General features: G+C 47.4%; 55 protein-coding genes and 1 tRNA gene (2 of these 56 cut by a window edge). 26 read left to right on the forward strand and 30 right to left on the reverse strand.

Annotated features, from left to right (window positions below; genetic code table 11):
• The 8 genes from WC659_00275 to WC659_00310 all read left to right on the forward strand — a co-directional run.
• Nucleotides 1-291, forward strand: partial view of an EamA family transporter gene (locus WC659_00275; GenBank protein ID MFA4872357.1) — the 3' portion only. It extends 639 nt beyond the left edge of the window; 291 of the gene's 930 nt are visible here — the last part of the coding sequence; its start codon lies off the left edge, out of view; it ends in the stop codon at nt 289-291.
• A 106-nt stretch (nt 292-397) separates the two neighbouring features.
• A complete protein-coding gene (locus WC659_00280; GenBank protein ID MFA4872358.1) occupies nt 398-1690 on the forward strand; it encodes a glycoside hydrolase family 1 protein in 1293 nt (430 codons plus the stop codon).
• A gap of 142 nt (nt 1691-1832) precedes the next feature.
• Nucleotides 1833-2978 (forward strand): beta-galactosidase, encoded by a 1146-nt coding sequence (locus tag WC659_00285; protein ID MFA4872359.1) that lies wholly within the window; start codon nt 1833-1835, stop codon nt 2976-2978.
• A 221-nt stretch (nt 2979-3199) separates the two neighbouring features.
• The gene (locus WC659_00290; GenBank protein ID MFA4872360.1) at nt 3200-4159 is read left to right on the forward strand and encodes a zinc ABC transporter substrate-binding protein; all 960 of its coding nucleotides are present in this window, start codon (nt 3200-3202) and stop codon (nt 4157-4159) included.
• Nucleotides 4160-4305: 146 nt separating this feature from the next.
• Nucleotides 4306-4377 (forward strand) — tRNA-Pro (locus tag WC659_00295).
• 35 nt (nt 4378-4412) lie between these two features.
• Nucleotides 4413-4808, forward strand: coding sequence for a cupin domain-containing protein (locus tag WC659_00300; protein MFA4872361.1), 396 nt, complete (start codon nt 4413-4415; stop codon nt 4806-4808).
• 261 nt (nt 4809-5069) lie between these two features.
• Complete coding sequence (locus WC659_00305) at nt 5070-6833, forward strand: ABC transporter ATP-binding protein (protein ID MFA4872362.1); 1764 nt, start codon at nt 5070-5072, stop codon at nt 6831-6833.
• A gap of 133 nt (nt 6834-6966) precedes the next feature.
• Nucleotides 6967-7407, forward strand: a complete 441-nt coding sequence (locus WC659_00310) for a YbhB/YbcL family Raf kinase inhibitor-like protein (GenBank protein ID MFA4872363.1) — start codon at nt 6967-6969, stop codon at nt 7405-7407.
• 140 nt (nt 7408-7547) lie between these two features.
• On the opposite strand, the gene WC659_00315 is transcribed toward WC659_00310, so the two are convergent.
• Nucleotides 7548-8513 (reverse strand): tRNA-dihydrouridine synthase, encoded by a 966-nt coding sequence (locus WC659_00315; protein MFA4872364.1) that lies wholly within the window; start codon nt 8511-8513, stop codon nt 7548-7550.
• A gap of 425 nt (nt 8514-8938) precedes the next feature.
• Here WC659_00315 and WC659_00320 point away from each other — a divergent pair, with 425 nt between their 5' ends.
• The 4 genes from WC659_00320 (at nt 8939) to WC659_00335 (ending at nt 12180) form a co-directional block, all read left to right on the forward strand.
• Entirely contained in the window at nt 8939-9655 is a 717-nt protein-coding gene (locus WC659_00320; protein MFA4872365.1) for a hypothetical protein, read from the forward strand.
• Between the two features lie 48 nt (nt 9656-9703).
• The gene (locus tag WC659_00325; protein MFA4872366.1) at nt 9704-10489 is read left to right on the forward strand and encodes a hypothetical protein; all 786 of its coding nucleotides are present in this window, start codon (nt 9704-9706) and stop codon (nt 10487-10489) included.
• Nucleotides 10490-10599: 110 nt separating this feature from the next.
• Complete coding sequence (locus WC659_00330) at nt 10600-11790, forward strand: replication-associated recombination protein A (protein ID MFA4872367.1); 1191 nt, start codon at nt 10600-10602, stop codon at nt 11788-11790.
• Nucleotides 11791-11820: 30 nt separating this feature from the next.
• Nucleotides 11821-12180 carry a VanZ family protein gene (locus WC659_00335; GenBank protein ID MFA4872368.1) on the forward strand — a complete coding sequence of 120 codons (360 nt, stop codon included), beginning with the start codon at nt 11821-11823 and terminating at the stop codon, nt 12178-12180.
• A 63-nt stretch (nt 12181-12243) separates the two neighbouring features.
• Here WC659_00335 and WC659_00340 read toward each other — a convergent pair whose 3' ends face one another.
• Genes WC659_00340 through WC659_00350 form a run of 3 tightly spaced genes read right to left on the reverse strand, consistent with a single transcriptional unit; the run spans nt 12244 to nt 13708 of the window.
• Nucleotides 12244-12576 (reverse strand): hypothetical protein, encoded by a 333-nt coding sequence (locus tag WC659_00340; GenBank protein MFA4872369.1) that lies wholly within the window; start codon nt 12574-12576, stop codon nt 12244-12246.
• Between the two features lie 53 nt (nt 12577-12629).
• A complete protein-coding gene (locus WC659_00345; protein ID MFA4872370.1) occupies nt 12630-13064 on the reverse strand; it encodes a GNAT family N-acetyltransferase in 435 nt (144 codons plus the stop codon).
• A gap of 29 nt (nt 13065-13093) precedes the next feature.
• Nucleotides 13094-13708: an HAD family phosphatase gene (locus WC659_00350; protein MFA4872371.1), complete on the reverse strand. Its 615-nt coding sequence runs from the start codon at nt 13706-13708 to the stop codon at nt 13094-13096.
• A 230-nt stretch (nt 13709-13938) separates the two neighbouring features.
• Between WC659_00350 and WC659_00355 the strand changes: the two genes are divergently transcribed.
• The 8 genes from WC659_00355 to WC659_00390 all read left to right on the forward strand — a co-directional run bounded on the left by WC659_00355 (nt 13939) and on the right by WC659_00390 (nt 21087).
• Nucleotides 13939-14271: a hypothetical protein gene (locus tag WC659_00355; GenBank protein MFA4872372.1), complete on the forward strand. Its 333-nt coding sequence runs from the start codon at nt 13939-13941 to the stop codon at nt 14269-14271.
• A 148-nt stretch (nt 14272-14419) separates the two neighbouring features.
• Nucleotides 14420-15034, forward strand: a complete 615-nt coding sequence (locus WC659_00360) for a hypothetical protein (protein ID MFA4872373.1) — start codon at nt 14420-14422, stop codon at nt 15032-15034.
• Nucleotides 15035-15356: 322 nt separating this feature from the next.
• Nucleotides 15357-16178, forward strand: coding sequence for a hypothetical protein (locus tag WC659_00365; protein MFA4872374.1), 822 nt, complete (start codon nt 15357-15359; stop codon nt 16176-16178).
• 63 nt (nt 16179-16241) lie between these two features.
• Complete coding sequence (locus WC659_00370; GenBank protein MFA4872375.1) at nt 16242-17531, forward strand: S1C family serine protease; 1290 nt, start codon at nt 16242-16244, stop codon at nt 17529-17531.
• A 24-nt stretch (nt 17532-17555) separates the two neighbouring features.
• The gene (locus WC659_00375) at nt 17556-18425 is read left to right on the forward strand and encodes a hypothetical protein (protein ID MFA4872376.1); all 870 of its coding nucleotides are present in this window, start codon (nt 17556-17558) and stop codon (nt 18423-18425) included.
• Between the two features lie 175 nt (nt 18426-18600).
• The gene (locus WC659_00380) at nt 18601-19146 is read left to right on the forward strand and encodes a hypothetical protein (protein ID MFA4872377.1); all 546 of its coding nucleotides are present in this window, start codon (nt 18601-18603) and stop codon (nt 19144-19146) included.
• Nucleotides 19147-19838: 692 nt separating this feature from the next.
• On the forward strand, nt 19839-20042 hold the full coding sequence (locus tag WC659_00385; protein MFA4872378.1) for a hypothetical protein: 204 nt from the start codon (nt 19839-19841) through the stop codon (nt 20040-20042).
• 127 nt (nt 20043-20169) lie between these two features.
• Nucleotides 20170-21087, forward strand: a complete 918-nt coding sequence (locus WC659_00390; protein MFA4872379.1) for a hypothetical protein — start codon at nt 20170-20172, stop codon at nt 21085-21087.
• Nucleotides 21088-21184: 97 nt separating this feature from the next.
• On the opposite strand, the gene WC659_00395 is transcribed toward WC659_00390, so the two are convergent.
• From WC659_00395 to WC659_00475, 17 genes are all read right to left on the reverse strand, one after another.
• Nucleotides 21185-22024, reverse strand: a complete 840-nt coding sequence (locus WC659_00395) for a class I SAM-dependent methyltransferase (protein MFA4872380.1) — start codon at nt 22022-22024, stop codon at nt 21185-21187.
• A gap of 92 nt (nt 22025-22116) precedes the next feature.
• Nucleotides 22117-23442 (reverse strand): glycosyltransferase, encoded by a 1326-nt coding sequence (locus tag WC659_00400; GenBank protein MFA4872381.1) that lies wholly within the window; start codon nt 23440-23442, stop codon nt 22117-22119.
• Complete coding sequence (locus tag WC659_00405; GenBank protein MFA4872382.1) at nt 23426-24319, reverse strand: hypothetical protein; 894 nt, start codon at nt 24317-24319, stop codon at nt 23426-23428. The genes WC659_00400 and WC659_00405 overlap by 17 nt, the downstream gene beginning before the upstream one ends.
• A 9-nt stretch (nt 24320-24328) precedes the next feature.
• A complete protein-coding gene (locus tag WC659_00410; GenBank protein ID MFA4872383.1) occupies nt 24329-25279 on the reverse strand; it encodes a Gfo/Idh/MocA family oxidoreductase in 951 nt (316 codons plus the stop codon).
• A gap of 8 nt (nt 25280-25287) precedes the next feature.
• Nucleotides 25288-26241: a Gfo/Idh/MocA family oxidoreductase gene (locus tag WC659_00415; GenBank protein MFA4872384.1), complete on the reverse strand. Its 954-nt coding sequence runs from the start codon at nt 26239-26241 to the stop codon at nt 25288-25290.
• A complete protein-coding gene (gene neuC / locus WC659_00420; protein MFA4872385.1) occupies nt 26238-28145 on the reverse strand; it encodes a UDP-N-acetylglucosamine 2-epimerase in 1908 nt (635 codons plus the stop codon). The genes WC659_00415 and neuC overlap by 4 nt, the downstream gene beginning before the upstream one ends.
• Entirely contained in the window at nt 28142-29182 is a 1041-nt protein-coding gene (locus WC659_00425; GenBank protein ID MFA4872386.1) for an N-acetylneuraminate synthase family protein, read from the reverse strand. The genes neuC and WC659_00425 overlap by 4 nt, the downstream gene beginning before the upstream one ends.
• 128 nt (nt 29183-29310) lie before the next feature.
• Entirely contained in the window at nt 29311-30300 is a 990-nt protein-coding gene (locus WC659_00430) for a class I SAM-dependent methyltransferase (protein MFA4872387.1), read from the reverse strand.
• A 117-nt stretch (nt 30301-30417) separates the two neighbouring features.
• Complete coding sequence (locus WC659_00435; GenBank protein MFA4872388.1) at nt 30418-31644, reverse strand: N-acetyl sugar amidotransferase; 1227 nt, start codon at nt 31642-31644, stop codon at nt 30418-30420.
• A complete protein-coding gene (hisH, locus tag WC659_00440; protein MFA4872389.1) occupies nt 31641-32276 on the reverse strand; it encodes an imidazole glycerol phosphate synthase subunit HisH in 636 nt (211 codons plus the stop codon). The genes WC659_00435 and hisH overlap by 4 nt, the downstream gene beginning before the upstream one ends.
• Nucleotides 32273-33046: an imidazole glycerol phosphate synthase cyclase subunit gene (locus WC659_00445; protein MFA4872390.1), complete on the reverse strand. Its 774-nt coding sequence runs from the start codon at nt 33044-33046 to the stop codon at nt 32273-32275. The genes hisH and WC659_00445 overlap by 4 nt, the downstream gene beginning before the upstream one ends.
• Before the next feature lie 3 nt (nt 33047-33049).
• Entirely contained in the window at nt 33050-34105 is a 1056-nt protein-coding gene (locus WC659_00450) for a TIGR00180 family glycosyltransferase (protein ID MFA4872391.1), read from the reverse strand.
• Between the two features lie 21 nt (nt 34106-34126).
• Nucleotides 34127-34699, reverse strand: coding sequence for an HAD family hydrolase (locus WC659_00455; GenBank protein ID MFA4872392.1), 573 nt, complete (start codon nt 34697-34699; stop codon nt 34127-34129).
• The gene (locus WC659_00460; protein ID MFA4872393.1) at nt 34683-35246 is read right to left on the reverse strand and encodes a D-sedoheptulose 7-phosphate isomerase; all 564 of its coding nucleotides are present in this window, start codon (nt 35244-35246) and stop codon (nt 34683-34685) included. The genes WC659_00455 and WC659_00460 overlap by 17 nt, the downstream gene beginning before the upstream one ends.
• A gap of 45 nt (nt 35247-35291) precedes the next feature.
• Nucleotides 35292-36338 carry a transketolase C-terminal domain-containing protein gene (locus WC659_00465; GenBank protein MFA4872394.1) on the reverse strand — a complete coding sequence of 349 codons (1047 nt, stop codon included), beginning with the start codon at nt 36336-36338 and terminating at the stop codon, nt 35292-35294.
• 1 nt (nt 36339) lies between these two features.
• Nucleotides 36340-37296: a thiamine pyrophosphate-dependent dehydrogenase E1 component subunit alpha gene (locus WC659_00470; GenBank protein MFA4872395.1), complete on the reverse strand. Its 957-nt coding sequence runs from the start codon at nt 37294-37296 to the stop codon at nt 36340-36342.
• A gap of 58 nt (nt 37297-37354) precedes the next feature.
• A complete protein-coding gene (locus WC659_00475) occupies nt 37355-38290 on the reverse strand; it encodes an NAD(P)-dependent oxidoreductase (GenBank protein ID MFA4872396.1) in 936 nt (311 codons plus the stop codon).
• A 184-nt stretch (nt 38291-38474) separates the two neighbouring features.
• Here WC659_00475 and WC659_00480 point away from each other — a divergent pair, with 184 nt between their 5' ends.
• Nucleotides 38475-39113 (forward strand): NUDIX domain-containing protein, encoded by a 639-nt coding sequence (locus WC659_00480; GenBank protein MFA4872397.1) that lies wholly within the window; start codon nt 38475-38477, stop codon nt 39111-39113.
• Between the two features lie 252 nt (nt 39114-39365).
• Complete coding sequence (locus WC659_00485; GenBank protein MFA4872398.1) at nt 39366-40154, forward strand: inositol monophosphatase family protein; 789 nt, start codon at nt 39366-39368, stop codon at nt 40152-40154.
• 208 nt (nt 40155-40362) lie between these two features.
• Here the strand turns inward: WC659_00485 and WC659_00490 are convergent, their stop codons facing one another.
• From WC659_00490 to WC659_00525, 8 genes are all read right to left on the reverse strand, one after another.
• Nucleotides 40363-41520: an aminotransferase class I/II-fold pyridoxal phosphate-dependent enzyme gene (locus tag WC659_00490; GenBank protein MFA4872399.1), complete on the reverse strand. Its 1158-nt coding sequence runs from the start codon at nt 41518-41520 to the stop codon at nt 40363-40365.
• Nucleotides 41517-42236: a nucleotidyltransferase family protein gene (locus WC659_00495; GenBank protein ID MFA4872400.1), complete on the reverse strand. Its 720-nt coding sequence runs from the start codon at nt 42234-42236 to the stop codon at nt 41517-41519. The genes WC659_00490 and WC659_00495 overlap by 4 nt, the downstream gene beginning before the upstream one ends.
• Nucleotides 42233-43234, reverse strand: coding sequence for a kinase (locus WC659_00500; GenBank protein ID MFA4872401.1), 1002 nt, complete (start codon nt 43232-43234; stop codon nt 42233-42235). Before WC659_00500 ends, WC659_00495 begins: the two co-directional genes overlap by 4 nt.
• A 4-nt stretch (nt 43235-43238) precedes the next feature.
• Nucleotides 43239-45203 carry a hypothetical protein gene (locus tag WC659_00505; protein MFA4872402.1) on the reverse strand — a complete coding sequence of 655 codons (1965 nt, stop codon included), beginning with the start codon at nt 45201-45203 and terminating at the stop codon, nt 43239-43241.
• Nucleotides 45204-45230: 27 nt separating this feature from the next.
• The gene (locus tag WC659_00510) at nt 45231-47024 is read right to left on the reverse strand and encodes an ABC transporter ATP-binding protein (GenBank protein MFA4872403.1); all 1794 of its coding nucleotides are present in this window, start codon (nt 47022-47024) and stop codon (nt 45231-45233) included.
• Nucleotides 47025-47978: a GDP-L-fucose synthase gene (locus tag WC659_00515; protein MFA4872404.1), complete on the reverse strand. Its 954-nt coding sequence runs from the start codon at nt 47976-47978 to the stop codon at nt 47025-47027.
• A gap of 4 nt (nt 47979-47982) precedes the next feature.
• Nucleotides 47983-49044 carry a GDP-mannose 4,6-dehydratase gene (gene gmd, locus WC659_00520; protein MFA4872405.1) on the reverse strand — a complete coding sequence of 354 codons (1062 nt, stop codon included), beginning with the start codon at nt 49042-49044 and terminating at the stop codon, nt 47983-47985.
• Between the two features lie 174 nt (nt 49045-49218).
• Nucleotides 49219-49485 carry a helix-turn-helix domain-containing protein gene (locus WC659_00525; protein ID MFA4872406.1) on the reverse strand — a complete coding sequence of 89 codons (267 nt, stop codon included), beginning with the start codon at nt 49483-49485 and terminating at the stop codon, nt 49219-49221.
• A 204-nt stretch (nt 49486-49689) separates the two neighbouring features.
• Between WC659_00525 and WC659_00530 the strand changes: the two genes are divergently transcribed.
• The 4 genes from WC659_00530 to WC659_00545 all read left to right on the forward strand — a co-directional run bounded on the left by WC659_00530 (nt 49690) and on the right by WC659_00545 (nt 56355).
• Nucleotides 49690-50262, forward strand: coding sequence for an RNA polymerase sigma factor (locus tag WC659_00530; GenBank protein MFA4872407.1), 573 nt, complete (start codon nt 49690-49692; stop codon nt 50260-50262).
• Between the two features lies 1 nt (nt 50263).
• Nucleotides 50264-51448, forward strand: coding sequence for a hypothetical protein (locus tag WC659_00535; protein MFA4872408.1), 1185 nt, complete (start codon nt 50264-50266; stop codon nt 51446-51448).
• Nucleotides 51449-51785: 337 nt separating this feature from the next.
• Nucleotides 51786-55475, forward strand: a complete 3690-nt coding sequence (locus WC659_00540; GenBank protein ID MFA4872409.1) for a hypothetical protein — start codon at nt 51786-51788, stop codon at nt 55473-55475.
• A gap of 148 nt (nt 55476-55623) precedes the next feature.
• Nucleotides 55624-56355 carry a hypothetical protein gene (locus WC659_00545; protein ID MFA4872410.1) on the forward strand — a complete coding sequence of 244 codons (732 nt, stop codon included), beginning with the start codon at nt 55624-55626 and terminating at the stop codon, nt 56353-56355.
• 240 nt (nt 56356-56595) lie between these two features.
• Here the strand turns inward: WC659_00545 and WC659_00550 are convergent, their stop codons facing one another.
• Nucleotides 56596-57671, reverse strand: the 3' portion of a protein-coding gene (locus WC659_00550) for a glycosyltransferase family 4 protein (protein ID MFA4872411.1). The gene runs 61 nt beyond the window's last position; only the last 1076 of its 1137 coding nucleotides appear in the window; the start codon falls outside the window, past its right edge — the gene reads right to left on this strand; it ends in the stop codon at nt 56596-56598.

The following is a 57671-nucleotide window of genomic DNA, read 5'->3' on the forward strand; positions in this document are numbered from 1 at the left end:
AAAGAAACATTCACCCATTTTATCTCTCCGAAAGGCGCCATGTTTTTCGGGAACCAAGGGTTAGGAGCGCTCGCAGTGGTGCTCCATAGCTATGCGGTGTCGCTGGGAAGCGTTGCATTGGTGCAAGCGCTGCAGGGCGTGCAATATGCCACGGTGTTTACGATTGCGATACTCGCCTCCATCTTCAGGCCGAAATTATTGAAAGAATATCTCACCCCGCGGGTGCTCATGGAAAAATCATTTGCGATTCTTTTAGTCATCCTAGGGGTGGCGATGATAGCACTGCTGTGAGATGTATTTCGTATCACGTATTATGTATTATGGGCACGTTCACCGATGCCTAATACGTAATACCTACTGCCTAATACGAAAGGCATGAGAGGGTAGAATTCCATATATGGATCAGATAAATGAAGAAATAATCAGTTTCCCTCATGGTTTCCTCTGGGGCACGGCGACTGCTGCCCATCAGGTGGAGGGGGATAACGTTCATAGCGATTGGTGGAGTTGGGAAAGAAGCGCGCAAAAGCTGGAGGCATTAAGGCAAGAAGGTAAGAACGCGGATGATTATATTTCAGGGCATGCGTGCGATCATTATCACAGGTTCGAGGAAGATATTAATTTAATAAAACTTGGAGGGCAAAACGCGCACCGGCTGTCGCTTGAGTGGTCACGCGTGGAGCCGGAGGAAGGAGTGTGGGATGAAAAAGAAATTGAACACTATCGGGAGGTTCTAGAAATGCTGAAGCAGAGGGGTATCAAAACATTTGTTACTTTGTGGCACTTTACGAACCCGCAGTGGTTTGCGGAAAAGGGAGGATGGCTGAAGAGGAGGAACGTGAAATATTTCGTGCGGTATTGCGAGAGGGTAGCGCGGATTTTAGGCGATTTGGTCGACGTATGGACGACCATCAATGAGCCGAATGTATATGCGCAGGTTGCGTATAATTGGGGCGTTTGGCCGCCGCAGCATCGCTCATATCTGGAGTCATTGAAGGTTTTTTGGCATTTGGCACGCGCGCACCGCCGTTCCTATGCGATATTGCATCGCCTCACGCCGCACGTGCCGGCGGGCGCCGCGATTAACGTGGTTTCGTATGTCGCGCATACGCCGCACCGGTTCTCCTCCCACGTTTCGGTGTGGCTTATGCATATGGCGACAGGTCACCTGTTTTATACACTCACCGGCAGGAACACGCACGATTATATTGGCATGAATTATTATTTTCGCACGCGCCTTAAAAATTTATCCTGGAGCCTGAACCCTTCTTTCGTGGATGTGCGCTCACATGGCAGAGAAACTTCGTCGTTGGGATGGGAAATTTATCCCCAAGGATTGTTTGAGTCGCTTGTTGATCTCTCACGCTACCACAAGCCAATTTATATCCTAGAGAACGGCATTGCGACAGATGACGACGGCCAGCGTGCCCGCTTTATCCTTTCACACCTGCGCGAAGTGTATCACGCGATTCGGGAGGAAGTGGATGTGCGGGGCTATTTCCACTGGTCGCTTCTCGACAATTTCGAGTGGCATGAAGGCTGGAGGCCGAAATTCGGGCTGGTCGCGGTGGACCGGGAGACATTCAAGCGCACTCCCAAAGAATCGTTTTATCTGTATAAAAGAATTGCAGAAGACAATGCGATAAACCCTAAACTCTCTCGCTACGCGAGATCTGGCGTAGCCAGATAAATCCTAAATACTAAACAAACTCAAAATTTCCCGCTTCAGCGGGATCCCGCTTACCTTAAAAAGAAAGAATTCAAGGTGCGGGACAAAATTCAAATATTTTAGTTTAGTATTTCGTGCTTAGGATTTGGAATTTCTCATATTTATGGATTTTTTAGAGACCTTTATTCCATTCATAAGAAAGAAACGCGAACATGAGCGGCGCAAGAGGCGCATTTTGCACGTGGCGATGATTGCGGCGATTGTCATTGTTTTGTTATGCAGTGCGGCGGTGATTGCGTACCGCATGCGCAATCGCATTCCCGACGGCATTGCACAGGAGTGGGGCGTGACGTTTTCAAAAAAATATGCAGAAGAATTGGGCATCCCTTGGCAGGACGTTTTTGTTGGCCTCCTTGATAACCTTCGCGTGCGCTTGATCCGCATTCCTGCGTATTGGGATGAAATTGAGCCAGTGCCCGGCCAATATCATTTTGCCGACCTTGATTGGATGCTTATGGAAGCTGACCGCCGAGGAGCGAAAGTTCTCATTGCCGTAGGCCGCAGGCTGCCGAGATGGCCTGAGTGTCACGATCCTCTTTGGCTCAAAGACGCGGACCAGCGCAGAACGTCATCCCGCTTAGCGGGACCTCAATCGCGGAATAACGCGGAAAGTGAAGATGAGGCAAAAGAGGCGTTGCTGATGTATATTCGTACGGTGGTGGAGCGGTATCGCAAACATCCGGCGGTGGCGGCGTGGCAGGTGGAAAATGAGCCTCTTTTAAGCGTATTTGGCATCTGCCCTCCTCCTGACAAGGCTCTTTTGGATGAAGAAATCAAGCTGGTGAAATCTCTTGATGAGAAGCCGGTTATCCTCACTGATTCAGGGGAGCTCTCGGACTGGATCGAGCTCTCGTCGCGCGCGGACATTCTCGGCGTGAGTTTATACCGTCTGGTGTGGAACCAGTATTTTGGGTATTTCCATTGGCCGCTCCCTGCATCATATTACCGGAAAAAAGCAGAGCTCTCTTTGAGTCGCGTCAAGGACGTGGTCATCACCGAGGTGCAGCTTGAGCCGTGGACTGGCGAGCCGATCATCGGAGTGCCAATAAGCGAGCAGCGTCGCACCTTTGACCAAGAACGATTTCATGATACTATTGAGTACGCGCGCGAGACAGGGTTGAGGCAGATTTATCTCTGGGGGGCTGAGTGGTGGTATTGGATGAAGGTGCAGGGGTATCCTGAATATTGGGAAGGAGCGAGGGAAGTGTTTCATAAAAAATCTCAAATCCCAATTTCCAATGACCAATAAAATTCAAATTTCTAAATCCCAAATGTTGGATATTGAGGTTTGAAGTATTGATTGGGCATTGAGGATTGGGCATTATTGGTGTAGTTTATTTCATCGTATCGGAATTTCAATTTCCGCGTTATTCCGCGTAAAGGGCAAGCCTGCCACGTACCGTGCCACAGGCTCTGGTGCGGGGCGTGACGTTCCGCGTGAGTCCGCGATTAATGCCGAAGGCTTAATTTATGATTCATACATCAAAAAGAATAAAAATCATAGCTTTTGCTTTCGCCTTGCTTATTGTCGCGAGTGGCGGGTTATTGCTTTTGCGCCGGAAGGAAACAGCGTCAGTGCCACAGCCCCCAGTGGTGAAACGCTTAAAAGTGGTTACTACCATTCTGCCGCTGTATCTGACTGCACGCGAAGTAGGAGGGCCGCTCGTGGATGTGGTGAATCTGATTCCCTTAACGGCGCAGCCGCACGGTTACCTTTTAACCGAGGAAGATATCCGCAACCTTGAGGACGCCGATATTGTCATCACCTCAGGCACTACAATTGATGCATGGGCTGATGAGGCGCTCAAGATTCTTGATCCTTCCCAGGTAAGCATCCTTCCGGTGGGCAAACGGTTGGAGCTCAAGCCGCAATTGCCGCTTCTTGCGGGCGGGAAGGCTTCTGGAGAGTTAGATGAACACTTCTGGCTCGATCCGGGAAGGATGATACTAGCGGTGTCTTCCATCAGGGATGCCATTTCTGAAAAAAACCCCCCACATAAGGATCAATATTGGGTTCAAACATCGTTTTTTCTGGAAACGCTCGGCATGATAGACCGTGATTTTAGGGAACGATTCAAAGGGGCGGCAAGCACGCGCATCGTGAGCAGCCATTTGTCCATGGCGCATTTTATTTCATCCTTTGATCTTGTGTGGGTGGGAGCGATTGCCGCAGAACCTGACGAGGCGCCCATTCCCGCCCACGCGGACGCGTTAGTGCGCCGTATGCGTGCGGACAAGGTGCGTGCAATATTCAGTGACAGCCTTACGGATGAGTACGCGTTAAAAGCGGCTAAAGAATCAGGAGCGAATCTTTTCTTGTTTGATAATTTAGAGGTAGCAAGCACAACGCCTGAATCCTATGAGACCATTATGCGGAGAAATATGATGACGATGTCGCGAGCGTTAGGCTATCAGCCGGTGATGGAGTAATGATGATTACATGGTTACACTGTTGTATGGTTAAAATAGAGGTGAGCAACGAAAATCTGGAATTTGATATTAGGATTTGCCCAGTCATCCGACTGGGCACCCCGTCGAATGACGGGATGGATTTCGGATTTAGTATTTTTTAATAGCGGGGTGTAGCGAAGTGGTATCGCGCACGGTTCGGGACCGTGAGATCGGGAGTTCAATCCTCCCCACCCCGATTTGATAATTTTATTTATTATTAATTAATACGACTATGAAAGGCTATATTGCGAACATCGAAAAAATCACGCTGGAGAATGAAAATTTTCGCAAGGTGCTCTATACCGCAAAGCACAGCCAGCTGGTGGCGATGAGCCTGAAACCAAAAGAAGAAATCGGCGAGGAAGTGCACACGCTCGACCAGTTCATCAGGATTGAAGAAGGGGAGGGGTTAGCGGTTCTTGATGGCGTCGAGTATGCCATACATGATGATTATGCCGTGGTAGTACCGGCGGGAGCCAAGCACAATATTATCAATACTTCCTCGGAAAAACCGATGAAGCTCTATACGCTTTATTCGCCTCCTGAACATCAGGATGGGGTGGTGCGCGAGACCCGCGAGGAGGCGATGGCGAAAGAAGAGCATTTTGACGGCAAGACGACGGAGTAGGAGGGAATTGTTAAATTGTTAAATGGCTAATGGTCATATTACTATAGTGAGTTGCTCACCTTATTCCGATTTGTCATTCCTGATTTATTCAGGAATCCAGTAACAAAAATATAAAATCGATCGTTATGGTAGTTCTGGTTTTCTGGATCCCGCATCTTGAGTGCGGGATGACGGTGAGGAATCGGAATTTGAATAGCAATTGAGTATGTCTGCATAAATCAGCGTGATAACCTTTTATCGAACTGTTCCTGTAATCTATTTATGAAACTAGTAACGAAACAAACTTTTTCACTTCTCTGGCGTCATGCGAGGCCGTACAAGAAGCTCCTTTCATTCATGATCGCGACGCTGGCGATGGGCATGATACTCGAAACGGTGGTCCCGCTTTTCTATAAGCGGTTTTTTGATTTGTTAAGCGACGGTTCAGTCCCGCGCGCTGCACAGACCGGCGCGCTTATCCGCACCGTTATCATAATCCTGATGCTGTACCTCGTGGAGTGGATCCTCTGGCGTGTTACCACCTTTGCGAACAATTACTTCCAGCCGCGCGTCATGTCTGACATCCTTAATTCTTCGTTTGAATATCTCCATGCCCATGCCTACGGCTTTTTCGTAAACCGCTTCGTGGGAGCGCTGGTGCGTAAGGTAAACCGCCTTGTGGATGCGTTTGAAAGCATCGCCGATAGGATATGCTGGGATTTGCTGCCCATGGCCATACGCATCGTGACCATCCTCATCGTGCTGTGGTTTCGCAGTACCACCGTTGCGCTTGTCATGATGGTATGGATTGTCTTTTATCTTGCCGTGAACTACGCGTTTACGATGTTCAAGCTCAAATACGACGAGCAGAGCGCGACGGTTGATTCGCGGGTCACCGCGCATTTGGGCGACACGATTACGAACAACGTCAACATTAAGCTCTTTACTTCCTTAGCGAGTGAATTGCGCTCGTTCAAGCGTATCACGACTGATCAATTTAAAATCAGGAAGTTCGTGTGGGATTTAAGCGCAATCCTTGAGGCGATCCAGGCGCTGTTTATGATTTTTCTTGAGTATGCGATTTTCAGGATTTCTATACACTATTGGGCAATGGGGGTTTTCAGCATCGGCGATTTCGTGCTTATCCAAGCCTACCTTCTGCAGATATTCAACCGCCTCTGGGATTTCGGCCGCATCATCCGCGATATTTATAAGCGTTTGGCGGATGCCGAGGAAATGGTGGAGATACTCCATACGCCGCACGGAGTGCAGGATGCCTCGAATGCAAAAAAATTAGTGGTGAAGAATGGTGAAGTTGATTTTCGGAAAATACATTTTACCTATACGGGAGTGCAGGACGTGCTCCATGATTTTTCACTGCTGATACGCCCCGGGGAAAAAGTTGGCTTGGTGGGGCCGTCGGGAGCAGGCAAGTCCACCATTACCGCGCTTCTTTTCCGTTTTTATGATGTCACGAAGGGGGGTATTTATATTGACGGCATTAATGTTAAACAGGTGACGCAACGGTCGCTGCGCGAGAGTATCAGTCTGGTCCCGCAAGATCCCATCCTTTTCCACCGCACTCTGATGGACAATATCCGCTATGGCAGGCTTGATGCCATGGATGCGGAAGTGTTCCGGGCGGCAAAGCTTGCGCATTGCGATGAATTTATCCAGCGGATGCCGGACAGCTATGAAACTTTTGTGGGAGAGCGGGGAATAAAGCTTTCTGGGGGTGAGCGCCAAAGAGTGGCGATCGCGAGGGCGATCCTGAAAAATGCGCCGATCCTCGTGCTTGATGAGGCGACCTCGAGCCTTGATTCGCATTCCGAAGCGATGATCCAGGACGCCTTGGAAAAACTGATGATTGATAAGACCGTCATCGTTATTGCGCACCGGCTTTCCACGATCATGAAGATGGACCGGATCGTGGTGGTCAAGGAAGGCCGCATCACGGAGCAGGGGACTCATGATGCGCTCCTGACGATGCCGCGCGGCACCTACCGCATGCTTTGGCGTTTGCAGGCAGGCGGATTTATTAAATAATATAGATGCAGATCAACGCGGATTGTTACGCTAATGTACGCGGATATTTTCAATGGCTACGAATTCGTAGTCATTAGCCTGCCTGCGCAGGCAGGTATCATTCGTATGAATAAGTATATTGGTATCATATTTTATGAAACTCTCATGCCCCGCATTTCAACATGAAGGAATGGTTCCTCCGCAGTACACTTGTGACGGAATGGACGTAAACCCTCCATTTACCATAGAAGGGGTACCAGAGCAAGCCCGGAGCCTTGCGCTCGTGGTAGACGATCCTGATGCGCCTGGAGGCGATTGGGTGCATTGGACCATGTGGAATATTGACCCCTCGACATCAAGAATCGAGGGAAACACAGTACCCGTAGGTGCCGTCGAAGGCATGACAGATTTCGGCAGGTCCGGTTGGGGAGGCCCGTGTCCACCGTCAGGCACGCACCGCTACCAGTTCAAGCTCTACGCTCTTGATGCCATGCTCTCGCTTGGCAACACCGCAAAGAAGCGCGATCTGGAGGAAGCTATGAAGGGTCATGTGCTCGCACAGGCAGTGCTCGCAGGGAAATATTCAAGAAGATAACTCGAAAGTACTCACTCAGGGTTATCACATCGCTCGGAATGCACAATTTTTCTGCGGACGCGACCAAACAGCCTGAACGCCTAAATCCTCGAAAAATTGGTATTCCTTCGCGTCGCGTTGAAGCCAGTGAGTACTTACGATTATTCCTGTTCAGGCATAGTCATAATAATCCGTTGCACTTCCTCGAGGGTTTTTACTTTTACAAGTTCCTCGCGGATTTTTTTTGCGCGCGGCAAGCCCTTCACATACCATGCCAGATGTTTGCGCATTTCAATAATGCCGTATGGGCCTTTGGCCTCAAGCGCAAGTTTTACGTGCTCCATGATATATTGTTTTTTTTCGTCCCAGGTCGGTTCGTGATAAGTACCTGATGCGAGATATTCTCTGATCTGCCGGAAAATCCAAGGCCGCCCCAGCGCCCCGCGCGCAATGCCTAATCCGTCCGCATGCGTGGCCTCCACCATTTCCTTTGCCAATACAGGGCTGTAAATGCCGCCATTCGCGATCACGATGCCAGTAAAAAGTTTTTTCACCTCTGAGATCATCTCGAGATCAGGTTCACCGTCAAATGGCTTTTCGTACGATCGTCCGTGGACCATAATTGCCGAGATGGGGAGGGATTTTATTTTTTTTACAAGATCAAGCGCTGTTATTTTTTTTTGATTCAGATTAATACTTGCGCGGACCTTGATGGACACGGGAAGCGTGGTAGCACTGCATACCGCAGCGACGAGTTCAGCGCAAAGTTCGGGATTTCGCATCAAATTTACGCCACCACCATGGCGAGTCACCTTGTACGCGGGACAGCCGAAGTTGATATCAATGCCCGAGAATCCCAAGCGTTCCACCTGCCTTGCTGCTAAGCGTAATACAGACGGGTCATTGCCGAATATTTGGCATACGACTGGCTTCTCACCCGGCGAGAAGGAAAGCATGTCGTGCGTTTTTTGGCTGTTCCGCGCAAGGGCATTTGCGGAAGCGAATTCAGTATAAATAACATCAGCGCCGAACCGTTTGCACATGGTGCGGAATGCCAGATCAGTGACTCCTGCCATGGGTGCAAGGGCGAGGAAGGGTTTTGGCAATTTTGTCCAGAAATTATTCATATGCGACTTGAGCTGCAGTGATTATATATTAATAATGCGATTATAGCTGAAAATGCGCCTTATTCAAAGCTTTTTATTATGCACTTTGACAAGGGGGGAAAGAACGTGTATAAAATAGTAAACTGAATAAAGGAGCATATAGCAACGTATACATTATAAACGCGTAAAGTAACCTCATTTCACTCATCAGTGCACGACATACGCTCAAAATGGAAAGCGGATGTGAAGCATCCCAAGCCCCGCCTTAAGCGGCGGGGTAACTGAAGGGGAAGAAGAGCGTAGCGCATAGGTTCAAACGTTCGTTGGCAGGTATGCCTGCGGACGCTTGGATCGATTGCTTCTTCGGAGAAGAATGTCGTTCGCTAGGGTTTCACATGAAAAGGGGTCTTTGCGGATTCCTTTTTTATTGTACCTCAATATTTATTATGTCCGGAGAAAAAGATTCATTTGAAATTATTGAGGCGCTTAAACATGCGATTTGGACGCGCAGGCCGATGTTGGGGGAAATTATTCGCACGCATGGAGATAAGATTCTCTATGATTATACCGTAGATTTTCTTGATGTGAATAAAAGTAAATTGTTAGACGATAGAAAGGGAGAGTTATTGGACGTGGTTAAGAAATTGTTGTCAGAAAGGTTAGGGGACAGAGTCGCTAGTGAGGTGGTAACGCAGATGGCGGCACTTCCGCTCGTTTCTACCGCGGATCACCATGGACCGATAGATCATCCATTTTGGGTCAATTCAAATATTATTAGCGGCATACCTCTATTTGAAAAAAAATTTAATAGTGCCAAATATCTTGTGGTGTTTTCATTTGCCAGCGTGTCTGTGAACAATCTTTCCGCTTACCCGCGCGGCATCGAATTTCATGGAGGAGTAAACGGATCCAGTAATATAATTAAATTACCTATTTTGCCAGATAAATTGAAAATGAGCGTGGTGTATGGCACTCGCGCATTTACAAGAGATGACTTAGAAAAGACGCACCATGAATTACTAATGAGAGAGCGTCATGGCGATATTATCTATGGACGCGCGGAAGAGGTGTGGAGGATAATTGAGAACAATTTTGGGAGTAGTGATGTCTTAAATGCTCTTGATTTTCCAAGCCAAGTCACAAAAATAAATTTTACCCTTTGACAGATTTTTTTTCACCATACATTCTCCGATCATTCTCGTGACGTGAGAGTGCCGGAACTCATTTATATTGAGATAGAAACAATTGTAAAAGAACTGCTTATTCATTATCATCTCTCTCGTCCAAAATCGTTATTGTATCGTATATTATTCAATCAAAGGAAGCAACAATTAGTCCATTATTATTTTAATAATATCGCAGGCGCTTTTTCTAGCCAGCAAAAATGGGGCACTTACCTTTTTTGGGCGTTAGACAACAAGATGCATCGTGTTCGCCTCTCGTTAAAAGAGAATATTTTAATTTCAGAAGATAATAAAATTTCAATACCATTTACTCCCGAGGCAGTTGCACGTGCATTACAGGATAAAGCCATTTTTCCTAGTATGGCCATGTGTTATGTAACGGTAGCGCTCTATTATGGCATGAAATGCTTAGGTGGATTTTGCCAGGTACACGATCTGACTATGTTAAAAGAAGCCTGGATGAAAATCTTGTTTGAGGCGGATGAACGCGAGGAGGCGCTGGCTGTTGAACCGGTACAAACAAAAGAGTTGGGTGGGGATGGTATGGTGCTTGCTTATCTGAATACCCGGAAGGGTGAACTTGTACCCGCCACAGGCATTGATTTGGCGCTAAACAAGCAAGATACCAGTTTTGAGAAATTCGTCGCGATTTCGCGGCGTGTGACACTTTCAGATATGATGAATTCTATGCTTCCTGAAATGTATACAGTCCTGTATCCTTCTTTTCAACGAGATGGAAGATTAGCCTCGCTTACCCCAGAACAAATTTCAAAAGTTATTGGTTTGCATGGAAAAATTGATATTGAAGAGTAATCATTTTTCGCTTGTTTGAAAAGCTACAGCATATAAAGCCGCATTGATTCTTGGATATAAATAGAGTATGTTTAAAACGCTTATTTGCGTTTTGTTATTTTTATAGAGATATGAATACTAGTCCATTAGCCGACCGGATGCGGCCGGAGCGGCTGGAAGATTTTGTCGGACAGGAAGAGCTCCTAGGGAAGGGGACTTTTTTGCGCCGCGCCATTGAGGAAGACCGCGTGCCTTCCATGATTCTCTGGGGCCCGCCGGGGTGCGGAAAAACCACGCTTGCGCATGTGATTGCGCGGATCACGAAGGCGGAATTTGTCTCATTGCCCGCGACATCGAGCGGTGTTGAGGAATTGCGCAAGATGATCGAGCGCGCGGAAAGCGGTGTGCGGCTTGGGGTAAAAACAGTCCTGTTTATTGACGAGATCCACCGCTGGAACAAAGCGCAGCAGGACCGGCTGCTGCCTTATGTAGAGAAGGGCGTGATAACGCTCATCGGCGCGACAACCGAGAATCCCTCGTTTGAGGTGAATTCGGCGCTGCTTTCCCGCGCGCGCGTGTTTGTATTGAAACTGCTTGATGAAGCAGCGTTAAAGAAAATTTTGTTGCGGGCGGCTAAAGAAGCGGGAAGAACGTTTCCCGGCGAACTATTGGACTTCATCGCCGCGCAGGCGCACGGCGATGCCCGTTTTGCGTTAAATACGCTTGAGGCGTGTTTTGATGAAGGGGAAGTTATTACCATAGAAAGGATTAAGCAGATTTTGCAGAAATCCCACCTGTTGTATGACAAGAAAGGAGAAGAACACTATAATATCGTTTCCGCTCTGCATAAATCCATGCGCGGGGGAGACGCAGATGCCGCCGTGTATTGGCTCGCGCGGATGCTCGAAGGCGGCGAAGATCCGCTCTATGTGGCGCGCAGAATTGTAAGGTTTGCTTCGGAAGACATCGGACTTGCGAATAACACGGCACTCCTTGTCGCAAATGCTGCGTTTGACGCATGCCACAAATTAGGCATGCCTGAGTGCGCGGTGCACCTTGCCCAGGCGGTAATGTACATGGCGCTGTCGAAAAAAAGCATTGTCGCGTATGAAGCGTATGGAAAGGCGAAACAGGACGTGGAGAAGTACGGCGCCCTGCCCGTACCGCTCCATATCCGCAATGCGCCCACGCAGCTGATGAAAGATTTGAATTACGGGAAGGGATATAAATACACGCCGCATTTCGAAGGCGACGCGGGTAAACAGGATTATCTGCCGGAGGAGTTGAAGGGAAGATATTATATTGAAAATCCAAAATTTTGATTTTTGCATTTTGATTTTTGCATTATCGTCATGTTCCCTTGGCTCTTTCCCCTCTTTTGGGTTCTTCTCATCTTCCTCGGCTCCTCCATCCCCGGCGGATCAATTCCCGCGCCGGTGTCAGTGGCGAGCCAAGTGCTCCATGCGTGCGAATATGCGGTATTGGCATACCTTATCGCGCGTGCGTTTTCGCAAACAAAAAAAGAACCTAAGCACTCTTTCTCTGCAATTATTATCCTTGCATTCAGTATTAGCGTGCTTTATGGGGCTACTGATGAGCTGCATCAGTTATACGTCCCCGGGCGCCATCCAGATTCTATGGATGTGTTCGTAGATGCCCTCGGGAGTGGCATAGGGGTGTTTGTGTGGTATAGGTTGAAACGAGGGATTTGACGGCATGTGTACGCGAATGAGATATTTTTTTATCTAAAAACTGAGATAATAGAAAAGCAATTATTATAACAAAATATCATCATCGGAGAATCCAGCATTGCGCATTATAATATAAACATTATATAAATCTTGATAATACGGCTGAAAAGCTTCATTATCAGGTAGACGTTTCCCATCGCGATAAAAAATACTTGCATCCTTCAATGCAGTAAACAGTTTTTGAACTAGTTCAGAGTTTACTTCTAAAAGTTTTTTATATTGGGGAGTTTTTCGATACTCGTCGCCTAATTCACCTGAAGTGAAGAAGAGATACGTATTATTGCTAAATCTACTACAGAATTCATCAAAGCTTAAGTATTCAATTTCCTCCCCGGATTCCTGTGAGGTTTCTGACATATTAATGATACAGATTAATAAGCGGAATGAGTTGAGAAATAAGTTTAACGATATTATCTTTTTATCGGCTGGGTTATCGTTTTGCCAAAGATATAGCAGTCTTCACCGTACCATTGTTTTTTAAACAAGAATCGTTCCTTGAAACCCATAGCCTTATAAAACCCTACTGCGTGGTACCGTAAAAGGCTCCAGCACCACAATTTTGGGATTTTCTCTTTTTTGCATTTCTGGATGGCAAATTGTATGAGACTCCTGCCTGCGCCTTTCTGTTGAGATGCGATAGAATAGATTTGATAGGAGCCTTCGGTAGGCTCGAGGCACATAGCCCCGACCGGTCGGTTTTTTTCGAGTGCGAGATAGTACCAGCCTTTAGAAACGTGAGCGGTAATGTGGTGAATATCAGAAAAGTGGTAATGTTCATTATCAAGCACGGAAATAATCTTCGCAATCGAGGGAATGTGTTTTTTTGATGCTTTGAGTATTTTCATGAGTCGCGTTTGTAAATAAGAATATTTTTTTATCGTGTGGTACGGCGAGGTACACTAACTATGCCATAGGCGGCGAGCTCTTTTTTAAATTGGTTGAAATTTCGGTAGTGGATGCCATGTATGCCAAGTTTTTTAGCGGCGATGACGTTTTCTTTCTGGTCGTCAATGAAAATGCACTCTTCAGGCTTTTTGCGCATTTTACGGAGGAGCGCGCGATAGATGGCTTTGGACGGTTTTGCCGCTCTCGTACCATAGGAAGTGACAATCGCATCAAAATATTTTTCAAGATGATGATTGGCAATTGTTTCCTCCAGCCAGTCCTCAATATGGTTCGATAAAAGACCAGTGGTGTAATGACGTTTTAATGCGGTAATCAGCTGCAGCATGTGCGGACGCATTTTGTGATGTGTGGTGATTTCTTGGCGCAGTAGATGTGTCTCCCTGCTTAAATAATCAGATATTGTTGTCCAGAATAATTTTGATGATATTTTGTTTACTCTCGCTTTGCGCCATGTGGTACGTAACAGTTGAATGGTTTTAGGTTTGTTCACATGGTATTTTTTTGAAAGTATACTGCCGAGCTCTTCCCATGTTTTTATATCAGTGAGCACTCCTCCCGCGTCAAAAATAATTGTGGTAATCATAAATGTAAAGATTTCCTACTGATGATAACTTATGCGTTTATCCTTATTAAGCACCTTCAGTATAACCTTATAAAGATAGGAAGCAAAGGCGAATATCTCCTCATTTGGTTATACATCAGAAATTTGGTATAGTATATCTTAGGATTTATCTGGTTACGCCGGATAAGAGCTCGTCGTAGCTACGCTAGATCCCGCGTAGCGGGACGTAGCGAGAGAATTTAGAGTTTTATATGAATGATGAACAATGGGAAGTGACCCTAGACCGGATTGAGCAGAAGTTCCGTATTGAGGAACGGAAGCGGGAGGAGCGCGGGGAAGGGGAGGGGGTGGTGGAATGGGTGGTCTTTATGACACCCCAAGGAAAGGTGAGGCTTGAGCGCACGACGAAGCCGCGCGTGGTGGGAGAGCATTCGGAGCGTTCGAAGCGCATCGGGAGCACGGCCGTGATCAAAAAAATTTACGATCCTGACGACCTTGTCAGTTACATGCGCGCGTACCTTTGGGATGAGGGCACTTCAAGCTGGGGGGAAATAAAAGGCGAGGGCTTTTCTGCAAATTTTTAATTGTTTTACAAACAATAATCGCTAAAAATAACAATGGTAGCGTGGCAGCTCTTGTCCCGTCGAATGACTGGGATGTCTGCCACCCACGTGGTCGGAGACGAGCTCCGACGCTACAGAGAGAAATACTATTTTATTCTAAGCTCACCGTATGAAAAAACAAACGCAACCGTCAACCAAATCACCTTCCTTTCCCTATCGCTCCTTCCATCTTTCGCGGCAAGTGAAGATTGCTTTTCCCCCCATGCGCGAGCTTGTGGAATTGCTGCATAAACCGTGGGGAATTTTTTTCCTCACATTCGTGCTTATCATTAATTATGCCTACGTCTCGATGCTTGCGACCATTCCGGTGCTCGCCAATATGCCTACAGATAATATGATCTTGATACGAAGCGATGCCGGCCAGTCATTAAGTGTGAAATATAAAGATGAAGTGCCGATGATTTTATCGAACTATTTGGCAAATCGGGGGCAATTTGCGGCAAAACTTTCTAATGAATCGTATATAAAAGCAGATGTGGATGCGTGGCTTGCAGAGATTAAGAATGAAAAAGGTTTATTGCTTAGCTTTAGCGTCCCTCAAAACCTTAAGGAAGTGCATTTGGGGCTCGTAATCGCAATGGGGACTGACGAGCAGGCGGCAGCACGGTATCTCACCGCATTGGAAGGCGACACCACGGCCGGGAAGGAAGCCGAAAGCGAATTTAGAAATGCAGAGGAGCGCCTTACGATGGTTTTCCAGCTCGCGCCTTGGTTGAGTAAGTAAAGTGGAATACCAAGCAATACCACATCCAAGAGGGGGATGGTTTTGGTAGCGATGAGGAAGAATAGTCATTGATAAAATTCTAAACTCTCGCTACGTCCCGCTACGCGGGATCTAGCGTAGCTACGACGAGCTCTTATCTGGCGTAGCCAGATAAATTCGAAACCCTAAACAAGCACCAAATCTCCCGCCTCATCGGGATCCCGCCTACCTTAGTAATTCTCATTCAAGGAGCGGGACAAAATTCAAAACGTGTTTCGGTGATTTTGTCATTTGGATTTGTTTAGGATTTAGAGTTTCGGATTTAGGATTTTTCAATGTTGGTATGGATCTACCTTCAGTCGTGCAAGGGGTTCATCAGGAATACAAGAGCGACGATTCGGTAGGCAGGATTGTCGTGCGCCACTATGGCCCGTTTGCGCTTATCGCGGTGGTGTTTAGCGCAATGCTCGGAATATGGCGCTGGGTGGATTCATGGTGGTTGTTTCTGCTCATTGAACTGTTTGTGATCCTCGCGATCTATCGCATTTCGTACAAAAAAGGAGAGGGAAACTCATTTCGATGGCATGCGGCAACTCCTCTCATTTTTGTCATCGCGGGAAGCGGGTTGCTTATCATGGTGACGGGGGGCGTGTTTCGCAGCGTGATTGCAGTCTTAGTAGCATTCAGTATCGGTGCGCATCTGCGAGGATACGTGAAGTATCAGGAAGCGCCAAACGCAATGAGGGCGCTCTATTGCGAGAATGTGGGATGGTTTATGGCATCCTTCGGCGTATTCGCATTATGCGTAACCCTGAGCGGTGGTTTGACATTTGTCCGTTTCCCTCTGATAGGCGTATTGGGTTTGGTGTTTTTAGGTACTTTCCTTTTCACCCGCCACGCGTTGGAGTATTCAGCCATATCATCCCGGAATCGCAGTCACGGCAGATGGGCGCTTAGTCTTTGTATTACAGAAAGCATGGGAGTGTTTCTCTTACTGCCCTCCACGCCCTTGGTGCTCGCAGGACTTGTCCTCCCTCTCTACGCGGTATTGCTTGAGCTCGTGCGGAAGCCCGCGTCCTTCATGAAACGCAGTTCACAGGTTTTAGGGGCATCCGTGGTGGCAGGCGTATGGATATTATTATTATCGACGGCACGCTGGCCGTAAAATCGAAATATTATTAAGTAAAGAAATGTTACTATTAATTATTATTCATGAGAATCTAAACCTATGACCGCCAAACCTAAACCACCGACTGCGACCCAAGAGGTATCGAATGATCCGCGCGTCAATGTGCGCGATGATGCGCTTGCGGCGGTGTACGCGAAACCACATCATTTTGAACTTCCTCACGAGCATCACGGTTTGAGACTCATCGCCAATGCGATAGTCGCTGTAGTGTTCGGCATGATTGCGGGGGTCGTGGGCCTCCTGTTGTTTATCTCGGGAGCGTTTTCCCGTGTGCCGTATTTGGGGTCGATTGATGTGGCGGCGTTAGTGCCGAGCGCGCCGGTGACCATTGAACGCACGGAGAAGGTGTCGGTTACTGCAGATGAGCGCGCAAGCGCGGTTTTGAAACGGATCCAGCCGAGCGTCGTAGGTCTCTATGCGACAAAAAATTTAAGCAAGGACCTCGCAGGTCTTATCAATTCAGCGGGTGCGCCTCTTGCGACTGGTATCGCGCTCACGAGCGACGGATGGGTGCTCGCTGCGGGAGATTTGAGCGATGAATCAGCAGGGCCTTTAACTATTATTACCATCGACGGAAAAATTTATGAGGTAGAGCGCCGCATGCAGGATAAGGCGACCGGATTGTGGTTTGTGAAGGTAAGCACCTCGCTGTTTGTGGCTGTACCGTTTACGCGCAGCGAGTCGTCGCTCGAGGCAGGATCATCTGTGCTTCTCCCTTCATTTCAAATCGGGACGCAGGGGGCAGCCTTTGCGGGTACGGTCGCGGGATTGAGCGTGCTCACGGTGCGTGACAGCGATCGGTTGGAATCCCGCCTCACGCTTGCGGTATCACTAAAAGGAAACGCGCTTGGTGTGCCGTTGGTTTCTTTAGCCGGAGAAGTCGGAGGACTTGTGAGTGCGCAAGAGGAGGGTATTGTACACGCAGTGCCCGTCGCATCCCTTCAGCCGATTATTGACCGGATATTGAAGGAAGGCGATGCGCGTCGTCCGCAGGTTGGCATGCATTATATAGAGCTTTCAAGCGTTGCGGATGTGGCATTTCCACTTACCCACGGGAGGAGATTCGGCGCGCTTTTAGTGAAGAATGGCGATGTGCCGGCAATAACACTGAAATCAAATGCAGAAACCGCGGGGTTGAAAGAAGGCGATATCGTGATAAAAGTTGACGGGGACGAGGTGACTGATGAGACGGATCTTGCCACCCTTATCCAAGCCTATCCCAACGATAAAGCCCTTAAGCTCTCCATCCTGCGGGCGGGAGAAGAGAAATTGGTTGACCTTTCCCTTGCGCCACCTCCTACACCAACACAAGCGGAAAAGAAACGTTAAGAGAAGCCGAGAACGCCTTTTTGTATGTCGTGGAAAGGGATCGTTATAATATTAATGATCGTGCAGGTGTTGGTGGAGGTGCTTTTTAAACGCGCTACGGACCGCCTGCCGCAACAGAAATCGCTGGGAGTTGCCTACCAGTTCTTTTTTTGTTCTCTGTGGGCTCTCGCTTTGAGCGCCATCATAGGAGAGGGTATCGGCAATGCGCGCAATATTTCGGCGGCGGCGGGAGTCGGGGTCTTGAATGCGTACGGCAATTACAGCAATTGGCGCGCGTATGCGTATAGCCTCAGCAAGACTGCGCTATTTTTCCCTTTGAGCAGTCTCATTGCGATTGTCCTTGCCGTGGTGATTTTGGGAGAACGCGTGCTCGTGGAGCCGACGGTGTTTTTCGGCGTTCTTTTGAGCTTTTTTGCCATGTGGTTGTTCCAGGTACCGCAGAAGGAAGGACAGTTTCCCCATCGGCGCGCGTGGCTTTTTGCCACTGTTGCGACGGTGGTTATTTTCGGCGTAACCAATTATCTCCTGAAGCCCCTTGCGCTGGGGGGCGTTTCCCTCCATGAATTTGTGGTGGGATGGTATGGGGGTTCGTTCATAGGATCCCTGACCATTTTGCCTTTTGAGCGCGTGCGAACCTTGCGGCTGTCGCGTCGGTCGCTCGTCGCGATTATCATCCTTTCTTTGGGATTCGTGGCCGCCCTCAGTCTCCTCTATGTCACCTATCAATACGGCGGCACGTTAACGCAAATTATACCTCTCAAAGGGATTGCGCTCACGATTTTGCCCGCGATAATCGGCTGGTTGTATTTCGGGGAGAAACAGGGGATGGGGAAAAGAGAGTGGTGGGCATTTAGCCTGGGCATTGCCGGCGCGGCGCTCATTCTTTTAAGATAAAAAGTCTATTTGTCACACTGGAATTTGTAGAAATAAAAAACTAGAAGGTAATATAGCTCTGAATTATGGTAAGATTTCACCCCATTATTTTACGATCGTATAATAGTGGGGTATAATATTCATACATAGTGAAGGGGCGGCAGAAGGGTTAATAGAGAATTTAAAATTAACATTCATGTTTTTGCACACAAAAACGCCATTCACTGAGAAATTATTAACAAAATTAGTTGATTTAGAGCCAATGTTTACCATGAGTCCCTCGGCTGCCGCAGAACTCTTTGGCTTTAATCCACAGCGGGCGGCATGGCGAGCGGCACGTTTTCGACGCGAGAGTGAGCAGCGTGAGCGTAAACGCATAGCGAAAGCGTTTGAAAATTTATGTCAGGCAGATTACCTCACAGCGGTTAAGGGGAAGAAAGGTACGTACCGGATTACTCCCAAAGGATGGTTGAAATTTGCCATATCATATGCGCGGCACTTTAAGGCGTCTGCCACATCGGGGAAACAGGGAGGATTTCTCATTGTATTCGATATTCCCGAACGGCATCGTCAATTTCGCGATGTCTTTAGACGTGTGCTCTATTCGCTTGGTTTTTCTCAATTTCAACGAAGTGTTTTTTACACATCTGATCGAAAGGTATTCGAGTTTGCCGCGCGCATCATTGTGAATTGTGAATTGGAAGATTGTGCGAAATTGGTGTTTGCGGATAAAATCGTGTAATATAGAAAGAGCACAGAGCGAATTGGTTGTTAAAGTTTCATTAGGTTGTTACCCCATTATTTCACGATCGTGCAATACTGGGGTGAAGAGTTGAGGGGAAGGGGGAGGAAAGGAAGGGAAAGGAGAAAAGAAGTGCAAAGGGTTGAGGTGGAGTGAAATTGGGAATTTGGGAGAAGAGAGCAAATTAGGAGTTTTCTCGTTGGTTTGATGGGAGAACTTTTTGTTTTTAAAAGCGAAACATATTGAGAGTGCAGCACAATGATATAAAAAAATTTGCGCGCAGATCATCAGCCACAATCAGAACCTCAATCTGTAGCGTCGGAGCTTGTCTCCGACCAATCAGCTGCGATCCGTTGGTGGCAGACAGGCTGCCACGCTACAGTGTATCACTATGTGGACGAACGCGGATTAACGCGGATATTATCATAGGGTCCACTGTCATTCCTAAGCGTTTGTTTAGGAATCAGGTGAAGCGCGCAACCGATAACGTGCGGCCTTCGGCCCAGTCCTTCAGGATTAAGTCTTCAGGATGACCCCGAGTGGGCAGTTACACCCCGCGTCTATTGACAGAGAGAGAGAGTTCGTGGTAAGAAAGTGGTGACAAAAACTTTTTTTCTTTGTCAAAATTAAATAAGTCCCACGTATTTTTTATCGTGGGGATTTTTGGTTCATTTAAAATTTGGAGATAAATTATGAATTCCCCAGACACCGGAACCAACGTGGAAATCACCTATCTACTCAAGTGCCCTAAGGGGCATGAAGGGAAGAAGGTGATCTATCCCCGCAACATCCTGAGCGACACGATCGCCCTGATCGCTGCTAGCCAGGTTCATTTGGCTCAGGGGCAGGTATGCAGCGTATGCGGGAAAATAATGTTGGTGACGGGGTGGAAGTAGCTCTCACCCGAAAGACTGAAAGGCGAGATTTATCTATTCGCCGAGTAAGTCTTTTTTTGTTTGTTTTGCGTTCTTTCAGCCTTTTGTGATATTATGTAAATGAGAATTATATTTTTACTTTTATTTTATGAGTGAACTAAAATCTGAAATTACACCAGTTGACTCAAGATCTGCTACACCTGATTACGAAGGAGATTATCAGAAGATAAATAACGGTGAGGCGTCAGTGGAGAATTTTGATATTAGCCATCTATTTGAAATGGCCAATCAGCCATTTGCCACCAAAGATGGCTATGCGATAAAAAATAGGATTTTTTTTGAACTTATCCGTAATCACCCGCAGGTCTCCCCCGAAGATCTTCTTATTGTTGATTGCCGCGATGGGGATTTACAAAGGCGAAACGCAAAAGATAAGACAGATATTGGAAAGGCCATTAATTTTTTGAAAGGAGTGAATGGCAGAATCTCGAAAGATACACCGATTGATACCGTTGCGGCTATAAAACAAGCATTTACTCAAGCATATTACCACAATAAACAAATAAAAGAAGCGGCGGATCTGCAGCAGGAATTTTGCAATGACCCGCGGTTTAAGGAGCTGCCCCCTTTCAGGCGGGCGATGATGCTGGAATCCCTCGCATCGTTTTATTTGGATTTAGATGACACGGATGGGGCGGCTTTAACAGTTCATGATATGCATGGCTGTTTAGTGGATAAAAATTTAAAGGAGAGCGAAGTGCCGCGGGTTGTAGGGGGATTTAATCATATTTCTGGTGATCTTGAATATAAACGCGGGCGATATAGTTTAGCAGCAGAGTCGTATTATGCGGTGCACGCTACTTTTAGTCCAGATTCACGGAACCAAATCGTCGGCGCGATGAAATTCATGCACTGTAAATGGCTGGAGAACAGAATCGATGATCCAAGGTTTGAGTCCGTGAGAAAGTTTTTCTTGGATAATTATTCCAAGCTTGAGGAAACAGATAAGATAGGGCACGCGGCATCGTGGGAATTTGTTTCGCAAAAGTTTGACATCAAAGGCTGACCAAGCGGGTGGCGCGGTGCAACAAGGGTGAAAATGTTGTGTTGCGTCACCCTTGTTGTTTTTTTGTGAGTGAAGGAACACACCCCTGAAACCCCTCTCAAGAGGGGATTTTTTGAGCGATGAGGACAAGGTGGGGAGAGAAGAGGGGATTGGGATGGTTGGGGCCGATGAGTTTGTTAATGATGCGGCCAAAGGTTTGAATTTTCCAGTTAATCGCGCGTTCCCACCAATTGAGAGGCAGTGGTTGGTTGTCATAACTCCCCCCACCCCTCTTATCATAAGAGGGGGGTCTTGGTGGGCGTTCGGTCCAGAAACCGAAGGTGCGGTAGTAGTTGAGATATTGGATATCCAATTTTGATCGTGTGCCTGCATTCGCAGGAGATGCTTCGTTAAGCTCAGCATGACGAATCGCATTTTTGATTCTTTTAAGATTCATAATTTTCGTATTGTGTTTTTTTAAATTTTCTTTGTCGATGAGCCAGTGGAAGAGGTATTGCAGGTGCGCGAAGTGCGGCATGCTCATTATCAATGTGCCGCCTGGCGCGACAAGGTCGGCGTGTTTTTGAATAACTTCGTTAAGATTTAAAAAATGTTCGACAAACCCAAAAGAGCAGACGATATCAAACTGTCTTTTGGGATTCCACGAAAACAAGTCTTCTTTATAGAGAGCAGGCTCGGGAAGATTATTAAACGCGAATAGCGCGCGGGTGGTTTCAATTTCATCGGAATAATCAATACCGTAAGCTTGGTAGTGGTATTTTTTTGCCAGGAAACACAAAAAGTCGCCGCCGGCACATCCTATTTCAAGGACTGATTTTTGGGGATCAGGGGCAAGATATTTTTCAAAAAGATCGGCAAAATAGACCTTCTCTACGGTGTGTGGTTTGAATTTGCCGTAATAAGAATCCCAGAATTGCTTTGTCGTATATTCTTGCATATTTATCATGGTGTCTCCTCTTAAGATAAGAGGAGCGTTAGAGGAGTTATGACGTGCGGAATCGTAACTCCCCCCTGTGTCCCCCTCTTACCCTAAGAGGGGGAACTGAGTATTTGATAGTATAGTGTAATATAATTATTAACCATTTGATCGAGAGAGAACTTTTCTACTGCACGCTTGCGGCAGGCGGCGGCAATGGCAGCGTATTGGTCGCGTGGAAGATTGATGAGCCATTCAAAGCCATTGGTTAAATCCGAAAGGTCCTTATAAGCCGCGATGTAGCCATGTTCTTTATGCACGACGAGTTCGGGGATTCCTCCGGTATGGAACGCAAGCGCTGGCAGGCCCGAAGATAACGCTTCAAGCACCGTAAGAGGGCAATTGTCAGCAAGTGAAGGATAAAGGAGCAAGTCACTTAATGCATAATAATCGGCGATCGTGTGCGAATCAGATGAAAAGGGGACATAGGTTATATTTAAATTCTGGGGCACCGTTCGATCGTACCCTCCCATGCAGACGAAAAGTATGTCATTCCTTTGGGCATACGCGTGAATAAGCTGCTCTGCATACTCCCATCCTTTCCATACGTTTTTAGCGCCCCCCTTGCTTGAGAAAAGGATAATCTTTTTGTCTTGCGGAAGGTTGTATTTTTTTCTAAGTTCGCCCTTATTCCCCGGTTTATACAGGCGAGTGTCAACGCCGTTATAAATGACATGGAGCGGTTTATCTTTTAACATGCTTTTTTCTACTTGTGATTTTAACCATAGAGAAGGTACGACCACATTGAAGTGCGCGTGGTCGTAGATTTGTTTTTTGAGCTTCCACAAATGCCGGCTGTTGTTACGTCGAAGAGGGGGCAGAGAATCGGAATGGGCGCAATCGCACCCCCCAGAGATCCAATGTGTGCATTCAAATGCATGCGCTCCTTGGCCTAAAATGGGCCACATATCGTGGAGGGTCCAGACCAATGGTTTGTTTGAACGGCTACATTGTTGAATGGCTACACTGTTAGGTTGATTGTATGGTGCAATGAGGGGAAGAGTTTTTAAATTAAACCAGAGAGAATGTAGGTTGTGTGCGTGGACAATGTCTGCGTGCGTATATTCTGGATACGTGAGGATGCGTTTCCCGGGAAGAAAAGCGATGTCGTTGGAGAGCCAAAAGCTAAGATGGTGATGGAAGCGGGCTCGGAAATTGCGTTTGATAATTTTTGAAATACGATTATTGAAGGGCGTATCCCAAATTTCACGCACCGAGGGGGCGTGCGAGCGCTTGTATCCCACGATCATGTTGACCGCGTGCCCTCGGGCTTCCAAGCTTTGTTTTAATTCCCAAGAAACAGCAGCGGCACCGCCTTTCGTGTCGGTAGTGCCGAGCTCGAGGATGCGCAGTTTTTTTTCGTTAAAATTCGATGTCATCGAAATCAATGCACGGAAATATGTCTAGAAACGTATTTGGCGTGGTATTATAAATTTTTACGCGCGGATGAGTCTGTTCCACTTTTGTAGAAAAGTGGCGGTAATTCTTAAAAAGTTGAAGTACGCTCACCATATATTTTTCATACGACATCTCGACATCGCGTTGCAGCCCCCGTTCTTGGATCGTTTTTATGTCTTTCGTGGGATCTATCTTCTTTTCGTCTTCGGTAGAATAGAAATGCGAGACTGTCTTGATTTTTCCTAATCCAGTGGGATTGGAGAGATAACTATGCTCGCACCCCAAGAGGTAAAGCTCCTCGAATCCCATATAGACAGCAGCGATCATGCAGGCGAGCACCACATTTTTTGGATAGGGTACGGTTTTATCGAGACCAATATTGAAGGGAATTTTATCGCTAAAAATGCCATGATAGGAGATATATGTGATAGGATGATGGGAGAAAATATTTTTTTGTTCGATGAGAGGTCTTGCCTTTATGTTCAGCAGTAATCGGGTTGAGGGGCTGATGTTTTCTGTTTTATGCTTGAGATTTAAGCCCCAAAAGTCATCGTCTGATTTAGAAATGAAGTAAGTTGTGTCAGCAATGGCGTAAAATTTCGCATTAAGGTCACGGTAGCGCGGATGCTTGTCCATGTCGTTGACGGCAAAAGTATATTCGTCCTTGAGTTCTACAAGATCAAAATCTTTGATGGATGGGCCGGTGCCGAGGATAAAACAGCGTTTCCCTTTATGCGTATCCCGCAGCGCTCTATTCTTGCGTATAATTCCGCGATAACGATAGTTGAGCGCATGCGGGTAGAGCACGTTTGTATATGCGTAGTGGAAAGGATATTTGAGTGCGTGAATGATATGCATAAAGGATGATTAGAGCGGATGTCCGCCGTTTATTTTTTCGTAGACGCTAAGAGCTTCGACTTGGTCATGGACAGTAGGGAGATCATACTGGTCATTGAGGAACGATTCCACCTGCCGGTAAATGCCTGGTTTGAAACGAGTGTCATAATCGTCGTCAAGCGGCACTTCCTCCTCTATCACCGTTCCTTTCATTTGCGTTTTAAGGGTTTCTAAGGGACGGAGAACTATTTTTCGTTTGGTAGTTAGCGCTTCTACCCACCAGCGTCCGGCAGAATCCCATGTGGCGTGATAAGAAAAGAGCGCTCCTTGTTCGCTTATGCCAGCGCCGGTGAAGCGCGCAGGACCATCGAGCCAGTCAAATCCTCCCGCGACAAAACTTTCCATTGTGTGCGGATGTCCGCAGAGAAAAAAGGCAAGGTCAATAAGGTGCGTGGAATTGGCGAGAAACCAGTGGTGGCCGGTGGGGGATAATTTCAATTGATCCGAGATTTTATGCACCCATTCGGTGAATTCAAAATGGAACGCGGTTATACCGCCATCTTCTTTAATAAGTTCGCGCGCTTTGCGCGTTGACGCATAGAAGCGGCGATTGTAGGCGATATAGGTTTTTGATCCTGTTGCCTTTGTTTTCTCTGCGACTGCTTCAATGTCGCTGCGGATAAGCCCACCTGGTTTTTCAATGAGCAGAGAACGTGTTCCATAATCCATAAGCGCAATCGCAGAGGGTGAGAGCTGATCTTCGTTTGTGCATATAATAGCTGTTTTAGGGGCGTTTTGATTGGTTTTAAGCCAAGTTTCCAATCCTCCGCTTACTGTGGGGACCTGGTGCATTGTTTCAAATTCTTTAGCGTGCTGCTCTCCGCGGCCCACGGCGATAAAAGGCAGGTGCATAGCCTGAAGCACTTTTGCGTACTCATTTCCCATATAACCAGTACCGACGAGGAGGATAGGATCTTGCATAAGGCGCATTAGGTAAAAGGATAATGATCCAGATTTAATAATTTTCGGATCGGTTCATAGAGTTGGAGATGGAGACGCATGGACTCGGCGTACGGCGTGAGCTGACAATCGCCGTTATGCAAAATATCTTCAATGACCGGTGCGGTAAGCTGGCTTTGGTAGGGAATGACTGCTTCGTGTTCTATCCATTTCCAGTCTTGTTGAGGCGTTGCCATCCACATTTTTCGCTCATTTTCGCGTATAATAACGCGCGCCTGTGGATTGCTTATCGTAATCATAATCGGCGCGCTGTCCTCTAAGAAATGAGAGAATACGCCTAGACTGCCATCTTGAAATGTTACCGTCAGCGTTCCATTGAGCTCGAAAAACCCCAGACGTTTACTGGGGATGAGCTTATTGTCCAGCAGATCGGTAGAAACGGTAAATTCGCGGCAGTCATTGAGATATGACAAATGATCGACGAAATGAATGGCGTTGCACGCGAGGCCCCAGTTTGCCCCGCTTACATGATAATAGAGCCTGTCGCCTCGTAGTAATTTTTTACAATCGCGATACGCGGGCATGACGCGCATGGGGCAGTTTACCCACGCTTTGATATTGAGCGCATTTAATTTTTTTTGCGCCGCGTCGTAATCGTCCGGCCGATTAAAGAGGATTTTCTCGAGAAGCAAATAACGCACATGGGCGCGGGCAAGCAGCTCTTCAAGCGCCTGTTTTCTCACCGCGGAGGATGTGGCAATGATCGCGACGTCAATATCGGGAAGAGATGCCGGCAGCGTGTTCACGAAATTTATTTCATGCGGTGCGGCGCCATCCACGCTGTCACATCGTTCTTTCGCCGTTTTTAACGATTCGGAGGACGGATCAACCACAATGATCTGCAGCGGCAGCGATACCGTTTTAAGGGATTGAAGATGCCGGCTGCCTATATTCCCGGCACCAATAAGTATAATATTTTTCATAGGGCATTGGCATTGACAGCCTTTTTGTTTTGCTCCGCCAGGATTTGCAGAAACGAATGTTCCGCTTTTTCCCAATCTTCCGGCGTGTCAATGTCGAGAGAGTATTTTCCATCCATCACGTATGCCCGCACCTGTTTGCCGTAGAGTGAGGGTTCAGAATTAAGCAAGAGCTCGGTCTTTAAGGCATAGATCGCCCCGTTGCGATAATATGTTTTTGGCAATTCCTGGCGTCGTGGCACAATGCCAGATACCGGCTGGTCCGTATAAAGTTTAAGCATATTCGTGTCCTGCATGACAAACTGCCAATGGGGGTTAAAATGTCCCGGCACTTCGGTGACGCTCACCACTGAGTCGGCCCCGGATGTGAGCAAGAGTTCTATTGCTTCGCGGATATGATAATGCATCCTGCCGGGTGAAGTTGGTTCCAGCAGGACGACATAGGCAGGCAAATAGCCCTGATTTTCTTTTAGCCACTGAATTGCGTGTTGGAGCACGGCAAGGGACGGGGTATGATCTTGTGCCAGCGCAGTTGGGCGCAGGAAGGGCACGTCCGCGCCCGCGTGCCGGCCAATATCGGCAATTTCCGCGTCATCGGTGGAGAGGATTAGACGGTCGAGTTTCCCCGATCGCACGCAGGCGTCGATTGTCCAGGCAAGGAGCGGTTTGTCGCAGAATAGTTTGATATTTTTTCGGGGGATTGATTTAGATCCGCCGCGCGCCGGCACGATTCCTAAAATTTCCGATTTTGGCTGGGAATGCGTCGAGATATTAAAATCTCTGAATTGTTTTTGGATCCCTGTTTGCCAGATGCGATCCGAGCGCAATTCGGTCAAAAATCGTTCCGTACTTTTGCCGTCACCGAAATGGTTATTAGGCGGGAATCTGGTGAGCTGGGAAAATTTCCGAATATGATCAAGAATCGTTTCATGGTGGTAATCGCAATGGAATATACTCGCGTGCGTGTCAGGAGGGATTCGGTTTGCCTGGCGTGAACCTATGTTGATAGTAGGTACGCCGAAAAACGGAGCCTCCCGTATGCCAGCGCTGGAATTGCCAATTATAAAAAGCGCGTTTTGCAGAAACGTAAGGTAATGCTCAAACCGCATGGAAGGGAAGATGCGGAAGCGGGGATGGGCCATGATTTTTTCCCGATAGACGCTTAAGATCAGATCATTTCCGTGATCATTATTAGGATAGATTACAATGTAATGCAAGCCAGAAGCGATGAGAGCATCAACCAGTTTTTCTGTTTGCTCAGGAATGCGATGGAGTTCAGTGGTAACGGGATGATGCCCCAGAATGGCATATTCGGAAAAAGGTATTTCGTATCGCTGTTTCGCCTCTGTGAGCGTAGGGAGATCGGGCGAGCTCATGATGTCAAGATCAGGAGAACCAATGATGTAAATATGGCGTTCGTCTTCGCCTAGCTGTTGCAAGCGGCGTTTTGCTTCGGTATTGGAGACAAAATGGATATGGGCGAGTTTACTTATGGCATGGCGGATAATTTCATCCACTGTGCCGGAAATCTCGCCGCCTTCGATGTGGGCGACGAGGATATTATTGAGCGCGCCGACAATCGCGCCGGCAAGCGCTTCCACGCGATCGCCGTGGATGACGATCATGTCCGGCTTGAAAAGCTTCACGTAGTTACCAATTCCTTCAATAGTATGCGCGAGAATCGTGTCCATGGTGCCATGTTCGGCATCGTTAATGTATTGATAGACATGCGGAAAGCCGAGTTTCAAGATTTCTTCGCCGGTGTATCCGTATTTTTCGCTCATGTGCATTCCCGTGACAAAGACGGATACGTCGAATAAATCCAGTTTGATAATTTCCTGAATCAGCGGCTTGATTTTTCCGAATTCTGCTCGCGTGCCGGTGAGATAGACGATTTTACGTTTCATACAAAATACTCCCACTTTAACTGCATATCTTCCTCTAGATTAACGATTGCATTTTTACCTATTATACGGAAGAAGTCAACTGCTTTAATCTCTCCTGTGCCGGGACGTTTGACCCAGATGTTTCCGTAGTTCAGTTGCTCTCCTTGTTTAATTGGTTTAATGGTCACGACGCTCGCGTATGCAAAATCGATCGTCGGTTGCTCATCGGGAAGAATTGTCTTCTCTCCTCCGCGCGCTTCAAAGATTGCACGGCTGCCATGAATAAGCTCTTTAAGCTCTTTTAAGTCCATAGATAGAGGGATGTCAGGCCCTGGCCATGTTTTATCAGAGGTAAAATGCCTTTCTAAAATAGACGCGCCAAGCGCGGTCGCGCCGTAGCATGCATAATTGCCGATAGAATGGTCGCTTAATCCAAGCACCGCATCAGGGAACGCTTCGCAAAGCTGCGCCAGCGCGCCAAGGCGTATTTGAGGGTAGGGAGTGGGGTAGAGGGAAGTGCAGTGCATGAGCGCATAAGGTACGCTCCGTGCGCGGAAAATGTCAACTGCGCGCACTATGGATGAAATATCATTCATCCCGGTGCTCAAGATGATGGGTTTTCCAAATGAAGCAATATGGTCTATGAGAGGGTAATTATTGCATTCTCCAGAGCCTATTTTATAGGCAACCACCCCCATCCGTTCCAGGCGGTCGGCAGCCGCGCGGGAAAATGGTGTGGAGAGATAGATCATTCCGAGCGATTCAGTGAGGCGCTTCAATTCCCCGTCTTGTTCTGCAGTGAGCGCACAGCGGGCCATAATATCCCAGATGGATTCTTTTGCATTGCCGGGTATGGTTTGTTTGGCTGCCGGCACCATTTCGTCTTCAATGACGTGGCATTGAAATTTTACAATTTCAGCGTCGGCGAGGCGCGCGTCTAACACCATGCGTTTCGCTTTTGTGAAGTCGCCTTCATGGTTGATGCCAATCTCCGGGATAACGAGGGGAGGGCAATCAAGTCCTATATTCCTACTGCCGATTTGTATAAATGGATTCATAACTTCACATCAGTAATTTTCAATTTTCAAGCATCAATGTTCAAATAATTTTTAATGACCCAATGTTCAATGTTTGAAAATTGTTTCATTGGAGCATTAAATGAAAATTGGAAATTGATTATTGAAAATTAACCAATCTTTTTAAACATTACTCTCATATGATTGCTCAATCCTTGTTTATCGATAATCGCCTGCATGACCGGGATGAAGTCCCGTAATCGTTCATGGTAGTCAAATCCATCCTCGTATTGTTTCTTGTACAGGTAGTCCATCACATCGAGGCCATAATAGTCAAGGGAATGAATTATAAAGCCGGTCTTGTGTGCGAGAAACTCAAGCGACATGCGGTCAAAAAAACACAAATGTTGGAAAGGAAGAAGAGTATTTTGTTCGCCCTGCATAAGATAGTAAGCGAGGGAATGCACATGGGGAGTGTAGGCGAGCACGTAGCCTCCGGGCATAAGCTTTTCATTGAGCGCAGTAAACGTGGCGGCGGGATCAGTCAAATGCTCTAGCACATCGAACATGGTGATGATATTGTAGCCCTTGATAGGCTCATTTTCCAGCTGGACCTCTTCCACATGAAGCCCGCGTTTCTTGCAGATTTCAACGAGAAAACGAGCGAGTTCTATTCCCTTATAGGCGATGCCTTGATCCTTGAGGTAATCGATAAAATAACCAGGGCCGCAGCCAAGGTCGAGTATTTTCATCGCTCTGCGGGGAATATCGGAAATTTTTTCTTCAATATATTTCATGCGTTCCGGCGCATAGGTTTGTTTCCGGTACTCGTAGGTATCAATAATTTCTCTCGTGGTATCTTTTACATAGGCGTCATCATCATAGATTTCAATTTTTTTCAGCGCTTCCCATTTTATAAGAGGAGATACCAAGTGGCATTGGGCGCACTCAAACAGTTGGTATTCTCGATAGGACAGGTACGCAAACCCTTCCTTGCCCGCGCAGAGCGGGCAGGAAAACTGGTCAGGAGACAGGCAGGCATCTTTGCATTGATCCATTATTTTATGCCTATATTCGAGCATGTTCTTGAAGAAGTCCTTGCTCCTTAATTTTTTTGGATCGATGTCGAAGATTTTATAGTCTTTCAGGATATCGCGCATACCAATTGATAATTTTCAATTTTCAAATACCAATTTTCAAATAATTTCCAATGACCTAATTTCCAAACGTTTGAAAATTGAGAATTGATGCATTGATTGAAAATTGAGCATTGAAAATTACTGAATCTGATGTTTAAGTATCCACTCACCGCCTTTTTGTTCCCATAGGTGCGGCGTGCGGAAATAGTTGACGCGTTCCCAAAATCGCTCTTCCGCAATGCCTGTGTATTCCAGAAATTCCTTGAAATATTGATGAGGGAATTCTTGGTCAAACCGATGGACTAAAGCCACGCCTTCCTCGCGCGTAATTTTTCCATTCCTGATTTCCTGCGCGGCGTCATATGTCGCGCGCCCGATGCCGAACTTGATGAGCGTGGTGTAGTAATGGAAGGGATCGATCTTGTCGTCAATGCTTGAATATTTGGAATAACTTCCTTCAGTGCGTTCTTTATTCGCCACGAATCCGGTGTGTTCTGCGGAATAATAAAAATTTTCCTGCGGATCCCATTTTAAATAGTAGCCGAGATAGTGGACCTGTATGCCCGCTTCCTTAATTTTATTTTTTGCCTCTGGGAGATATGGATTGAGATCATTTATGGACACCGCGTGTTCTTTTATCAGGTCGCTTGCACGGACGCCGCCTAAAAAGAGATTATCGAAATTAATATCCAGGGCAAAAAAATCTTCTTTCATTACGGGGACGTCATTTTCTTTGATATTATTGCCGTATTCAGCCTGGTTTTCCCCGTAAAATACGAGGGGTATATGATACATCGCCGCGAATTTCGGTCCGATGTGGCGCTGTCCGATGATGAAAGGCTGGAAAGGATGGAGTAGGTTTTCAAATGCAAATTTAGTCAAGAGACGGTGTACGTGGCCGTTGGGGGTAAAGAGGATATTGTCAAATCCTCCCACATGGCTCCAGTTCGTGAAATTTTGCCAACCGGTTTCGGTATAAAGATGGGGAGCCCAGGTTACCGTGAGCGGGTTCATGCCATACTTATATTTCAGCACATGGGCAGTGAAGCCGCTGTCTTTGCCGCCCGAACCGGGCACGATGCAATCATAGCGGCCATCCTTGCTGCGATATTTGTCGCAAAGCGCGATAAGCTCTTTTTCACGCGCAATCCAATCTATCGTATTGTCTTTCATCCACGCATACTGGCACGCGCTGCAGACTCCTTGCTGATTGAATTCAATAGTGGCCTTGCGCTCTTCTTTATTGGATTTGAATTCCACCGTGGAGCTGGGGCGCTGATTGGAGATTACGCATCGGGTGCAAAACTTGACGGTCAACGGGAGGCCATAACGGCCATATCCCGAATCTGAAATGGTATTTGTCATAGCGACGGTATAAGTCGGATAAAATTCTCGATAATGCGCAATCCCGCGTTGCCGCTCTTCTCGGGGTGGAATTGGCATCCGTATACGTTATCCATCCTGACTGCTGAACAGAATTTCATGCCGCCATATTCGGTCACGGCGAGGATATGATCAGGATTTTCAGGATTCAGAATATATGAATGCACAAAATATACGTGCGTTCTTTGAGGTATGCCATCAAGAATTGTATTTTTCCACGAACCATCACCGGGCGCAATGGGACTCCAATTGATATGGGGCACTTTAGCGCCTGGCGCAAGGGGAGGGAATTTTTCAACGTTCCCGGGAATAATCCCAAGTCCATCCCAGGCGCCGAATTCAAATCCTTTTGAGAGGAGAATTTGCGCGCCCAGGCAGATGCCGAGCACGGGTATGCCCTGGCGGATGCGGGATAAAAGCGGCTCCCTCAGCCCGCGCACCCGCAGGCCTTCCATGCCCGCGTGAAATGCGCCATCACCCGGAAGCACGAGCGCGTCTGCATTCAAAAGCTCATCTGCTTCTTCGGTGAGTGAAGCGTTTGCATATTTTTTCAGCGCCTTATGGAGGCTGTAAAGATTGCCTACGCCGTAATCTACGATAGAAACATTTTTCATAAGTCCAATATATCGTTCCGCGTAGGGATATGGCACAAACCCAGATATTGTTTTACTTCTTGTATCGCGGCATCGCCGTAATGGAGCATTGAAGCAAATGCAAGCGCGTCTGGGTTTGCGGCTTTAATGGCATCGGCCATCGAAGCGAGCGAGCCCGCGCCGCCGTGGGCAATGATGGGAATGGGCGCAAAGGCGGTGACCGCGCGGATTAGCTCAAGGTCAAATCCTTTCTTGGTCCCTTCCTTATCAATTGAGGTAAGGACAATTTCACCCGCACCCATTGCGATTGCCTTTTTTGCCCACGCTACCGCATCGATGCCGGTCCTTTCTCTCCCGCCGTCAGTGTAGGCTTCCCAATGGTCTTCATTCATTTTTTTTGCTTCAATTGAAATGACTACGCATTGCGCGCCAAAAGTATTCACCGCATCTGAGATAAATTCTGGGTTGTGAATCGCGAAGGTATTGATTGCCACCTTGTCAGCGCCTGCGCGCAGCGCTTGGCGCATATCATTAATCGATCGGATGCCACCTCCCACGGTGATGGGAATAAAGATATCATCGGCGACAGATTTCAGCAGTTCAAAATCGATATTGCGTTGGTAGAGGCTCGCCACTATATCCATGTACATCAGCTCATCCGCCCCTTGTGCGCAGTAGCGTAAGGCTAGCTCCCGCGGTTTCCCGACGACACGCAACCCTTCCATATGGATGCCCTTCACTACGTTGGGACCTTTTATATCAAGACGAGGGATGATGCGGATATTAGGCATAGATCATTCGCGTTCTATACTACGTCGTATGTCATTGAAATCTTGATAATAAGGAGTGGAAGGATCAGTGACTGCAGCGTGGAGAGGAAGTGCACGCCCCAACAATTTTTTAAACGTACGATTGAGTATTTTCAAAAATGGGAATTTCTTGACAAGTGCAACTTTCCAATGTCCGCGCGAGGGGATGGAGGGTGAGATATGGAATTCTGCATATTCCCGATTGAGTTGCCGTGCAAGGAAATTCCAGAAACTTTTGCGTACGATCCTCATTGCTTCGTCAGCGGGCAGGTGGTCTTTTTCCGCGAGTGCAGTCGTCGTGAGCGTTTCGAAGAGCGCGTATGCAGGGGGGAATGTTTCTTGTACGACCCAATCAAAATAATTTGGTACTGGTTTATTGCGGTCGTGAATATGGCGTATGAATTGGAGGCAATCGATGAGCTTTGATTTTCCTTCTATAATAGAAAGCGCGCAAGGGATAATCTCACATCCCATGCTCACATCTTTGATTTTTTCACGGTGCGCCCAGTGGGCGTGCATCGCAGTGGTGCGGTGGACTGAAAAGAGCGTCACATAATAACGGGAAAAATAATACATAAGGCGTACCGCCGAGCTTTCTTGTTCATACTGCGGTTGGGGATAATCTTTTATTTTGGTGATGCGTCCAGCTACCTTGTTTCCTTCTATTCTCAGGGCCACCGCATGACCGTGCGCCGAAGCATAGTCGCGGTGCGATTCCAGGAATTCAGCGCAGCGGGTGAGTGAGGAAGGGATTTGGAAATCATCATCGCCGATCATGCACATGTACTCCTCAGTAACGTTTTCTAACAGGTGATAAGTTGCTACATCGATGGTTTCGTTAGGGAAAGAGAAGTAATGAACCGTGAGGGAGGGGAGTGACGCGATCGCTTCACGCTGCGCTAAGTCGTGCGCCGCATTGCTCGAGTCGCCGATATAGATGGGATGCGGGCATCCCACCTGCACATAATACTTCAGCTGCCGAATGACAAATTCGGAGCGGTTCATCGTGGGAATGAGTATGGCAACGAATGGAGAAGACATAGGTACTCTCTTCTAATACAATTATACATGATCGTGTATGGGTGGGGTTATTTTTAACTTATCCACATTTGTGAGTATGGTATATACCTCTAATATATTTTTCACTTCATAGTGGGGTGCTACTGTCGAAGGATATAGGTCATTGGCGATGCGAAATGTAATTCCGCAGCAATTACGACCAAACTCGACATCACTGTCTTTATCCCCTACAAAAAAACTTTTTTGAAGCGAAATATTGTATTCTTGCGCGGCTTGCAGAGCAAGTCCAGGTTTTGGTTTCCTGCACTCACACGCTCCCGTGAAATCAGGATGATGGGGACAGAAGTACGTTTTGAGGATATGTACACCCTTCTCGGCGAGCTCCCGTTCCACTGCGTTGGTAAATTCAATAGCCTCTTTTTCCGAATAGATGCCGCGCGCGATGCCTGCCTGATTCGTTACCATAATGAACCGGTAGCCTTGACCCTGTAATAATAAAAGCCCTTCGACGGCATCAGGAAGGAATTCAATATGCTCTGGTTTATGGGGGTAACCTATATCGCGGATGATCGTGCCATCGCGGTCAAGAAAGATAAAGTTAGGCGAAGTAGTCATCGATCATTTCACAGAGGAGGTGAATAATAAGAATATGGCATTCTTGAATACGCGGTGTGCTAGAGGAGGGGACAGTTAATATTTCGTCGCACCATTCATTCATTTTTCCGCCATCGTTGCCGGTTAAGCCCACCGTTTTCATATTCATTTCCCGCGCTTTTTGCAACCCTTTCACAATATTGGGAGAATTTCCGCTGGCGGAAATGGCAATGTAAATATCGCCTTCCCTGGCTAACGATTCCAGCTGCCGTGAGAACACATACTCAAATCCAAAATCATTCGCAATCGCGGTAAGGTTTGAAGTATTAGTGGTAAGCGCGATTGCAGGAAGGGGTTTGCGTTTTTCTTTCTCAAATTTCCCTGCAAGCTCTGCGGCGAAGTGTTGCGCGTCAGCAGCTGATCCTCCGTTGCCGGCGATAAATAGTTTATTGCCTTGCTTCAATGCGTCAATAATTTTCTGGCCGATTGATTGAATTTGCGTGAGACATGAAGCCTGCAGCAATTTCTGCTTCAGTTCAATTGATTCTTTAATAGAGCGTTCAATCATAGTGGCGTTTAGTGGCGTAATAAAAGCGTCATCTGGCTTCTATTGTCAAAACGGCCCTTTAAATTTATTCTCATAGCTATAGAATTCTTCTCCACTTAGGTCAGTTTCAGAGAGCCCTAATTTCTGTTCAATGGCCTTGATAATCTGTATTGCATTTGGGTAAAATTTATTCTCGAGCGGCCGGGTCGTAGGGCACGGTGTCTCAGCAAACCCTATTCGCGTAATAGGAGATTTTAATTCATTGAAACAATGTTCTTGCACGCGCGCTGCGACTTCGGCGCTGAAACCGCAGTTAAGCCAGTCATAATCCACGACGATGCAGTGCCCCGTTTTTTTTATTGAATCATATATCAGGGTGTAATCAAGGGGAGAAATAGTTCGAGGATCGATGACCTCGACGCGCACTCCTCGGCGGGCAAGGATCTCCGCTGCTTTCACTGCCTCTATGACCATCCATGAAACGCCAATCACCGTGACATCGGTTCCTTCACGGATACAGCGGGGAACGCCAAGCGGTTCAAGGTAATTCGGGTCTTCTGGCACTTCGCCAGGCGTGTCATAAAGCCATCGCTGCTCGATAATGAGAACCGGATTATCATCACGGATGGCAGATTTGAGCAAACCTTTCATGTCTGCGGCAGTGGAAGGAAGCGCCACTTTGAGTCCGGGGAGGTGGGCAAAGAGAGCGTGGAGAGTTTTGCTATGCTGCATGCCTTGTCCCCATCCGCGGCCAATGACCGTGCGGATGGTGAGCGGTACCTTAAGTTTGCCTGCGGAGGTATAGCGCATGCTGGTAACCATGTTAGCCAGTTGGTTTAGCGTAAGAAGGAGGAAATCTACTCGAATGTGCACATTGACCGGCCGCAGCCCCATTACCGCCGCACCCAGCCCTATGCCCATAAGCGCATCTTCAGAAAGCGGTGTGCTGAAATATCGTTTCGCGCCAAATTGTTCCAACAATCCTTTGCCGCTACCGAAGGTACGCTTGAAGTCTGCCACATCCAAGCCGTAGACAAACACACGCTCATCGCGCTCCATTTCCTCACGGAGTGCTTCAGTGATAGCTTCGCGGTACGTTATTATGCGAGACATATTATAATGCGTAAATATCGCTGTAGAGTTCCTGCGGATCGGGAAACGAGGCTATTTTTGCTTTCCGAACGCTTTCAGTCAATTGTTGTTGCACTGATTCCTCATACCTCTTCAGGTCGTCGTTCATCCCTTGGGAGAACAATTTCGTACGTTGCAGTTCGAGGGGATCCCGCGCTTTCCATTGTTTGTATATTTCTTCTGAGCGGTATCCCGCATGGAAGTCGGTATACATTCCGACGTGTTCATAGTAACGGTAGTACTTAAAGTGGAGAAAAGCTGGCCGTTGATCGGAGCGGAGCTGGGCAATTGCTTGAGTAGTGGTTTGATAGATTTGTTGTACGTCTGTCGTTTCATTTGCATATGCATTGCAGTCAAATTGTCGCACAATATCAGTAATTGAACGATAGCCATGCCGTTCTTCCGTCGAGGTATGGATTGCAAGATCATTGTCTTCGCAGATAAAGAGAATAGGGAGTTTTTTTAAACACGCAAAATTAATGCTTTCCCAGAAAACACCTTCATCAGTCGCCCCATCACCAAAGAATACCGCCGTTATTCTTCCCGTCGCAAGATATTGTTGAGCAAGAGCGCTTCCTACCGCCATAGGGATGGTGGTGCCCACTACTGCGGAGGTTGCGACCAGTCCGTGTTCAGGCGAGGCGATATGCATTGATCCTGCCTTTCCTTTCTGCGTACCTGTCGCTTTGCCGTAGAGTTCACAGAAGAATGCGTCAGTTTCCATGGTCCTCGCGAGGTAGATGCCATGGCTGCGGTAGGTGCCGAAGAGGTAATCATCCTTTGCAAGCGCTTGTAGCACGCCTGCCGCAATGTGTTCACCTCCGACATACAAGTGGCAGGGAGTCTTCATTTCATCCTCTTCATAGTGCGCTCTGATTTTCTCTTCCGTGGCGCGGATGAGGTACATCTTTTTGTAGAGTTCGAAATTGAGGTTATCCATATCGAGACTTCCCCATCCCCTCCTTAGTAAGGAGGGGACAAGTGATGTTGTCCTTTATTTATACAAGATTCGAAAAATGATTATTCCTAATGATTTGGAATCCTTTTATTAATTCCCTAATACCGTCGGAAAGATGGTAGCGGGGCACAAAACCTGTCTTTTCAATTTTTTCATTGCTTACGATGTAGTTTCGCTTATCCCTATCCTCGCCAATTTTTGCATCGGTAAAATAAAAATCAGGCACCTGCTTCTTGATCTCCTCGCATAATTCCCATTTGCTCAAGTTTGCATCGCTCAATCCGACATTATACACGTTGTTTTTCATTTGATTCAGATTATTCAACGCGTGCAAGAAAGCGCGTGCCACGTCGCGCACATGGATGTAATTCCTTTTAAAATGCGATTCGAATAGGATAAGGAAGCGGTCGTTCACCGCGCGATGGACGAAATCGTTGACAAGGAGATCGAGGCGCATGCGCGGGCTTATGCCGAACGCGGTAGCCAGGCGCAGGGTAATGGCATTGCCTGCTTCAAGGATTTCTTTCTCTGCCTGCACTTTCAGCCTGCCATAGAGCGAGACGGGGCGAAGCGGCGTTTCTTCAGTGCAATATATCCCTTCTTCGCCAACGCCGTAGCCGCTGTTGGTCGTGGGATAGATAATGAGCTGATCCGGCCGTCTCGTTTTTAGCATATGGCGCACCGCGTCCACAATGACCGCCTGCGCTTCGTGCGGGTTGCGGTCGCACAAAGGCGCGCCCGTGAGGCATGCAAGCGGGAAAATCGCGTCAGCATCACTAATGAGTTTTTCCATGAGCCCTTCATTCCTGACATCGCCGTGGATGATGGCAAGATCGGGGTCATGCACGACATCAAGGAGCGGCGTCTGGCCGTAGCGAAAATTATCCACGACCGTAACCTTGTGCCCTTCTTGGAGAAGGGCAGGGACGAGGATGGAGCCGATATATCCGGCGCCGCCGGTAACGAGGATATGCATATTTATTCTCATTTATACCTCCATAACAATATCATATCTTGTGGGTTTGTTCAATTTGACAATATAAGAGAATTCGTGGTAGAAAGAGGTGGTAAAAAATAACTCACGCGGCTGTTTGAAAAAGAAAAAATGAATTTTTCAGACGGGCGATTTCTTTTCACAATTCAAATCATGAGGTGAAGTTATGCAACAATCAAATTTATTCCCGCCGAAAATTTTGCCTCCCCTCACAATTCTCGGTACCGATAGTGGCAGACGGCGCGCCCTACTTGAGGCCGATTTTCAAATCGGACCAGATCCCATCAAAGATGTTGTTAAAAAGTTTGGAGGATGGGGTCGCAATATCCCTAACATAGCCGAACAGTTTCCCGCCATTCACGTTATGGCGATCACGAAGGATCGGCAGGTGATCGCGCTTTATCATCAACGAGTGTGGCGCGGAATTCGGCTCGAGTTCTCAGGTGGTAACGTCGCTCTTGGACAGGATCCGGAGCAGGTCATCCGGGAACGATTGCTGAAAGAAACCGGCTACGTCGCCGGTCCTGTAAAAATTCTCGTCTTTGATCATGAGTACAAGGAGGGTGATTTCGACCCGGCAAGCTGTCCGATTGGATATCTCATGGTTCTTGCAACGAACTGCGAGCTCGACGAGAACTATGAGGGCACGATGGGCGAACGATCGGAAGTGATCCTCACACCGTTGGAAGATTGGGTACCGTTATTGCTGAATCATCGTTACATTGATGGCAAAACGGCAACCATCACCCTCGCCGTGCTGGACGAGATAGGGGTGAAGTTTGATTTTTCGAGCGTTCAAATTTGAGCGTTTTCTCGTTCAAACGGTAAAAGGTCAATGTATCCATATATTTTGGTGCGTTGGCCTTTTCAATTTTGGCGAGTGTGAGATAATAAGCAAAGCGTGCACGTCTCACGTCATCCCGCAGGCAAGATGCGGGAACCAGAAATAAAAATAAACAAAAAACCGATCGATTTTCTGTTTATGTTTTGTCTGGATTCCTGCCTGCGCAGGAATGACAACAGCGTGAACGCTAGGGATAAATGTGTAATTTCAGGTATGCTTAATGAGACTCAAGAATATTTAAATTTCGCTGCGGAATTTGCCAAAAAGGCAGGCGAAATTGTGATGGAATTTCGCGGTAGAGTGAAAAATGTGGAATGGACCGCCCGGACGCATTTCCGGACGGAGATTGATACGAAGGTGGGGGAGTTGGTGCGCCGCGAGATTGGACAGAGATTTCCGGAGCACAATATTCACTCGGAAGAATTTGAAGATAAGGACGCAAAAAGTCCTTATACTTGGGTCATTGACGAACTGGACGGCACTATCCCATATTTTCGCGGCACGACTGATCATTTTTCTGTATGCATCAGTCTTTGTGAAAACGGCGTGCCGATTATCGGCGTAGTGAATGCGTGCGGGCGCGGCGAAATGTACACAGCGGAGAAAGGAAAAGGAGCATTTTGTAATAGCGAAGCAATTCACGTCGGTGATACCACAGAAGTCAACCATGTAATTATGGGAATTGATCCAGGTAAATTCGACCGTCAGGCATACGTGCCTTTCATTAATCGTGCTATGGCGCTGGACGGTATTTCATGTTTTCTTCAGTCCGGCTGCGCCAGTGTGCCGCTCTGTCTGGTCGCGAGCGGGAAGTACGATGCGTACCTTGCAACCTCGCTCAACCCAGAAGACATGGCTGCTGCGGTGTGTATTATTCGTGAAGCCGGTGGGAAGGTTACGAATCTTAAGGGTGAAGAATGGAAACTCGGCGATGCTTCGATTCTCGCGGCTAATCCCGCGCTTCACGAGAAACTCTCGGATTTTTTTAAGATAGGCATATAATTTTGAGGATGCAGACTTTGTCCGCCATTTCGCGCAAAATGGCGGACAAATAGTTTAACCGTTCATTTCGAGCCAAATGATCAGTTGCAATTAGGATTGAAGAGTTAAGAATTTTATCCCACTATTTTACGATCGTATAATAGTGGGGTTGAGTTAAAGGTGACGTGAAAGATACTAAACGAAATAAGATAAAAAAGCGATGGGGGAATTAAACACTATTAACCACATTGCAAATGTAGTGCACGTCTTCTGGGGTGATGGACTCGTTATTGGGCAGGAAGAATCCGCAGGAATGGATTTTATCGGATACCTCGTCATGGAACTCGCCGTAGCGTTCGCTCCAGAAGGGGTGAAGGCCGAGGTTGCCGGCGGAGAAAAGCCGCGTTTCAATGTGATGCGCATCGAGCGCTGCCACGATTTGTTTCCGGTGAGCGCGGTCGCGCGCAAGCGCGCCGAATGAAATGCTGCACGGCGCTGCTTTTTCGCTCCAGCGCTGCCATTCCAAAGAGGGGAGGAGTTTCGCATAGAGGAGGTGGTTTTCCGTGCGGCGTTTCGTCACGGCGTTTGCCTTATCAATCATGCGCAATCCTAAAAACGCTTGTGCATCAGTGGTGCGAAGATTAAATCCGGGTACAATAAAGGTGAAAGGCTCGTGCCAGTCGTCAAGATGATATTTTTGCATGAACGCGGACCTTTTCTCTTTGGGAAGGTCTTTGAGCCATCCATGGCTGCGCAGCATTAAAAGCAGATGATAAAGATCTTCATCATCCGTGTTTACCATGCCTCCTTCAATGGTGGACAGTTGATGGCCGAAAAAGAAAGAAAACGACGACATGGCGCTGAAGGCACCCACTTTTTTGCCGCCGTATTCGGCCCCCAGCGCGGCGCACGCGTCTTCCATGAAAAAAAATCCGTAGCGGCGCTGCAGTGCGGCGAGTGAATCCATATCCATGGGCACTCCCAGCACTTGGACCGCAATGACGGCGGCAGGATCATGCTGCTGCAGCAGGCGTTCCAATTGCGACAGGTCGAGGCCGAAGTTATCCTTGTCCGCTCCGCACATGAGAGGCTCAAAGCCGAATTGCATAAATGGCGCAATGGTGGTGACCCACCCTACGCTCGGCACGACCACTTTTCTATTTTTTAATTTTCCGGATAAGAGCGCCGCATACGCCATGAGCAGGTTCGCGGAAGAGCCGGAATTGCAAAATACCGCATATTTCGTGCCAATCCAGCGAGCCCATTGGCACTCGAATTCAAGCGTCAGCGGCCCTTTAGTCAATTGCGGGTTATGCTGCAGCCAATCCGCCAGGGCGTTCAGATCGTGCTGATCAATAATTTGTTCTGCAAGTTTATACTGTCTCATGATGTAGAAGAGAAATAATCTAAGGCTTTACTATACCGTTCCGGCGTACCTATGTCGATGAACTGTTCAGAGGTGGCAAATCCGTACAATCCCTTGCCAATGAGTGCAGGGAATAGGTCGTATTCAAGAGACGTCTTTGCGTCTGGCGGGATGAGGGAGAGCGCCTTCTTATGGAAGAGGTAGATACCGGCATTTCTCCATTGCGCCTCTGGGAGATTTTCTTTTTCTCTAAACGCCACAATGCGCTTACTGCGCTCGTCAATTATTACGTTGCCTGCGTCAGTGCGCTCATTACATTTACTGCATACCATAGTTGCGAGCGTGTTTTTATGCATAAAGTGCTGCTGTGCTACTTCAAGGAGATTAACCGGACAATAGGAATCTCCATTGGCAACAAAAAAATATTCACCGCGCAAGAGCGTTTCAGCCTGTTTGAGAGCGCCCCCTGTCCCGAGGGGCGCGTCTTCTTTTGAATACACAAGGTGTTTTGTGTAAGGACTTGAGCGGTAATAACTCTCGATATCCTCCGCCTTATAACCAACGCAGAGGATGATGCGTGTTGTGCCTATGCGGAGGAATTGCTCAATCAGCCGTGAAAGAAAGGGTATGCCGTTAAAGGGGGCAAGTACTTTAGGGATACTCGGATCTACTGCACGGAAACGGGTACCCAAACCTCCGCACAGGATGCATACCTCTAATGGTTCATTCCTTTTCATGGTACGACACCTCCCAAGGTAGTGTGGTTAAAGATAACGGTACTTCCTTCTGTTTCAAATTTAAACGGAATTTCTAAAAGCCGACGCAATCGTTCTCGCACCATAGGCTGTGACGAGGGGGGCACAAAGAGGAGGAGAAATCCACCTCCGCCGGCGCCCAGGATCTTCCCGCCCCTCGCGCCTGCGTGCAGCGCATCCTCATATATTGAATCGATCACTTCATTCGTGACTCCTTCGGCGAGTGACTGCTTGAGGCGCCAATTTTCATGCAAAAGTCCCCCAAACTCTTGGATTGCGCCGGTCTTCAGTATATGGCGCGCTTCGTTGACGAGTTGCATGAGATGCGACAACTCTTTTTCACGCTTGGAGAAATTGTCTATTTTGCTTTTTTCGATGAGTGAAGCCATTCTGGTAAATCCAGTAAAAAAGAGCATGAGGTGGCATTGCAGCTCGGCACTCACCTCAGGGGATACCTCGAGGGGGCTCACCGTGATCTCGCCATCGGGATGAAACGTAATATGGTTAAATCCTCCGTACGCGGCGGCAATCTGATCTTGAGAGCCGACAGTTTCCCGTATGCGTTGCTGTTCCACCTCGATTGCCTGTGCCGCGAGCGTCTTTTTATCGATTGTTCTGCCATTCAAAACATGGAGGGCGTGGAGGAGTCCCACGGTGAATGATGAGCTTGTGCCAATGCCGGATCGTGCGGGCAGATCGCCATCATGGTGCACCTCCAATCCCTCGTCATGTCCCAGGAATTTGATGCATTCGCGCACCACGGGATGCTGGATTTCATCCGTGTCATTCGCCGTTTCAATATGGGAATAGACAATGCGGTGTTTGTGTTCAAAAAAGGGAGGCAGATTGCGGCAGCTCACATAGCAGTATTTGTCGATGGAGGTGCTGATGACCGCACCGCCGTGCATGAGAAACCATTTTGGATGGTCAGTGCCACCGCCGAAAAAAGATATACGGTAGGGTGTTCTCGTAATGACCATATATTTACATTGAGAGAGCAGAAGAGGGAATCACGGGGTTGGGAAATTTGCTCATGTCAATAATCCAGGCGTAGCCGCGCCAGCGGTCTTTCTCCGTAATTTCATGTAGGATCAGATCGCGGTAGCTGGGCACCTCGCTTTCATGTCCCCAGAATCGGCTTGTGCCAAATGTTTTTAATTGGGCTACAGCCACTTCTTTGATTTGCCTCGTTCGCAAAAGCTCATTTAATGCGGGATCTTTAGTGAAGTCTCCATCTTTAATCGTTTCCGGCACTGATTCTAAGTTTAATGCTTTGCTGCTTGTGCCCGGGATGATGACATAGCCATTCTTGACTTCGTTGAGAGTGTTAATATACTGAATTTCGTATTTATTGCGTATCGTAGGATTAATATTATTAATAACAGCGTCATTATAGACGGTTTTATAGGTAGAAAATTGCGTGATACCAAGGGCATCAAGTTTGCGAATGAGGAAAGCGCTTGTCATGCGCGCCGGGTAGATATCGCGCGCGAGCTGAAGCCAATTCCAAATCACGGTAGGTATGAATGCACCGATCGCAGTCAACCAAAATAGAAACGGCGCGGTAGTAACATGAAAAAGCGCATAACCAATAAACATAAGCATGCCGATAAACCCTGGCAGGTATGAGCGTCCAAGCTGGGGTCCTTTCGTAAATTCTCCCCACGCAATAGGGGAGATCGCCAGCAGCAACATAGCCAAAGACGGAATGATAATCAACAGCGGCCGGGTTGACAGGTACCCAAGACCTGCCAGGTATATTACGCCCAGTCCGCAGAGGGCGGTAGGTAGGGGAACAAAGCGCCAGAACAGTCTAGGAACCCAGCGCCAACCCGCGCCGCGCATATAATAGTTAATCGGTTTGCCAATACTGGCAAAGTAGTTTACATAGAGACGAAAGTGACCCTTGGTCTGGCCGGCATAGTAGTACCAGAAGTATTGTTTAAGATTATACGGCAAATTTGGAATATTGAAGAAAATAACAGTAATGGCAAATCCGGCAAGCACAGGCAGGAAGTAGGATATGCCGAGCGCATTAATGATAATGATTACCCAGAGAACAAGCGCTATTACTTTTTTTGTAACTACCACAAGCCGGGCGTGGGCGTGGGCAAGATAATGATCCAGGGTGAATTTACCTCGACTATTGATGATTTTGTTAAGGAATCGCGGCGCTCGTTCGTAGTAAATTTCCGTAACTATCTTTTTATACCATCCCCAGAGCATGAGAAGACCGATGAAGGTGAAAAGAGGGAGCCAGATATTTATAAGCGTTACATGATTGTGGCGCAAAAGCTCGACAAGCCCGCGGTGGTCAGAGGCGATGAGTAGAGGAGAGTATTTGGCATAGAAGATCGCAGCCAGAAACAGCATAAAATATTTTCGTGACGAAGCTGAGGCAAACATAGTAAGGCTAAAAAGCGCGCCGCTGACTCCTAACCAGAGAAAGGCGTTGGTAGTGGCAGCGGTATAATCGTTTACTTGCTGGACGACGAGAATTGTTAAAAGAAAGATTGTGGTGCCATCAATAATATGTCCGCCGAAAAGCGCCACTTGCCAAATCCATAGGGAAGTAAGAAACAATATGCTTACTACAAAAGCGACAGATGCGTTCCAATAGTCTTTTCCAATGAGGTAGAGGAGAATCGTGGAAGCGGCATTGGCGAATCCGCACATCGTGAGAAGCGGATGTTCTGTTAATTTGTCCCCCATGATTTTTTGGAATACCGCAATCAACATGATCGTCACATCTTTCATGCGCGTCTTCCCAATGCCATATTTGTGAATATCAGACGGCAGGCGCCATTTGTAGGCTTGAGCTGCGGCATAGACTTGTCTTTCGTTATCGGTGTCATCGGTGATATACTGGCTTCCTCGTGTGCGGCATGAGAAGTAAATGGCAGAGCCTAAGGAAAGGACAATGATGATGAGAAAGTACCAGTCAAACATAATGATATTCATTAAAAATATTATTCATTAAAAGTGAACGGTATTCACTTTATAGAAATAAGAATCTTTGTCTTTGAGGAGCGCATCGGGTCTGCCGCGCTCTTTAATGATCCCATCTTGGAGAATAATCAATGAGTCACAATGCTTGAGAGTGGTTAAGCGGTGCGCAATGATGATAATCGTCACCCTTCCCTTCAAGTGCTCGATCGTTCGTTGGATAAGCGCTTCTGATTCATTATCGAGGGCGCTGGTCGCTTCGTCAAGAATGAGGATATCAGGCTGACGCGCCAAGACGCGAGCGAGGATGATGCGTTGCCGCTGTCCGGCAGACAGCTCCATTCCCCTTTCCCCCACTACGGTGCCGTACCCTTCGGGAAGTTTGTCAATAAAATCATGAATATACGCCAAGCGCGCGGCGGCCATAACCTCTGCGCGTGTCAAATCATGGTAGAACGTAATGTTATGCTCAATGGTGTCATTGAGCAAAAAAATGTCTTGCGACACGTAGCCCACATGGCGCCGCCAGTCCGCCAGGCGGATGGAATGTATGTCTATTCCATCGAGGGTAATGGCGCCATGGAGCGGTGTGAGGAGGCGCAGTATCAGATCGACGACGGTGGTTTTGCCTGAACCGGAAGGCCCAATGATCCCCACCATAGATCCTTTTTTCACTTCAAACCGTACGTTTTTCAGCACCGCATCGGTTTCGCGGTGGTAATGAAACTGTACGTCGCGGATCGCGAGGAGCGACTGAAAAGAAAAAGGCTGCGTTCCCTCGTCGTGTTCCCGATTCTGGCGCATGGATTCGCGATGATCGGTGACGCTTTTGAGGTAGGGCGCCGATTCGCTCATACCGTTGAGCTTTCCCTGCATGGATTGGACGTACGAGAATATCTTTTGAATGAGATAGAGAATAACGGCAAAGGAGGCGAAGTTAAACTGCGGCGATTGGTAAGAGAAGGCGAATACTGCAAGGATGAATACGATGCTGACTGGCTGGATAAACACGTTCAGTCCGCTGTTGTAGAGTGAGAGCTGGAGGCGTGCGCGCCGTAAATGTTCAAAGAGATGTTCTCCCCTTATGAGGACGCTTGTTTCTGCGTTTATAGCTTTCACGGTTTTTATCCCGATCATGTGCTCGTTGATGTGGTGGGAGACGGCCTTTCCCATTTCCGAGAGACGGTATGACACCTTGCGCGTGCGGTAGAGCAGCGGTTTGATGATGAGAAAGAGCGCGGCGCCAACAATGAGCGTGACGATCGTGATCGGCGCCGATATGTTGACTGCCACGAGCAGATACATGATGAGGTTGGTGAGGATGAGGACGGAAGAGCTCAAGAGCAGGAGCACCCCGGAGGAAGCGCTCACATGGTCCACAAGCACTTTTTCCAAGTGGCCGATTTTCTGGTTGAGCAAGTGCGGCCACGACGCGTCGAGCGACTCTCGGAAGAGTTCCGTCCTCATTTTCATCTCGTAGCTATAGCTCATGCGAGCGTTGAGATAGTTGGCCGCAAAGAGCACGAATGCTTTCGCGATAAACAGGAGGGCGATCAAAATAGCGAGCGAGGTGAATGTGAAGGCTATATGAGCGCGGACGAATGCCGTCCTGATGATATTGGATATAGCATCGGCTCCTGGGGGCGTAGTGTCGCTTACTAGGGAAAAGAGAGGGATGACCGCATTAATGCCCACTCCTTCGAGCAAACCGCTCAGGAATCCCAAGGCAGTCATGAGCGCCACTTGCGGCTTATATGCGCCAAAAGCTTTATTGAGTAGGTGATAGGCGAAGGTGATTTTATTGTCTTTCAGGAGAGCAGCCATTTAGACAAGATTATGTTGGTACCATTCGTACATTTTCGTTAAACCTTCTTTCAATTCAATCTTCGGTTTCCAGCCCAATGCGTTTATCCGGCTCGTGTCCAGAGTTTTCATCGGCATACCGTCGGGTTTGGTATGGTCCCACACGATTGTCCCGTGATAATCTGTAATTTTTTTCATAAGTTCTGCCAGTTCATAAATGGCGATGCCCATGCCGGTTCCCACATTAAAAAATATTTCTCCGCGTTCATTCTGTGTTTTGGTGGGATTAAATTTATCCATGAGCATAAGGCACGCTTCCGCACAATCTTCGCTATAAAGGAATTCCCTGATCGCGGTTCCTGATCCCCAGAGTTGAAGTTCAGGCGCTTGGTGTATTTTTGCTTCGTGAAATTTACGCATTAATCCGGGAATTACATGAGAATTGATTGGATGGAAATTGTCATGAATCCCATATAAGTTAATGGGCATAATAGCGATATAATTGGTGCCGTATTGCCGGTTGTAGCTTTGGCACATTTTCATGCCGGCGATTTTAGCTATCGCATACGGTTCATTTGTTGGTTCTAAGGGCCCTGTAAGGAGATATTCTTCTTTCATGGGTTGGGGGCACTCACGCGGATATATGCACGCAGATCCAAAAAACAACAATTTTTTTGCATGGGAGAGATAGGACTGATGGATAACATTAGCGGTAATCGCGAGATTTTGATAAATAAATTCTGCGGGTAATGTATTATTAGCGATAATACCGCCCACTTTTGCCGCTAGCAAAAATACATAATCTGGTTTCTCCTGCGTAAAGAATTCAGCTACCGCGTTCTGGTTGGTGAGGTCAAGTTCTGCGTGAGTTTTTGTAATGATATTATGATATCCATACTTTTGTAATACTTGCAGCAGTGCATGTCCCATAAGTCCTGTATGCCCTGCGACGAAAATTTTTGAATAAGTATCCATAGTATTATGGTTGCATAAATTTAGCAGGATCCTCACCCATTGTGCGAAATTCAGCTTCCATCATGATGCGGACCAGTTCCTCAAATGAGGTATGCGGCGTCCAGCCAAGATTTTCCCTTGCTTTAGTCGCATCGCCGAGCAGCATATCAACCTCTGAAGGGCGAAAATAGCGCGGATCGATTTCTACCAAAACCTTGCCGCTTTTCGCATCAATGCCTTTTTCATCCATTCCGTTGCCTCGCCATTCGAGGTTGTATCCTACCAGCTGGGCTGCGCGTGTTGCGAACTCGCGTACGCTGTGTGATTCGCCTGTTGCGATTACATAATCGTCAGGCGTATTCTGCTGAAGTATAAGCCACATCGCTTCTGCATATTCAGGCGCATAGCCCCAGTCGCGCCGTGCATTGAGATTGCCAAGATAAAGCACTCCAGGTTTTGCCAAACCAAGCTTTATTTTCGCCAGAGTATTGGTAATTTTTTTTGTGACGAAAGTGCCGCCGCGCCGGGGTGATTCGTGATTAAAAAGAATGCCGTTAGACACGAAGAGCCCGTACGCTTCACGGTAATTTACGGCTATGTGGTAGGCGAACGCCTTGGCGCAGGCGTAGGGTGAGCGCGGATGAAATGGCGTTGTTTCTTTTTGCGGCGTCTCCTGCGCCTTGCCGAACATCTCGCTTGAACCCGCCTGATACACTTTCACATGCGCTTTGGTGTCTTTTATCGCATCTAAAAGGCGCAGAGTGCCAAGACCATCGACGTTGCTGGTAAATTCTGGAATTTCAAAGCTTACCTGAACATGGCTTTGCGCGCCAAGATTGTAAATCTCATCTGGCTCTGTGCGTTCAATGATGCGGTTAATGCTGCTCGTATCACCCAAGTCCCCATAATGGAGATACAGTTTTCTGCCCTGTTCATGGGGATCCTGGTAAATCTGGTTGAGGCGTTCGGTATTAAAGCTTGATGATCTTCGTATGATGCCATGCACTTCATATTCTTTTCGCAATAGCAGCTCTGCAAGATAAGAACCATCTTGACCAGTGATGCCGGTGATGAGCGCTTTTTTCATAAGGGTTATCTGCTATTGATATCGGAGCTTACTGGTACCGTAATAATTTAATTTGGTATGCCAGTATTGCGTTTAATATCCGTGTACTTTACATATTCAAGATTCACCTTTAAATAACTTAATTTTTACGGTACTGGTATAATTGTATCATAAGAGCAGCATATCAGTATTTCCTTATGATTCAGCGCTTATATCCCATTGTTTAACATATTTGCCTATACCGTGCCGCTGAAGTTTATTTTGGCGCCGCAGGGATATTTGGGTCCATGCGAGCAGGCTTTCAAAGTTGATCTTATATCTTCCTTTGATAACGATAAATTTAATCTCCTTATTTTTTAGCGCGGTTCTTATTGTTTTATCAGAGAGGCCGAATAACTTTGCTGCCTCTGAAACCGATACCCTTATTAAAGGAATAGATGAAGGTGCATTATTTTCTGGCATATCTTAAGGTATAATCATATTAAACATAATCACTATATAATAGTTTTAAAATCTAGACAAGTCTAGAAGTTCATAGTATAAATAATAATTATCCACATTGGATTTCTAGATATATCTAGATATTAGTATAAATTTTGTTATAAATTATATAAAAATAAGACAATATTCAGGTGTAACAGATGGTATTTAATAACGTCTACTTTAATGCAAGACGCATCAGATAGCCTAATTGAAAGGATACGGCAGGGCGACAGAGAGGCCTTAGGAGAAATGTACGACACATTTGCCCCTTCTCTTTATCGTTATATCTCCTTTCGCATTGCACATACACAGGATAGGGAAGATATATTGAGCAGTGTTTTTTTAAGGGTATTTGAATCCATTGCGAAAGGGAAAATGATAACGAACATCAGGGCGTTTCTTTATCAATCAACGCGGAATGCGATTATAGATTATTACCGGGAGTCATCACGCAGTTCTTCAGTTATCATAGAATGGAATGAAGAGTTATTGCAGGACGAACAGTCTCTTACGCCCCTTTTGCATTCGGAACAACTTATCGACACCGCTATCCAAAACAGAATCATAGCGAAAGAGCTTGGGAACTTGAAAGAAGAATATCGTGAACTACTTTCATTGCGATATATAGAAGATCTGGAAATAGATGAGATTGCGGCGATTATGCAGAAATCTCACATCGCGGTACGCGTTACGCTCCATAGGGCGCTCAAAGCGCTCAAGAAATTAGTAGAAAGTACTATAAGTGCTAATAAGTGATATGCGAGATAATGATCTCATAAAATCATTAATAAATCTTCGCCAGCACACATCGGTGCCGGAGCGCAGCCTTGTTTCATTGCGCACAAAAGTGCTGAATAGCGCTGGTTCTATCACGTTTACACAAAATAGCCGCATACCTCCCTTACCAATACAAACGACTTCATTATTCGTTTTTTGGAAATCATATATACAAACCCATTTTAGCATTATTCCGCAGGTGGCAACCGCAGTGGTAATTGTGCTGGTGATAGTCGGCGCAGGTTCGGCATATTCCTTACACGCAAAACCCGGCTCCCCTTTATATAAAGTAAGGATAACCTTGGAGAATACGAACGTGGCGCTCCATTCCCAGCCAACGAGGCGTACTGCACTGGAAATCCAGCTTTTTGATAAGGGAGTGAGCGAGCTCAAAGAAATGAGCACAAATGACGCATCTTCTTTCGCAGTAATCGCGGTCATAGATACTCTTGACGAGCGGTTAGTCAAAGTAAACGATAGGATCGGCACATTAAAGGGGGTTCAATTGGACTCACAAGTGGTACCCACCATAATTTCCGCAACCGATAAAGCCATATATGCACATAATACGCTGAAAAATCTTCGAGAATCTGCTCCGATCGCCATGCAGTCGAAGTACAATAGAGCTATTGCGGCGTCATCGCGATTGAAGATTACTGCGCTGCAGGCTCTGGTAACCTATTCTGACGGCACAAAAGATACCAAGGCGCAGGAAGCAGTCGCTGAAAAGCTGCAGGATGAGATTATTGCCGCCAAAGAAAGCATTAATACGTTAAAAGGGGCACAAGAGCCGGAAACGGCTGCAAAGACAGATAATATAAAGAATCTTGAAAATGCTATTAACAATGCCGAGATTGCGCTTAAAGAAGGAAATTTAAGCATTGCACTAAACCATATTATTGAATCCAATGAATTATTAGAATCTTCCAAAGGCATTGTAGAGGGGGATTCCATAGAAATTATAGGAAGTTTACAGTCAGTAACTTCAACTAACGAATCCAGTACACCCGTCATTGTGGATGAACCTGTTGTAGTGCTAGAACCTTCTGGAAATTCGAATAGATCTGTATTGTCCAGCACTACTTCATTACCTCTAAATATTGAAGAAAATATTGAACAAACACCAAAAGAACCGCCAGAGTTTCCGTTGGGGTTTGATCTTTAAAGTTGACAAAAGAGTATTCTGTTGTTCTAATGTATAATGTACAGAGAAAAGGGATGCTTGCCTGGATGCGACTTATTGTTGTAGATGAGCAAGAATATTTTAGTTTTATTTGTAATAAAGATTTATGGCATTGCTCATAGAGGGTTATGTCATAACTTTATAATTTAAAAAGGTCGGCCTCTTATTTATTCAAGCATTTGGATAAATAAGTTGTAACGCTAATAAACTTGTCTGTTATATTTGATTTTAATAGGTCGAATCATTATTAATAAAGTAACAGGCAAGATACACACTGTACGGTACTTTATCTACCGGCAGGGTGCGAAAGGAAGTACGAATGTCGAATTTTATCAAAAAAAGTTTTACATGGGGAGTTGTGGGCGCCACTATCGTATGGTCGCTCGGAATATTTGTTCTCCCCGTTCAAGTGAAGGGCGCGCAGGACGGCGATCTTATCAAGATGCCGGGTAATCCTGCGGTATACCTTCTCAAGGGCGGCAAGAGATTTGTATTCCCGAACGACAAGGCATACTTTACGTGGTACAGCGACTTCTCTGGAGTGGTAACGGTATCGCAATCCGAGCTCCAATCGTATCCCATCGGCGGCAACGTGACTTACAAACCAGGTACCAGGTTAATAAAGATCACGACCGATCCGAAGGTATATGCGGTTGAGCCAAACGGAACTCTCCGATGGGTAACATCGGAAGCGATCGCCGTTTCCCTCTACGGATCAAACTGGAACAAGAGAATTGATGACGTTCCAGATCCGTTCTTCGTGAACTACACCACCGGCGCAGATGTCACGACTGCAACATACCCGGTTGGCTCTATAGTGAAAGAAGAGAGCTCCGCCACGGTCTATTACATTGCCGAGAGCAATACCAAGCGGCCATTCGCCACTGATGCGGCGCTCACCGCGAACATGATGAAGACCGGCAATGTGCTCACCGCGACCAGTCTCGCCAGCTACACTTCAGGCACCTCTGTCACAGGCAAAGAGGACACGCTTGCAGTATTTGGCGGCACCACGAGCACCGGCCCCGCGGCAGGCGGCACGCTTTCATTGGCGCTCTCTGCTGACACGCCCGCGTCTGGCGTCTTCGTGAAAAGCGCTGCGCGCGTTCCGTTTACCTATATCAATGCGACCGCAACCGGCGGCGAAGCAGTGATTGACTCGATGGTAATCCAAAGAGGCGGCATTGCGCAGGACTCGATATTTTCAGATATCACCATTCTTGTGGATGGGACGCAGGTGGGATTAAACAAATCCTTTAACTCCGTGCACCAAGCCACATTGTATGATGACATCACCATCCCAAGCGGCACTACCAAGAAGATCATGCTGACCGGTAATACGTCAGCGATGGCCTCAAACTCTGGTGAAATGCCGATCCTTGGTTTGGCTGCAGTTACCCTCAAGAGCGGCACCTTGTCAGCATCGCTGCCAATCTATGGCAACCCGATGACTGCCAATAACACTATCAGTATCGCTGCCGTAACCGTCGCGCGCGGTCCGCTTGACCCCGGCGCCACTTCTACCCAGAAGATCGGCACCAAACAATATGCCTTCACCTCGGTGAAACTTAGCAATGATTCAGTAGAAAAAGTGCAGGTGGAAGAGCTTATCTGGGATCAGGCAGGTTCAGCTGACGATTCAGACATTTCAAATGTCAATCTTTTGGTTGACGGCGTTGTGATTGCGTCCCTGTCCAATCCAGTGGACAAGAAAGCGCACTTCAAGCTTGCAACCCCATATTTGATTGATAAGGGGAAGAACAAAGAGTTTACCATCAAGGCGGATATTGATTCTGGATCAAACCGCACGGTGGACTTTGACATCGAAAAGAATACCGATGTCGTGGTAAAGGGATTAACCTATGGCTATTATGTCCTGGCAACAGGATGGCCATCAGCGACTGATCCTCGATTGAGCGGTTATGCCGTGACCATTGATACTGGCTCGCTAAAGATTGAGCCTGTCGCCACCGCGTCCAACAAGATAACGGACGGCTCCACAGGCCAGATCTTGGGCATGTTTAATTTTGAGGCAAAGGGTGAAGATGTTTCCATCACTTCTCTCGGCATCAAGGTTACCGTTTCAAGCTCCGCGGCAAACGTATCTGACGTGACCAATATCACGCTCTATGACGAGGCAGGCCTTGCGGTAGCCGGTCCGGTAGACCCTACAGGAACTACCGCAGATATTACCGCAACTTCCACTGATACCATTACGGTGCCCGTCGGCATTCATAAATACACCGTTAAGGGTGATTTGAGCACTGATTTTGTGTCTGCGGATACGGTGTTAGTGAAAATTAAGCCTTCAGACATCACTTCAAAGGGCGTCACGACAGGCAAGACGGTCACCCCGACGCCCGCGACATACCAAACCTCTACCACACAAACGGTGCAGGCAGGATCTCTTGTGGCGAACATTTCCACGACTCCTGTGGCACAGACCGTGGTCGCAGGCACCAATGGGCATACCTTTACGAACTATGTGCTTGACGCGCAAGGTTCTGGCGAAGATATCCGTGTCACGCAGATAAAGGCTGCCATGCATACCACGGGGTCTTCCTACCCTGCGTTGATTTCAGGATTGAAGCTTTATGACGGCTCCCTCGAGCTCGTCACGTCAAATGATCCTGATCCGACGAACACCACTGCAGCCGCATCGGCTACTTCAACCTTCACCTTTGTGAATGCGCTTGTAGTGCCGAAGGGAACCTCCAAGACTTTGTCGCTCAAGGGGAATATCTCCAAGAGCGTCACGTCTGGCACAGTGAAACTCGGGCTTCAGAATGATGCGACGAATGCTATCGCGGCGACAGGCAAGGATACCGGCGCGACCATTACTCCTACCTACAGCTATTCTGACGGCCAAGCGATGACACTCACTGATGCTGGCACACTCACGCTCTCGGCAGACGCGTCTACGCCAATCGCAGGGCATGTTCCCGGTTCATCCACCGGACTCCCTGTGGGCGTATTCTCCATGCAATCGAGGCATGAGGATATCAATGTAGAAAAGATTTGGTTCAGGCTCTCAGCGGTGAACAGCGGCGGTCCAGATCAAGTTGACAAGATTTGGCTCACTGACGGCACGAAGACTGTAGGGGTTACTCCAACCTCTTCAGATTCTTCCGCTCCGGTTCAGGTGCTCTTCGATGTGTCACTTGATCCATTCGTGGTTGCCGCAAACACTACCAAGCTCTATACCCTCAAGGTTGATACGGCGCAAGTTGACACGCCATCAGGATCCAAGGGCGCCATGGGCGAGGGCTTCCAGTTCTCGATTAACGCAACCGGTGATATTACCGCAAAAGGTGCGTCATCTGGCAATAGCGTAAGCACGATTACTGGCACGCCCACGTTCAATGCCTTTACCCTGTATAAGACTGTGCCAACAGTTGACGTATCGAGCGGAGTGACGAATAAGCTTACTTCAAACGGCACCTATGAACTCTACAAGTTCACCATTGCCGCGGATCCGAAGGGCGAAGTAGCTCTCTATAAGCTTACGTTCGGCATTTCAACGACCACGGTCACCGCATCCAGCTTCGAGCTACGCGACAGCGGGTATACCCAGGGCGCAGTAGGCACCCTCTCCGTAGCGTCGCAGAACCTCGCTGTTCCGGCGTCAGGATATCTCGAGTTCCTGTTTGACACGGATTCAAGCGGTATAGGCCAAGGCGGTGAGTATCGATCGATTCCTGCAGGCAGCTCGCGAACCTTTACTTTGAAGGCCAGCGTAAGCGGCTACAGCTCAAGCGTCTCCAATGGCGTGAACGTTGCGCTCGCAGGCGATGCAACCTTCCCATCAACCGTGGTTGAGTGCGCAGGCACTACCGGAGCAAGCGATAATGCGTGCACCGGTGTAGATTCCGACGATCAGGACGACTTCATCTGGTCTGACCTTAACTATGGTAACAACTCCACGACTGCCACTAATACGGCACAATGGACCAACGGTTACCGCGTGAAAGGCCTTGATTCAACCTCGTCAACTGCGCAATCAATCTAAACTGATCATTTAGATGAGATTAAGATGCATTGACAGCGATTGAATCGCCAGAGTGGCATTCCGCCCCCCGCAATTGCGGGGGGCGGATGCTTGTTTCTGGATGATGGATTTGCTAAGCTGTTGTTATGATAATTTAAGGATTTGAAATATGATATACCAATTAAAACAGAACAGAATTTTACTTCTGTTAGCGGCAATAATAATCGTAATCGGCGGAGGAATATATTACCAACAATATCGTCAACGACCGCCAGTTTATTCCGGCAACGGATTACCGGCGGAACTTCAGCCCTATGCTCATTTATTCGAGTTTGAGAATCTTGACCCCAATCTTCCGGATTCGGCGCGTGAGAAATTTTTTAAGCGTTTCACCAATGATACCAATGCGCTTCGCGCAAACCCCGACAATTTTAATGCATGGCTGGATATTGGGCTCGTGCATAAGAATTTAAACGCGTTTGAGAAAGCGCGCGATGCGTGGGAGCATCTGGGCGAGATCCGTCCCCTTAACTCCATCTCATTTTCAAATATTGGGGATCTCTATGCGTGGTTTCTCCATGAACCAGCCAAGGGCGAAGCGGCATACCTGCAGGCTCTAAAAAATGAGCCGACCGATATAAATTTCTACAGAAATCTTGCCGAGATATACGATAAGCTCATGCCCGAAAGGAAAGGCCAAATTGACCCGCTTCTGGAAGAGGGGATAAAGGCAGCAAGAACAAATACGGAGAAAGCAGAGCTCACCGCGCTTATGGCAAGTTACGAACGTGATCGTGGAGAAAAGGATGAAGCGCTAAAACATTATCGCGAGGTACTCGCGCTCGATCCAAAGTATCCTAAAAAAGAGTTGATTCAGGCAGAGATAGATAAATTATACTAATTTGCCAACCCAATTCCGATTGTCATTCCAGACCGAGATCTGGAATCCAGGAATAAAAAACAAACAAACAATCGATTTTCGTTTGGTGTTCCCCGATCTCGGTCGAGGACGGCGTCTGGATTCCCGCCGGAGCCCCGCCTGCGCGAGGCCATGGTTTACCCCGTACAGTGATACGGGGCGGGAATGACGATAGAATCGGAATTTGAATAGCAATTGAGTATAACATCCACAAAACCTTAATCAATTGAGATACACGCGTTCGGTCGCCGCGATCATCGTTTGAAGTGTGGGGATCGGCTTGGGTGGTGATTCTCGAACAGTGGAAGTTGCGGAGAGCACCGAGAGAATCACTTCGGTAAGCGCAAAGGAGTCCTTCGGATCAATGAGGCGATACATAGCATTTTCCTCCATAACTTCAGGAATTCCTCCCACGCGTGTTGCGACGATAGGAATGTGCGCGGCAAGCGCTTCGAGGATGGTATAGGGAAGGCCTTCTTTGAGCGAGGGAAGTGCGAAACAATCAAACGCTTTTAGGTACACGGCAGCATCAGGAATATGCCCCAGCAGGTGGCAATTTTTTTGTAAATGATTTGCGGCAATAAATTGCTCAAGTTTATTTCTTTCCGGTCCTTCGCCAATGATGAGGAAATGGAATTCTGGATTTTTTTGGATAATAGTTTTTGCCGACTCAAGCAGCGTATCCAATCCCTTGGTCGCATATAATCCTGCAATGGTGCCGATCCATGTTGCAGCAGCATTGAGGGGAGGAAATTTTTTAGAAAGATGCAATCGTGCCTCGTCGCGTGTAAGAAATGAAATTTCCTTAATCCCTATGGGTATGGTCACTATATTTTGCGGCTTGGCAATATGTGCGCGGATTGCCGCACGGTGATCGTCTTCTGAAACGCAAATCGTGACATCGCGCAGTTTTCCCGCAAACCACTCCGCTAGCCAGTAGATAAGCTTAATGATAGGCGCGAGAGGCTCTTTGAGCACCAAGCCATGCACAGTATAGATTATCTTCGGCACGCGAGCGAAGCGCGCGGCTAATGCGCCTAGAAATCCTGACTTCGATGAATTGAGATGGACAATTTGCGGCCGGATACTGCGGCAAAGTTGATAGATTTCTGCGATAGCGGCGACGTCATTCAGCGGCGAGAGGGGACGTTTTAGTCTTGAGAGATACACTGCGTGCACGCCGGTATCTTGTAAACGGGCAAAAAGCTCTCCCTCTGGGTCTTCTCCTGCCGCGACCGTGACATCCCATCCGCGGGATGCGAAATGCGATGCCAAGTCGAAGACATACCTCTGCGCCC

This window comes from Patescibacteria group bacterium (genome assembly GCA_041645165.1).
In the GTDB taxonomy this organism is placed as follows: Bacteria; Patescibacteriota; Patescibacteriia; order 2-02-FULL-49-11; family 2-02-FULL-49-11; genus 2-02-FULL-49-11.

Excerpts from the sequence above, each read along its gene's own strand:
- WC659_00390 (MFA4872379.1), top strand. The coding sequence starts at position 20,170 with ATGAGTGAACTAAAATCTGAAATTACACCAGTTGACTCAAGATCTGCT.
- WC659_00365 (MFA4872374.1), top strand. The coding sequence starts at position 15,357 with ATGGATCTACCTTCAGTCGTGCAAGGGGTTCATCAGGAATACAAGAGC.
- WC659_00290 (MFA4872360.1), top strand. The coding sequence starts at position 3,200 with ATGATTCATACATCAAAAAGAATAAAAATCATAGCTTTTGCTTTCGCC.
- WC659_00405 (MFA4872382.1), bottom strand. The coding sequence starts at position 24,319 with ATGCATATCATTCACGCACTCAAATATCCTTTCCACTACGCATATACA.
- WC659_00350 (MFA4872371.1), bottom strand. The coding sequence starts at position 13,708 with ATGATTACCACAATTATTTTTGACGCGGGAGGAGTGCTCACTGATATA.
- WC659_00310 (MFA4872363.1), top strand. The coding sequence starts at position 6,967 with ATGAAACTCTCATGCCCCGCATTTCAACATGAAGGAATGGTTCCTCCG.
- WC659_00465 (MFA4872394.1), bottom strand. The coding sequence starts at position 36,338 with ATGTCTCGCATAATAACGTACCGCGAAGCTATCACTGAAGCACTCCGT.
- WC659_00430 (MFA4872387.1), bottom strand. The coding sequence starts at position 30,300 with ATGCGCGATATCCTGAAAGACTATAAAATCTTCGACATCGATCCAAAA.
- WC659_00525 (MFA4872406.1), bottom strand. The coding sequence starts at position 49,485 with ATGCCAGAAAATAATGCACCTTCATCTATTCCTTTAATAAGGGTATCG.
- WC659_00540 (MFA4872409.1), top strand. The coding sequence starts at position 51,786 with ATGTCGAATTTTATCAAAAAAAGTTTTACATGGGGAGTTGTGGGCGCC.
- WC659_00485 (MFA4872398.1), top strand. The coding sequence starts at position 39,366 with ATGCTTAATGAGACTCAAGAATATTTAAATTTCGCTGCGGAATTTGCC.
- WC659_00500 (MFA4872401.1), bottom strand. The coding sequence starts at position 43,234 with ATGGTCATTACGAGAACACCCTACCGTATATCTTTTTTCGGCGGTGGC.
- WC659_00480 (MFA4872397.1), top strand. The coding sequence starts at position 38,475 with ATGCAACAATCAAATTTATTCCCGCCGAAAATTTTGCCTCCCCTCACA.
- WC659_00515 (MFA4872404.1), bottom strand. The coding sequence starts at position 47,978 with ATGGATACTTATTCAAAAATTTTCGTCGCAGGGCATACAGGACTTATG.
- WC659_00435 (MFA4872388.1), bottom strand. The coding sequence starts at position 31,644 with ATGACAAATACCATTTCAGATTCGGGATATGGCCGTTATGGCCTCCCG.
- WC659_00360 (MFA4872373.1), top strand. The coding sequence starts at position 14,420 with ATGAAAAAACAAACGCAACCGTCAACCAAATCACCTTCCTTTCCCTAT.
- WC659_00470 (MFA4872395.1), bottom strand. The coding sequence starts at position 37,296 with ATGGATAACCTCAATTTCGAACTCTACAAAAAGATGTACCTCATCCGC.
- WC659_00505 (MFA4872402.1), bottom strand. The coding sequence starts at position 45,203 with ATGTTTGACTGGTACTTTCTCATCATCATTGTCCTTTCCTTAGGCTCT.
- WC659_00410 (MFA4872383.1), bottom strand. The coding sequence starts at position 25,279 with ATGCAAGATCCTATCCTCCTCGTCGGTACTGGTTATATGGGAAATGAG.
- WC659_00530 (MFA4872407.1), top strand. The coding sequence starts at position 49,690 with ATGCAAGACGCATCAGATAGCCTAATTGAAAGGATACGGCAGGGCGAC.
- WC659_00335 (MFA4872368.1), top strand. The coding sequence starts at position 11,821 with ATGTTCCCTTGGCTCTTTCCCCTCTTTTGGGTTCTTCTCATCTTCCTC.
- WC659_00455 (MFA4872392.1), bottom strand. The coding sequence starts at position 34,699 with ATGACTACTTCGCCTAACTTTATCTTTCTTGACCGCGATGGCACGATC.
- WC659_00315 (MFA4872364.1), bottom strand. The coding sequence starts at position 8,513 with ATGAATAATTTCTGGACAAAATTGCCAAAACCCTTCCTCGCCCTTGCA.
- WC659_00375 (MFA4872376.1), top strand. The coding sequence starts at position 17,556 with ATGTCGTGGAAAGGGATCGTTATAATATTAATGATCGTGCAGGTGTTG.
- WC659_00385 (MFA4872378.1), top strand. The coding sequence starts at position 19,839 with ATGAATTCCCCAGACACCGGAACCAACGTGGAAATCACCTATCTACTC.
- WC659_00445 (MFA4872390.1), bottom strand. The coding sequence starts at position 33,046 with ATGCCTAATATCCGCATCATCCCTCGTCTTGATATAAAAGGTCCCAAC.
- WC659_00510 (MFA4872403.1), bottom strand. The coding sequence starts at position 47,024 with ATGGCTGCTCTCCTGAAAGACAATAAAATCACCTTCGCCTATCACCTA.
- WC659_00395 (MFA4872380.1), bottom strand. The coding sequence starts at position 22,024 with ATGCAAGAATATACGACAAAGCAATTCTGGGATTCTTATTACGGCAAA.
- WC659_00415 (MFA4872384.1), bottom strand. The coding sequence starts at position 26,241 with ATGAAAAATATTATACTTATTGGTGCCGGGAATATAGGCAGCCGGCAT.
- WC659_00355 (MFA4872372.1), top strand. The coding sequence starts at position 13,939 with ATGAATGATGAACAATGGGAAGTGACCCTAGACCGGATTGAGCAGAAG.
- WC659_00460 (MFA4872393.1), bottom strand. The coding sequence starts at position 35,246 with ATGATTGAACGCTCTATTAAAGAATCAATTGAACTGAAGCAGAAATTG.
- WC659_00475 (MFA4872396.1), bottom strand. The coding sequence starts at position 38,290 with ATGCATATCCTCGTTACCGGCGGCGCCGGATATATCGGCTCCATCCTC.
- WC659_00450 (MFA4872391.1), bottom strand. The coding sequence starts at position 34,105 with ATGTCTTCTCCATTCGTTGCCATACTCATTCCCACGATGAACCGCTCC.
- WC659_00285 (MFA4872359.1), top strand. The coding sequence starts at position 1,833 with ATGGATTTTTTAGAGACCTTTATTCCATTCATAAGAAAGAAACGCGAA.
- WC659_00280 (MFA4872358.1), top strand. The coding sequence starts at position 398 with ATGGATCAGATAAATGAAGAAATAATCAGTTTCCCTCATGGTTTCCTC.
- WC659_00300 (MFA4872361.1), top strand. The coding sequence starts at position 4,413 with ATGAAAGGCTATATTGCGAACATCGAAAAAATCACGCTGGAGAATGAA.
- WC659_00370 (MFA4872375.1), top strand. The coding sequence starts at position 16,242 with ATGACCGCCAAACCTAAACCACCGACTGCGACCCAAGAGGTATCGAAT.
- gmd (MFA4872405.1), bottom strand. The coding sequence starts at position 49,044 with ATGAAAAAAGCGCTCATCACCGGCATCACTGGTCAAGATGGTTCTTAT.
- WC659_00545 (MFA4872410.1), top strand. The coding sequence starts at position 55,624 with ATGATATACCAATTAAAACAGAACAGAATTTTACTTCTGTTAGCGGCA.
- WC659_00320 (MFA4872365.1), top strand. The coding sequence starts at position 8,939 with ATGTCCGGAGAAAAAGATTCATTTGAAATTATTGAGGCGCTTAAACAT.
- WC659_00400 (MFA4872381.1), bottom strand. The coding sequence starts at position 23,442 with ATGACATCGAATTTTAACGAAAAAAAACTGCGCATCCTCGAGCTCGGC.
- neuC (MFA4872385.1), bottom strand. The coding sequence starts at position 28,145 with ATGAAACGTAAAATCGTCTATCTCACCGGCACGCGAGCAGAATTCGGA.
- WC659_00330 (MFA4872367.1), top strand. The coding sequence starts at position 10,600 with ATGAATACTAGTCCATTAGCCGACCGGATGCGGCCGGAGCGGCTGGAA.
- WC659_00340 (MFA4872369.1), bottom strand. The coding sequence starts at position 12,576 with ATGTCAGAAACCTCACAGGAATCCGGGGAGGAAATTGAATACTTAAGC.
- WC659_00495 (MFA4872400.1), bottom strand. The coding sequence starts at position 42,236 with ATGAAAAGGAATGAACCATTAGAGGTATGCATCCTGTGCGGAGGTTTG.
- WC659_00490 (MFA4872399.1), bottom strand. The coding sequence starts at position 41,520 with ATGAGACAGTATAAACTTGCAGAACAAATTATTGATCAGCACGATCTG.
- WC659_00535 (MFA4872408.1), top strand. The coding sequence starts at position 50,264 with ATGCGAGATAATGATCTCATAAAATCATTAATAAATCTTCGCCAGCAC.
- WC659_00305 (MFA4872362.1), top strand. The coding sequence starts at position 5,070 with ATGAAACTAGTAACGAAACAAACTTTTTCACTTCTCTGGCGTCATGCG.
- WC659_00380 (MFA4872377.1), top strand. The coding sequence starts at position 18,601 with ATGTTTTTGCACACAAAAACGCCATTCACTGAGAAATTATTAACAAAA.
- WC659_00425 (MFA4872386.1), bottom strand. The coding sequence starts at position 29,182 with ATGAATCCATTTATACAAATCGGCAGTAGGAATATAGGACTTGATTGC.
- WC659_00345 (MFA4872370.1), bottom strand. The coding sequence starts at position 13,064 with ATGAAAATACTCAAAGCATCAAAAAAACACATTCCCTCGATTGCGAAG.
- hisH (MFA4872389.1), bottom strand. The coding sequence starts at position 32,276 with ATGAAAAATGTTTCTATCGTAGATTACGGCGTAGGCAATCTTTACAGC.